Raw genomic sequence first — 57,671 nt, forward strand, 5'->3', positions numbered from 1 at the left:
GGCCGTGTGTCCGGACAACAGGAATTGATCGATTATTGATCAGTCACGGCCGCCAATGAGCGGTAATGGCGGTAACCCGCACAGTCTGCGAGACTTGCTGGGGACCTATGAGAAATCCGGGCTAGAGTTGGCGCGGCGCCTGCGCAATGAGGATAAGCCGGAACAGACGCGAGTCCCCAAAAGCATCTTCAATACCCAGATCTCTCCCCACCGTTCCTATGGTGCTTTCACCTGGCGTATTTCAGAGCTCAAGCGTATGCGTCAATTGTGCCCGGGCAGTACCTTGAATGATGTGGTGATCGCGATTATTGGTGGGGGTATGCGCCGCTACCTGAACCACCACAACGCGTTGCCTGAAACGGGTTCCCTGGTCTCCATGTGTCCGGTGTCGGTGCGGCCAAGTGAGGCCAGTGCTGATTGCGGCAATCTTATCTCGGCCATGTATATCGGTATTGGTACCGACATAGCCAACGCCGCCGATCGCCTGCACGCAGTGCAACGCAGGACGGCCAAAGGTGTGCCTCTCGCCAAGGAAGTGCTCTGTGATCTGAGCAATGCCTTTGGCGACATGATTCCTCCCTATATGCGCGCTTTCAGCGCATGGACGCAAAATCGGTTGCGCTCGGCCAGTCGTTTTACCCTCGTCAATACCGTTATTACTAACGTGCCTGGTATCCCCGGTTTGCAGCCGCGCTACTTTGCTGGTGCCAAGATCGTCAACGTATTCCCGTTGGTGCCGGTGTGTGACGGCATGGGGATCAGTCACGGTATGACGGGTATTTACGACGAGCTTAACCTGGGCGTAGTGGCAGATCGAAAAATTGTCGGTGACATGGATACCTATATCGCCTGCATGGAGGCCTCCACCCAAGAGTATCAGGCGCTGTTGCAACAGCTGGAGGCGCAGGGGGCAGACTCAGGCAAGCTGGCGTCGATAGCCCAGGAGCCGGCGCAGAAAGCGGATGAGGAAAACGCCAACTTGAAGGCCGATGCGGCTGCGTCTGAGAGCAAAACGGCCTCTACTGCGCGCAAGCGTAAAGGCGAAAAAATGGCGGCGGCACAGGCTAAGACAGAGCATTCCGACGTGGAGCCGGCACGCTCGGCGACGCATTCACGCTAAGTTTTCGATACAGGCAACCGGCGCCGCGGTGGCGCCAGAGGTACGGATATGGGCTTGAAATTGTTTCAGCGCGCGCGCAGTAAATCCTTGCTTGAAGCCATGGAGAAGGCTGAGACCTATGAACAATGGGCCGAACTGGCGGGTGAGTATGACCATGAGCACGGTCTGGATGAATGGAAGCAGGACGATGCCTGTGAAAGTTACGACTATCGCTCGCTACGCCAGCGCCTTGATGTGCTCAGGGATCTGCGCTTTCGCGGCGACTTTCCGCAATTATTGTTTGCCTTGAATGAAGGTGTGCATGGCAATCTGGGCGGCATGGGGAAGCCGTCGCTGTATAACAAGGCGCGCTTGGGTACCAAGACCCTGATTACACGCTATATCGATGAGTTGTGCGGTGCGCTGAATGACCTCAATGAAGTCTCTGATGAGGTTATTCCACTGCAGGACAAGCAGGACTTCTTCTTGCGCGCGAGTCACTGCAACGGTCGTTCTGCCTTGATGTTGAGCGGTGGCGCGGTACTCGGTTTTTTTCATACAGGGGTGCTCAAAGCGTTGTTTGAGCAAGGGCTGCTACCGGAGATTATATCGGGCTCCAGTGCGGGTTCCATTCTCGCTGCGACCGCCTGCACGCACCACGATGACGAGCTGCGTGAGCGCTTGAGTACAGATAACCTGCACCACGACGTGGAAGAAACAACAGCCATTCGCCCAACGCTGTCATTGTTGGGTAACCGGCGTCCGGCGATGGATGCCGACAATTTGCGCGACTACCTGGCCAAGATTCTGCCGGATCTGACTTTTCAGGAAGCCTTTGAGCTCACCGGGCGCAAACTCAATATTACGGTAACCGGGCTCTCGACCCAGCAGGCTCCGCGCCTGCTGAATGCGATTACCTCGCCTAACGTATTGATTCGCTCTGCGGTGAAGGCGTCTTGCGCTATTTACGGCATTTATCCGCCGGTTACTCTGATGTGTCGCAATGCGGCGGGGGAAGCGGTGCCTTACCTGCCGGGTATGAAATGGATCGATGGTTCATTCGCCGATGATTTACCCGCCAAGCGCTTGGCGCGCCTGTACGGAGTGAATCACTTTATTTCCAGTATGACCAACCCCGCTGCGCTGGCGATCACGCCCGATCCGGATGTGCCTCGTACGCGGTTGCGCTCTTTGGTGAACTTCCAGGCCAACTTCATCAAAATGGGGGCGGCCGAAGCCATGCGTTTCAGTCGCGACAATATTCGCATCAAGTCACCGGTAATCAGTTTGATGCAGCACTTGACCTATGGTGTGCTGGCGCAGGATTACACCGCCGACATCAATATCTTCTTGCGTAACCGCTGGGACCATCCGCTGAGATTGTTGGCCCCGCCCACCCGTGAGGCCATGCACCGTTTGATTCACGAGGGCGAGCGCTCTACCTGGGAAAAGGTCGAGATGGTGCGCAACTGTACGGCGGTTAGTCGTACCCTCGACAACATTCTGCATAGTCGCGGCTGGGAAAAGTAACGCGTTGCAGCTGACGGGGCTTTCCAAGTGCCGGGCAGCTGCGCACAATGGCTGATTCGTTTTGACCGAGACAGGCATTAGCCATGAGTACAGAAGACTTACCCTTGCGCGGCCGGCGCATCGCCTTGCCAGAAAGCCGGGAGCTGGATCTGTTTGCCGATATGCTGACCAAGCGCGGCTCTGATGTCCTGCGCTGCCCGCTGGTTTCTATCCATGATGCACCGAACTCCGCTCCCGTGCTGGCCTGGATGCAGGAGCTGATAGCGCAGCCCTTTGATCAACTGATTTTCCTCACCGGTGAGGGCTTGCGGCGTATGGTTGCGCTGGCTGAGCGCCAAGGCGGCAGCCTACGCGATGACTTTGTTACGGCGCTGGCGCCGATACCGAAACTGACCCGCGGTCCCAAGCCCGGCGCAGCCTTGCGCAATATCGGCTTGAAGGCTGACCGCGTGGCCGTCTCGCCGACCACCGAGGGCGTGATTGAGACGCTAAAGGCAGAAAACCTGGCAGGTCAGCGCATTGGTGTGCAGCTTTACGGCACCGACCCAAACCTGAAGCTCGTTGCGTTCTTGCAGCAGGCGGGTGCGCTGGTCAGCACGGTATCGCCTTACATTTATGCAGATGATGTGGAAGACGCCCGGGTTGATCAGCTAATTGATGCACTGCTTGCCGCTGAGGTGGATGCGGTCGCCTTCACCAGTGCTACCCAGGTAAGACGCTTGTTTCAGATTGCCCGCCGCCGCGAGCAGGGCGATGCCCAACTATTGGCGGCACTGCGCAGGTTGAAGGTGGCAGCTGTTGGCCCAGTGGTACGCGATGAGCTGTTGGCGTATGGCGTGCAGGTCGATCTGATGCCGGAAAGCAGCTTCTTCATGAAGCCGCTGGTTCGCGAGCTGGTCAAAGTATTGAGTTAACGGGCCGCGGCTAAGCAGCCCGTTGTTGCACGCCAAATAGCGGCTGGGTTATTGCGCCAATGCCATGGCGGGCCAGCGGTCTTTCCACGGCTGCGCCTGCTCAATCTGGCTTGCCAGTTGCAGCAATAGGCCCTCGCCACCATGCGCAGCACAGAACTGCACTCCCAGCGGCAGGCCGTCATTTGTCCAGTGCAGTGGCACACTCATTGCCGGTGTGCCGGTCAGATTCGATAACTGAGTAAAGGGGAAGTAACTCAGGTTTTTGCTTGCCATGTCGTCAACCATGTTGTCGAGCACGCCCCAGCGGGCCAGCAGTGGCAGTAACCCCGTGTTAAGTAAAAAGCTCAACGCCTTGGCTTGACCGGCTGGTAGCTCGGCCTGTTCGTGACGGATGGGGGGGTGAGCAATGGTTGGCGTTAAAAATAGATCATAGCGTTGGTGAAAGTCGCCCAGGGCCTGACCAAAGCGGTTCCAGTCACGATGGCGGCTGACATACTCGGCGCTGTTCTGCGCGCGGCCTAGCGCCGCCAGAGTGCGTGTCAGCAGCTCGAAGTCATGATCGCTCGCGCCCAGCTCCCGGGCCTGGTTCAACGTCGCGGCTACCTGGCCGAAGTACATGCTCAGATAGCTGCGGGCTAGGGACTGGCCGTCGTAATCAGGTGCCGCCTCTTCTACCTCATGTCCAAGTGATTGCAGCAGATTGACGGCATTCTGTACCGCCATCACGGCCTCCGGGTGTACCGGCGTATCGACCGGTGAGCGGGTGCTGAAGCCAATGCGCAGTTTGCCCGGCTGGCGTGCGCTCAGCTCGCGGAAAGACTGCGTCGGGGGCGCGACCGCAAAGGGATCGCCGGGATTGGCGCCGGCCATCACATCCAGCGATAGCGCGGCGTCGCGCACTGTACGGCACAACACCAGATCGCTGGACGCGCCTTCCCATACCTCTGCCACAGCAGGACCGGGCGATACACGACCACGGCCGGGTCGCAGGCCAAACAGCCCACAACAGGCGGCGGGAATACGGATGGACCCGCCACCATCATTGGCGCCTGCCAGTGGCACCATACCGGCAGCAACCGCGGCCGCCGAGCCACCGCTGGACCCGCCCGGTGTGTGCGCCAGGTTCCAGGGGTTGCGCGTAATACCGAAAGCTTCGGGGTCGGTTACCCCCTTGAGCGCCAGCTCCGGGGTATTGGTTTTGCCCATGATGACGGCGCCAGCGTCCAGCAGGCGGCGTACCAGATGCGCATGCTGAGTTGTCGGCACGCGGTTAAATACCTTGCTACCGCTGCTGGTCGGCAGGCCAGCGTAGTCTTGTACGGCATCCTTGATCAGGATCGGGACGCCAGCTAGCGGTCCCGCCAGGGGCTGGGTAACACGTTGGCGTGCAATCTCGAACATCGGCTGACAGACTGCATTGAGCTGAGGGTTAAGATGATGGTAGCGATCTATGGCTTGATCGAGCAGCTCGCTAGCAGAGGCTTCCCCCCGTTGCACTATCAGGGCCAGCTCGGTAGCGTCGCTATCAAGGTATTGCTGTAGGCTGAGCGTCATGCAGAACGTCCTGTTTTTGTTGTTTGAGTAAATACTCTATTTAAGCCCTGCGAGCAGGCCCTGCGTCAAGTCGCTCGCGCTGCTACTTGTCACCGCTGGCTGGCAGGGCAACAATGCCGTATTGCTCTTTCTATAGTCCCCCTGTTTGCCAAGGATGCTGGATGACCACTGATTCTTCTGAGCTGCAACAGACATTGCGCCTGAAACCCGAACAACTCACTGTGCCCATTGATCTTGCCAATATGGGATTCACCACGACGGATGATCTTGAGCCGTTTCGCGGCATTCTTGGTCAGGAGCGTGCGGTGGAGGCCCTGCAGTTTGGGGTTGCCATGCATCGCCCCGGGTATAACGTCTTTGTCATGGGCGAGCCGGGTACCGGTCGGTTCTCCTACGTACAGCGCTATCTGCGTGCCGAAGCCAAACGCCAAATCACGCCGCAGGACTGTGTTTACGTCAACAACTTCGACGAACCGCGTGAGCCTTGGGTGATCAGTCTGGCCCCGGGCTCGGCTGGTGAGCTGATCGCAACGATCGAGCAGCTTATTGATAACCTGTTGGCAACCTTTCCGGCGGTATTCGAACACCCGGCTTATCAGCAGAAAAAAAGTGCTATCGATCGCGCCTTCAATCAACGCTACGACCGCGCCATTGATTCGGTAGAGCGGCGCGCGCTGGAAAAGAGTATCGCTATTTACCGCGACGCGCAGAATATTGCCTTCACCCCGATGAAAGAGGGCAAGGCACTGGACGAGGCTGACTTCTCGCAGCTACCGGAGGCCGAGCGCGATCGTTTTCATGCTGATATCTCGGCCTTGGAAGAGGTGCTCAATGAGGAGCTATCCAGCCTGCCGCAATGGAAGCGTGAGTCGAGCAATCAGCTGCGCGAACTCAACGATCAGACTATTACCGATGCGCTGCATCCTCTGCTTGAGCCGCTACTGGAGACCTACTGTGGTAACCAGGCGGTCTGTGAGTATTTGCAGGCGCTGCGTCAGAACCTGTTGAAAACCGTCATCGACCAACTCGTAGAGGAGCGGGTGCTTGAGGCCAAGCCGGATGCTTACAAAAAGCAGATGCTGACCGAACAGTATTGCCCCAGCCTCATTGTTGGGCATGACGGCAGCGGTGGTGCACCGGTTGTGCATGAACCTCACCCATCCTATGACAACTTGTTTGGGCGAGTTGAGTACAGCCCGGAACAAGGTGGCCTGGTAACCAGTTACCGGCATATTCGCTCGGGAGCACTGCATCGGGCCAATGGCGGTTATCTGGTGCTGGAAGCAGAAAAGCTGTTGAGTGAGCCCTTTGTCTGGGATGCCTTGAAGCGTGCTCTGCATTCGCGCGTGCTGAAAATGGAGTCGCCCTGGGCTGATATGGGCAGACTGGCCACGGTAACGCTGACACCTCAAGTGATCCCCCTGAACTTGAAGGTCCTGATCATTGGCTCGCGGCAGATTTATTACGCATTGCAGGATATGGATCCGGACTTTCAGGAGATGTTTCGGGTACTGGTCGACTTTGACGAAGATCTGCCGCGTACCACAGACAGCATCGAGGGCATGGCACAGCTACTCAAGACCCGCACCTCTGAGGAAGGAATGGCGCCCCTCACTGCCGCTGCGGTGGCGCGGGTGCTGACTTACAGCGCACGCCTGGCCGAGCACCAGACTCGCCTGTCGGCACGCATCAGCGATATCTTTCAACTGGTTGCCGAAGCCGATTTTTTGCGCCAGCTGGCGGGTGATCCACTGAGTGATACAGCGCATATCGAGCGTGCGCTGCATGCCAAGGAGACCCGCACCGGTCGTGTCAGCGCGCGTATTCGTGAAGATATGGTCTCAGGTGTGATTCTGATTGATACCCAAGGCGCGGCGGTGGGCAAATGCAACGGACTTACTGTGCTTGAAGTGGGGGATTCAGTGTTTGGCGTGCCAGCGCGTATCAGCGCCACGGTTTATCCCGGCGGCAGCGGCATTGTCGACATTGAGCGTGAGGTCAATCTCGGGCAGCCCATTCACTCCAAGGGTGTGATGATTTTAACCGGTTATCTTGGCAGCCGTTACGCGCAGAATCATCCGCTGGAAATTTCAGCGAGTATTGCGCTGGAGCAGTCCTACGGTTATGTGGATGGTGACAGCGCCTCTTTGGGTGAGGTCTGTACGCTGATCTCTGCCATGTCGCGTACGCCTTTACAGCAGTGCTACGCCATTACCGGTTCGATTAACCAGTTTGGTGAAGTACAGGCGGTAGGTGGCGTAAACGAAAAGATTGAGGGCTTCTTCCGCTTGTGCGAAGCGCGTGGCCTGACCGGTAAGCAGGGCGCGATTATCCCGCGTTCGAACGTACCTAACCTGATGCTGGATGAGGCCGTGCTGGAAGCAGTGCGCTCTGGTCAGTTTGCCATTTACGCCGTCGCCCATGTGGATGAGGCGCTTTCTCTGCTGGCGGGTGAGCCTGCTGGTGAAATGAATGCGGATGGCTGCTTTGCGGAAGGGAGCATTAACGCGCGGGTCGTTGCTCGTTTGGCCGAGATCGCCGAGCGCGATCGAGAGGAAGAGGTTGAAGAGGAAGAGGCGCCCGTCGCTACTAAGGGCTGACCCCTTATGTAGCGGCGTTTAAGCCGTTCTTTGCATAGCTTGCCCACAGAGTTATCCACAGAGCTTTGATGTGCATTGTTCGACATTGTCGAGTCACATATAAAAAATGGGGCTTGACCTTGTTCTGCAAGTATGAATTCTGCCCGCTGGTCAGCTTTCTACAAGCTCCGTGGCACTAGGTCTCTAGCGATGCATTGGTTGTCGCGAGTGCGGTTCTGCAATTGGGTGTTTTTTGAGCGGCTTGGTCCAGCGCTCGTGTTTGCAGGGCAGGACAGAGTTATCTGTCTTTTGCACACAGAGTTATCCACAGATACTGTGCACAACTGCGTTGCGCCACTACAGGTTCGGCGTTCGCGCACCGAATGGTTAGCGGAAAATACGCGTTGCTGTGCGGATTGCGAGGAAATGAACACAGATCCTAGTATCATGGCGCCCTTTATTAGGTCCTTTCTGATTCGAGGTGATAGCAGTGATGGAGCGTTTACTGGAAAACACGATGTATTCAGCGCGCTGGATTCTGGCTCCGATCTACTTTGGTCTGTCCTTTGCGCTGCTGGCGCTGGCGGTAAAGTTTTTCCAGGAGCTGCTGCATCTAGCGCCGCACCTGCTGGAGATCGCCGAGGCTGATCTGATTCTGGTGGTGTTATCGCTGGTTGATATGGCTTTGGTTGGCGGGCTGTTGGTTATGGTGATGATTTCCGGCTATGAGAATTTTGTCTCTCAATTGGATATTGAAGAGGGACGGGAAAAGCTCAACTGGTTGGGCAAGATGGATTCCGGGTCGCTGAAGATGAAAGTGGCTGCGTCCATTGTCGCCATTTCCTCTATTCATCTGCTCAAAGTGTTCATGAACGCGCAGAATATCCCCAACGACAAACTCATGTGGTACGTGATTATCCACATGACCTTTGTCGTGTCGGCCTTTGCTATGGGGATTTTGGATAAGCTGGCAAAAACCGGCAAAGGCGAAGCCGCCCTGCCGGACTGATCAGTTGGCCAGTAGCACCACGAACTTGTCAGACGCCGCCAGCTGAGTCACCTGGCTGAAATACTGCTTCAGTTTGACGTGATATCCCAGGTGGCGATTGCCCACCACCAACAATCGGCCGCCAGGCTTCAACGCGCTGCGGCTTTGCTGGAACAGTCTGAGGGCAATATCATCGCCAATAACCTGTTGCTGATGAAAGGGCGGGTTGCATAGCACAACGTCCAGAGAGTCGGGCGTTATCCCGATTAGTCCGTCATTGACCCTGAACTCTGCTGTTCGGCCGGGGAGCGCATTGGTGAAGTTCTGCTTGGCGCTGGCAACGGCCGCGTAGGATTCGTCACAGAACAGCAGCTGTGCCTGCGCGTTGTGCAGCGCTGCCATTATCCCAAGCGCACCATTACCGCAGCCCAGATCCGCGATGTTAGTAGCGGTAGCCGTCTGCTCGGCAATGAGCGGCAGCATAACGCGGGTGCCTATATCCAGTCGCTCACGCGAGAAGACGCCCGGCAGATTGCACAGGCTGATGTCGGTGCCATCGAGAGCGTAGTGGCTGACCAGCGGCTGAGTTGGTGGTATCAGCTGTGGATCGAAACTGGCGCTCAGCAAGCGGGCCTTCTTCCAGCCCAATGAGGCCTGGTAGGGCCCGATATATCTGGCCAGCAGATCGCCGGCCCGCGGCGGTAGATGCTTGATCATGGCGCCGGCAATCACCACCGCGCCGGGCAATAAACGAGGGCGCAAGCGGCGCAATTGGTCTTCCAGCAGGGTAAGGCTTTTGGGTACGCGCAAGAGTACCTGCTGATATTGCCCCGGCGGAGATTGGTCGCCGGGTACCATTTCAATCTGCCCGCTAGCTAACTGGTTTATGCGCAGGTTCTCGGCCAGCGCTAGCTCGCTCAGGTGGGAGTCTCCCCAACTGCAGGGCTGTTGAGCTGCCAAAGCGCAGGCCAGGGCGCCAAACTGATCGTTGATGATCAGCAGGGGGCCGGGTTCCGGCTGTGCCTGTAATTGGCTCAGCAAGTAGTGATCGGCTGCGTCAAACGCCTGCAGCGTGGGGTTCTGCGTCGGTGGATAACGCGTTAGCGACAAAGCGCCGTAGGGGGAGTCGAAAGCGTGCATGCGCGGCCCGGTTATGATCTGGATGGGCAGTATAGCGCAGCTGCATCGGGGGCGGTGCGAGCGCCCCCGCAGCGGTCAGGTGTTTTGCTGTTTAAGCAGGTCGCGTATTTCGCCAAGCAGGATTTCTTCTCTGGACTGCGCTTGAGGTGCGGGGGGCGTAGTTTCCTCCTTGCGCTTGAGACTATTCATTACCCGCACTGCGACGAAGATAGCTGCGGCAATGATCAGAAAATCAACGACGCTCTGAATGAACAATCCGTAGCCTAAAGTGACCGCTGGTAATTCGCCCTGGGCTTCTTTCAGAATAATTGCCAGGTCGGCGAAGTCGACGCCGCCAATCATCAGCCCCAGCGGCGGCATGACCACATTGGTTACGAATGAGGAGACTACTTTGCCAAACGCGGCGCCAATGATGATGCCAACTGCCATATCAACTACGTTGCCGCGCAGGGCGAAGGTCTTGAATTCTTTCAACATGCTCATAGGCACATCCTCGCGAGCGCCGGATTGGCGCGTGAGCCTTGATAATGCGTAGGCTTCAGGATTATTTCAATCGTTTTTGCAGCGTATCGCAAACGATGCGCAGTGCCTGAATACGGGCATAGCGTTTATCGGTTGAGGGTATTACATGCCAGGGCGCCTGCGGCGTAGCGGTGTTCTCCACCATATCGTTCATGGCGTTGACGTAGTCAGACCACTTGTCGCGGTTGCGCCAGTCTTCGTCGGTCAGCTTGTACCTTTTGGTTGGTGATTTCTCACGGTCCTCGAAGCGCGACAATTGCTCTTCTGGCGTGATAGCCAGCCAGAACTTGATTATCAAGGTCCCTGCTTTATGCAGCTGCGCCTCAAAATCGTTGATTTCCCCATAGGCTTGTTGCCAGCGAAGGTCAGAGCAGAATCCTTCGATACGCTCGACCAGCACACGTCCATAGTAACTACGGTCAAGGACGACGACTTTGCCGGGTGCCGGAATACGTCGCCAAAAGCGTAGCAAATAGGGCTGGCTGCGCTCTTCTTCTGTGGGCGCTCGCGTGCCATGAACCCGAAGCATGCGCGGATCGAGGCAATGGGTGATGCGCCTGATGGTGCCGCCCTTGCCCGCGGCATCGGCGCCCTCGAATACCAGCAGCAGGCTGCTTTTTTGGAAAGCTGGATGACGTGCAAGGTCACGCAGGCGATGCTGATAGTGCTCAAGCTCGCGTTTGTAGACATCTTTTTTCAGCTCGTGGTCGTAGTCGAGCTGTTCTAGCCGGTCGCTCTTGCTGGGTTGCCAGTCATGCTCCTCCGGCACCGCGTCCTTGCCCTGCAGTTTCTGTTTTATTGCCTTGAGCAATAGCTTGCCGACATACAAGTCACGTGCTTCTGCATCGCTGCTGGCGACCTGAATCCAAGGTGCAATAGGCGTTGAGGTTAACTCACTCATGCGCTTGGCCGCTTCACGCACCTTGGTGTACTCCGTGGTGCTGAATTCGCCCCATTCGCGCATCGCCAGGCTGTCGTACTGTTTTTGCTGCTCCCTGGGTGGGTAATGCTGTGCATGATCGTCATCCAGGTGCAGCCATAGCTTGAGTAGGGTGACGCCTTCAGCCGCCAACTGATTCTCGAAGCGCGTTACCTGTTCCATTTCACTCTTGAATCGAGTGTCTGACATGCGCCCTCGGCTCAGTTGAATCAGCGGCTGGTGATACCAGGAGCCAAGATAAAAGCCCAGGGTTCCTGCCGGAGGGAGGCTGCGCCAATAGCGCCAGAGTCGCGGCATCTTGCGCTCAATACCCTGCGGTAGAGTGAAGGCTCGGGTGTTCAGATAACGGTTATCCAGCCATTCGTAAAAGGTATAAATCAGCTCTGCCTTGCCCGCCAGGTCATTGCCACTGACCAACAGTAGTACCGGCCCAAGGTTGGCTTTCTGCAGTTCAAATTGCGCTTCAAGCAAATCTTCGCAGAGCGCCTCACGCTGTTTTTTCAGACTTTTGTGCTTACTCATATACAGGCCTTTGTAGATGCCGTGCGCAGATTTGGCTAAGGCGCTCAAGGCAAGGGTTGTGTGTTGGTTGCCAGCGCGTCAACAATAGCGGCTTTGTGTTCAGGCTGGTTGCAGTATAGGCCGACACTAACGCATTTCTTGCGGAGGATGCATGGCTAAAGCCAAACGCATATACGGTTGTACCGAATGTGGTGCGACTTTTTCCAAGTGGGCTGGACAGTGTCCGGAGTGTCAGGCTTGGAATACGCTGGTAGAAACCGTGGTAGATACCACGCCAACCGGCGGCACCCCAGCGCGCAGCAGTAACTGGACGGGCCAGGAGGCGCAGGTCAAAACCCTTGCCGACGTCAGCACCGAAGAGGTGCCACGTCAGTTGAGCGGTTCCTCAGAGCTGGATCGGGTGCTGGGTGGCGGGCTGGTTAGCGGTTCGGTAGTGCTGATGGGCGGTGATCCTGGTATTGGTAAGTCGACCATTCTGCTGCAAACGCTCTGTCGGCTCGCGCAGTCTGTGCCGGCGCTTTACGTAACCGGCGAGGAATCTCAGCAGCAGGTCGCGATGCGAGCACGGCGTCTGGGCTTGCCCGAAGACAAGCTCAAGGTGATGACTGAAACCTGTATCGAAAGCATTATTGCGACTGCCCGCAAAGAGCAGCCGAGGGTGATGGTGGTAGATTCGATTCAGACCATTTTTACCGAGCAGCTGCAGTCTGCGCCTGGCGGCGTGGCTCAGGTGCGTGAGAGTGCTGCGCTCTTGGTTCGTTATGCCAAGCAGAGTGGTACCGCGATCTTTCTGGTAGGCCACGTGACCAAAGAAGGCTCGCTAGCCGGTCCGCGAGTGCTGGAGCACATGGTGGATACCGTGCTGTATTTTGAAGGTGAGTCGGACGGGCGTTATCGCATGCTGAGGGCGGTGAAGAACCGCTTTGGCGCGGTAAATGAGTTGGGTGTTTTTGCCATGACCGACAAAGGGTTAAAAGAAGTAGCGAACCCCTCGGCGATTTTCCTCTCGCGTTACGACGCGCCCATTCCCGGTAGTGTCGTCATGGCTACCTGGGAAGGCTCCAGACCTATGCTGGTGGAAGTTCAGGCGTTGGTTGATACCAGTCATCTGGGGAATCCTCGGCGGGTCACCCTGGGGTTGGACCAGAACCGTTTGGCCATGTTGTTGGCCGTGCTGCATCGCCACGGCGGGGTGGCTACCTACGATCAGGATGTGTTTGTCAACGTGGTGGGGGGCGTCAAGGTGTTGGAGACCGCATCGGATCTAGCGCTGCTGGCAGCGGTGATGTCCAGCTTGCGCAATCGACCTTTGCCGATGGATTTGATGGTCTTTGGTGAGCTGGGGTTATCTGGCGAGATACGCCCGGTGCCCAGTGGTCAGGAGCGCTTGAAGGAAGCGGCCAAGCATGGCTTCACCCGTGCCATTGTGCCCAAGGCTAACGCGCCCAAGGAATCGCCCAAAGGCATGGAGGTTATCGCGGTAACGCGCCTTGATCAGGCTTTGTCAGCGATTTTCGACTAAACGCCGCTCTGGCGGCGTTAGCTTCAAGCCGCAAGCCGCAAGCCGCAGGAGCGCAGAGGCAGTAACTTAGTTCATCACCTCTGTTGTGCACTGCCAGCTTGAGGCTTGTCGCTTGAAGCTGCTGTAAAGCGCAGGGTCAGATCAGCGCTTTCAGCTCACGTTCCAGTAGCTGTTCATCCCCTGTGTTCAACGCAATCAAGCGACGCAGGTGGCTAATTGAGTCCAGATCAATGTGCGTGCAGGTAAATCCCAGCATGCCTTCTTCGGCGTGTGCCAGGGCAGCCTCCATGCGTATCTGGCTGCCGTCATTGAGCTCAATTACACTGATGTAGGGCGCATCCTGTATAGAAGCAGACCAGTCATCAGGGGCCATCACCAGCAGACCATGCAGCGAAATGTCTATCAACTGAACCTGACTTTGCCAGTCATCCTGTTGCAGTAGTGTCTGCGCATCAAAGGGGATACGCGTAAAACGACGTCGTTCGTCACTCATGGAGAGCCTCTCCGGGCGATGCATTGATACAGTTACTATAGTCGCTTTTGCACGACTCAGACGATGCCCTGTGCAAGCATGGCATCCGCCACCTTGACGAAGCCGGCAATATTGGCGCCTTTGACGTAATTGATGAAGCCTTCCTCATCCTTTCCGTAGTGACTGCAGGCACTATGGATGGACTCCATGATCTCGTGAAGCTTCTGGTCAACTTCCTCTTCGGTCCACGACAGGCGCATGGCATTTTGACTCATCTCCAGCCCGCTTACGGCAACACCGCCAGCGTTGGCCGCTTTGCCTGGCGCATAGAGGGTTTTGTGTTCGAGAAATAGGTCAGCGGCAGTCAGAGTGCAGGGCATGTTAGCTCCCTCGGCGACGGCTATGCAGCCATTGTCGATCAGCTTGCGCGCATCGTTTTCGTCCAGTTCATTCTGCGTTGCGCAGGGTAAAGCAAGGTCACAGGACAGGTGCCATGGTGTGCTGTTGGCAATGAACTGCACGCCGGGCTGACCATCAAGCGCTTCCAGTCGGCCGCGCTCCTGGTTCTTGAGCTTCACGACCTTTTTCCACGTCGCTTCGTTAAGACCATCGGCGAAGTGTAAGGTGCCGCCTGAGTCGGACAAGGAGAGGACCAAACCGCCAAGCTGAATAACCTTGAGTGCCGCGTACTGAGCGACATTGCCGGCACCTGAGATGACGACGCGCAGCCCATCAAGGCTTTTATCGCGGGATTTAAGCATCTGTTCGGCAAAGTAAACACAGCCAAAACCGGTGGCTTCGGGGCGCATTAGGCTACCGCCATAGGTTTGGCCTTTGCCGGTGAGCACCGAGGTGAATTCATTACGCATACGCTTGTATTGGCCGTACATATAGCCGACTTCCCGCGCGCCAACACCGATATCGCCTGCTGGTATATCCAGATTAGCTCCGATGTGGCGTGATAGTTCCGTCATGAATGACTGACAAAAGCGCATGACCTCGCTATCGCTTTTACCTTTTGGGTCGAAATCGGAGCCGCCCTTACCACCGCCCATGGGTAAGGTAGTCAGGGCATTTTTGAATACCTGCTCGAAGGCCAGAAACTTGAGTACACCCAGGTTTACTGAAGGGTGAAAGCGCAAGCCGCCCTTGTAGGGGCCGATGGCGCTATTCATCTGTACTCGATAGCCACGATTGACATGCACCTTGCCCTGATCATCGGTCCAGGGTACACGAAAGGTAATGGAGCGTTCCGGTTCGAGCAGGCGTTCCAGAATGCCCTGACTGAGGTACGCTGGATTGTCTTGCAGAAACGGCCAAAGACTGGTCAGAACTTCTTCCGCTGCCTGTTGGAACTCAGGTTGATCCGGATCTTTTTTTCGAATGCTGGCAAGGTAGGAAGAGAGCGTGTCGGTCATGGTCGGGGTCACTTATCTGTAAGAGTTTGACGAAACCGTGACACTTTATCAGGATGATCTGCGCTCTAAAATAGTGCATTTCATCATCGGGGTAATGTTTTGGCAGGATAGTGCTGTTTTGCTGATTTTATTATTTTTTTGTTTCTATTTGTGTTTTTTTAACGCAATGACGCACCTTATCGGTGCGTCATCTGTGCTGCGCTAGTAGCCGGCATAAACCGGGAGTCGGCTCAGGCCAGCTTCTTGTAACGGACTCGGTGTGGTTGCGAGGCCGCATCGCCCAGGCGCTTTTTGCGATCGGCTTCATACTCGGTGTAGTTACCGTCGAAGAAGACGACCTGCGAATCATCTTCATAGGCGAGGATGTGGGTCGCGATACGGTCAAGGAACCAGCGATCGTGCGAAATCACAATGGCTGAGCCAGGGAAGTCGAGCAGCGCTTCTTCCAACGCACGCAGGGTTTCCACGTCCAGATCGTTTGAAGGTTCGTCGAGCAGCAGTACGTTGGCACCGCGCTTGAGCGTCAGCGCCAGATGCAGACGGCCACGCTCACCACCGGAAAGGTCCTTGACGAACTTTTGCTGATCAGATCCCTTGAAGTTGAAGCGCCCCACGTACCCGCGTGAGGGAACTTCGTAGTTGCCTACCTTGATCATGTCGAAACCGTCTGAAACCTGCTCCCATACGGTTTTGTTGCCGTCGAGGTCATCGCGACTCTGATCGACGCTGGCGATCTCTACTGTTTCGCCGATATCAATGCTGCCTCCGTCCGGCTGCTCTTTACCGGTAATCATCCGAAACAGGGTTGATTTGCCCGCGCCGTTACCACCGATAACACCCACGATAGCGCCTTTGGGTACGCTGAACGACAGGTTATCGATCAGTACGCGTTCGCCATAGCCCTTGTTGACGCCATTGAAGTCAATAACCTTGTCACCCAAACGCGGGCCAGCCGGGATATAGATTTCGTTGGTTTCGCTGCGTTTCTGGAATTCTTGCGACTGCAGTTCTTCAAAGCGCTGCAAGCGTGCCTTGGATTTGGACTGGCGGCCTTTGGCGCCCTGGCGTACCCATTCCAGCTCGGCTTTCATCGCCTTGGCGTGCGAGGCTTCCTGCTTGGCTTCAGTATTCAGACGCGCAGCCTTGGATTCCAGCCACTGTGAGTAGTTGCCTTCAAAGGGAATGCCTTGGCCACGGTCAAGTTCGAGAATCCAGCCAGCCACGTTATCCAGGAAGTAGCGGTCGTGCGTAATAGCGACCACAGTGCCCGGGAAGTTGTGCAGGAATTGCTCCAGCCACGCAACTGAATCGGCGTCCAGGTGGTTGGTTGGTTCGTCGAGGAGCAGCATGTCAGGCGCTGACAGCAGCAGACGGCAGAGCGCAACGCGGCGTTTCTCACCGCCGGACAGATGGCCGATGGTGGCATCCCACGGTGGCAGGCGCAGGGCGTCGGCAGCGACTTCCAGCTGGCGCTCGAGGTTGTGACCGTCGGCGGCCTGCAGGATCGCTTCCAGTTTGCCTTGTTCAGCCGCCAGCGCATCGAAATCGGCATCGGGTTCGGCATAGGCGGCATAGACTTCATCCAGACGCGCCTGCGCTGCCTTGACCTCGCCTACGGCCTCTTCAACGATGTCACGTACGGTCTTATCAGCATCAAGTTGTGGTTCCTGTGGCAGATAACCTACCTTGATACCCGGCATTGGGCGGGCTTCGCCTTCGATCTCGGTGTCCACGCCTGCCATGATGCGCAGCAGGGTGGATTTACCTGCACCGTTGAGGCCCAATACGCCGATTTTGGCGCCGGGGAAGAAGGACAAGGAAATATCTTTCAGAATCTGACGCTTCGGGGGGACGACTTTGCCAACCCGATGCATGCTATAAACATATTGAGCCATGGGGGTAGAACCTGTTGAATGGGGGGTGTTGATAGATTCATCATGCAGCTGCTTGGCTGTCATGTCGAAATTGCAGGCAAGGCTAGCCCAACTGGCCTTTAAGGGCAAACGTCTGCAGCTTATGCCTTGCGCTCGCGATGATATTGAACATTACTGTTTGGGTCTGGTTGTAGCAATAAAGGGTGGTGAGTCTTGTTTGTACGGCTATTTGATAAGTGAGCACATTGAATAACAATAATAGTGAAACGCAATGGCCTGTCGAAGATAACGGCTTTGACGCCATACAAACTCATTCCATGCGAGTTGGCTATTTTATAGTGGCCGTTGCCTGTGTGCTGGTTCTGGTACTCCTGGCCTGGCAGTCCTGGTTTGACTACGTTGCTATCAAGCGCCAACACCAGATACAGGTAGAAGAAAGTGTCTGGCTTACCGCTGACCAGATGGCGCTTAATATTGGGGTTACCTCCATTGCGCTTGCTCGCGTGCTGGATTTTCAGGCGCCGGAGCAAAACGCCGGCTCTCGCCTGCTGGTGCAAGACCTGCTGCCGGGGATTGTCAGTGTACGCCAGGTGGATTTGAATCGAGTTTTGCCCCATGAATCGGCGCCATGGCGGCAAACGGCACATCGGCTCGAATTAAGCGGTGAGCGTTTTGGTCTGGACTCGGATCCAGTACGCAACGAGCTTTTCTGGACGCTGGCCAGCGCGCAGCCAGATCGTTACTGGGTATTGACCCTTGATGGGCGCGCGTTGGCCTCGCTGGTGTCGGCGCGAGCGGCGCAAGGTTATGTTTGGCTGCTTGAAGATGTCGGTCGCAGTCGGGTGCTGGCCCGGCAGATGGATGACCTTTTGGTTTATTCAGGCAATGCGCCGATGTCAGCGCAAGAGCGCGATCGGGTCGTGGTTAGTGCGCCGGTAGAAGGTACGCTTTGGCAAGTTCGTGGTCTGGTGGACGCGGATTACTACCATCGCCAGTTAGGGCCATTATTGCTGCAACGCATCTTGTTGCTATTCGGATCACTGCTGGTTTTGATGGCGGTACTTTGGCTATTGATGCGACAGGCTCGCGCTAATCGACGGTTACGGGTCAGTCGGGCGGAATCCTTTCGGCATATGCAAGACAGTGAGCGCCGCTATCTGGACGTATTCCAAGGCGCCGATATGGCGCTTTGTCTGATAGATCTTTCCGAACTCAAGTCATTCATTATGCGCCACGGCCTGCATGATCAGACGGCTCTTGATCGTTGGCTGTTAGAGCACCCTCAGCAGCACTCCGAGCTGCTGGCCAGCATGCACCTGCTGGAAGCCAACCCGGTTGCGCTGAATTTGTTGCAAGTTAGCTCGGTGGACAAACTTGTGGGTATTCTGCGCGGGGAGCAGCACTTGCGTATGGGCGGCGCGCGCTACCGTCTGGTATTGGCGTTGGTCAACGGCGATGCGCGCGTGGAGCTGGAAACGCCCATGGTAGGCGCCGACGGCAAGCTGCGCTATTTATGGATGGTGGTGCGTCTGCCGCGAGAGATTGATGAGCTGCACGCGGTGACCTTGAGCTTCACTGATCTGACTGAGCGTCGGCGCATTGAGGTGGCAATGCGCGAGAGAGAGCAGTTTTGGGCTTCCGTTGTGGAGGCTTTGCCTGACCTGGTGTTTATTCGTGATGTACGCAAAATGGGTGCGGATGAATTCTTCTTCAGTAACCGCTCCCTGGCTTCTATCCTCGGTTACAGCGCGGATGAAGAAGTGGCCATGGGTGACAGTTATCGTAATAGTCTGCTGCATCCGGATGACTTGGAATACATGCAGGTCAATCGTCGGCTGCAATTGGTCTTGCCGGACAACCGCGTGCTTGAATGGCGAGTACGTTGGCGGCACAAGGAGACTGGCTGGCGCTGGTTCAGTATTCGCTCCAGGGTCTTCAAACGAGCAAATGATGGCCGAGTAGAGCAGGTTATCGGTTTTGTTCGGGATGCTCATTCGCAGACGTTGGAACGTGAGAAAATCCAGCGTTCCGAGGCGCGCTATCGATTAATGGCGGAAAATGTCAGTGACATCGTCTGGTCCACAGACAGTGAGTTTCAGCCCGATTTTGTCAGCCCTTCTGTAGAGCATGTGCTGGGCTACAGTGCGGAGCATTTGCTGGCCGTGGGCCCGGAAGAAGTAGTGGTAGGTGATCGCTATCTCGACTTTATGCATGAGCTGGTTGATGAAATCAGGCCACAGGTTTACAGCGTAGAGAAAGCTAAAGCTCTGCGCGAACAGGGCTTTAGGCGCCAAATTATAGGCGATGCTATCAAGGCTGATGGGCGCAAGTGTCCGCTGGAAACCCGGGTGTCGTTGATGTGGAATGAGCAGGGCCGCTTCCTTGGTTTGCTCGGCGTGGCACGTGACATTACCGAGCAACGACGCACCGAAAACCGTCTGCGTATGGCCGCTACCGTGTTTGAAAATACCACGGGGGCCGTACTGGTGACGGACCCGGCGGGCTATATTGTGCAGGTCAACGAGAACCTGACACGTATAACCGGGTACAGCGACGACGATATCGTTGACCAGCTACCTGCGGTACTCACCGCGCGCCTCCATGAAAAGCACTTCTATATCAATATCATGTCTTCCTTGCAGGAGGATGGCCGCTGGGAGGGCGAAATCTGGCTGCAGCGTAAAGATGGCGATGCTTTCCTCTGCTGGGCCGGTGTCACGGCAGTGCAGGATAGCGACGGTGACCTGGTCAGCTATGTCTGCTTTTTTGTCGATATAAGCGAGCGTAAAGCATCTGAGGCACGCATTCAGAGTCTCGCCTATTACGATGTGTTAACCGGTCTGCCTAATCGAACGCTATTTCAGGACCGTTTGCAGGCAGCGCTTCCCCTCGCGTTCAGGCGCTCCGAATGGGTTGCGGTTCTATTTCTCGATCTTGACCGGTTCAAACCCATCAATGACAGCTTGGGCCATGCCGCGGGTGATACGGTACTTAAAGAAGTGGCCATGCGTCTGCGCGGCTGTGTACGCGAGAGCGATACGGTTGCGCGCATGGGCGGGGACGAGTTCACCATACTGCTTACAGGTCTGGCTGATCGTGAGGCCGCACTAGCTGCCTGTATGCATGTCGCAGAGAAGGTGCTCCTGGCGCTGGGGCCAGCATTTGTGCTGCAAGAGCGCGATTTCTTCGTTAGCGCCAGTATCGGTATTGCGCTTGCGCCGCAGGATGCCGACGAAGGTAGCGTGTTGTTAAAAAATGCCGACACTGCCATGTACCACGCCAAGGCAATGGGTAAGGACACTTTCCAGTTCTACGAGAGCGAGATGAATGCGCGTGCGCTTGAGCGCCTAGGCTTGGAGAATGATCTACGCCGCGCGATACAGGATCATGCCTTTTATCTGGTGTATCAGCCGCAGTTCAGCTGCAGCGATGGATCGCTCACTGGAGCAGAGGTATTGTTGCGCTGGAATGACCCGGTGCGCGGCCATGTCTCGCCCGCCGAATTTATTCCGGTAGCCGAAGAGCTCGGTTTGATTCGTGTGTTGGGAGAGTGGGTGCTTGATCAAGCCTGCCAGCAGCTGGCAACGTGGCGTGCCAATGGCTTTACCGTGCCTCGGTTAGCGGTGAACTTATCAGCAATGCAATTTGATGATGGGCAGTTGGTGGAGCAGATTTCCGCTATTCTGGAACGCTACGAATTGCCGCCCCAGGTGCTGGAGCTGGAGTTGACCGAGAGTATTCTACTGCGCAACCGTGATCTGACCATGAGCGCGTTGAACCGCCTCAAGGAAAAAGGGGTGCATATTGCTATCGACGACTTTGGGACGGGCTATTCGGCACTTAATTACCTCAAGGATTTTCCGATAGACACGCTTAAAATTGACCGTGGCTTTATTCAGGCAATGCGGCCGCATAGTCGAGATGCTCGCTTGGCCGAGGCCATCGTCGCTTTGGGGCGTAGCTTGCAGCTAAGGGTTATTGCGGAAGGCATTGAGACCGAAGAGCAGTTTAGTCTGGTCCGTAGTTTTGGCTGCGATGAAGTACAGGGGTTTCATATGGGACGCCCGGTTGAGGCGCAGGTATTCGAGAGTCGTTGGTTAATACCTCTTGAATGAGTGCTTTTTGCTTACGCCTGAATGCTTTTCAAGTGCCAGTTGCCTTGGCATGCGTTAAAATGCGCGCCTCTTTTGTTTTTGAACGACCTAGCAGGGGGCCGTTACATGTTCAGCCGTTCTAACGATATAGCCACATACGATGCCGATCTGTGGGCTGCAATGCAGCACGAAGCCGTGCGTCAGGAAGATCACATCGAACTGATTGCCTCGGAAAACTACACCAGTCCGGCAATCATGCAGGCGCAGGGCTCAGTCCTGACCAACAAGTACGCCGAAGGTTATCCGGGTAAGCGCTACTACGGCGGTTGCGAGTATGTCGACGTGGCGGAACAGCTGGCCATTGATCGCGCCAAGGCGCTGTTCGGTGCAGATTACGCCAACGTTCAACCACACGCCGGTTCACAAGCCAACTCGGCCGTATTCCAGGCATTGTTGACGCCGGGTGATACCGTGCTGGGTATGAGTCTGGCGCATGGCGGTCACCTGACCCATGGTGCAACGGTTAACTTTTCCGGCAAGCATTACAATGCAGTGCAGTATGGCATCAATACCGAAACCGGTCTGATTGATTATGACGAGGTTGAGGCGCTGGCGCTTGAGCATAAGCCGAAGATGATCATTGCCGGCTTCTCCGCCTATTCTCAGGTGCTGGATTTTGCCCGTTTCCGTGAGATCGCCGACAAGGTAGGTGCCTACCTCTTCGTCGATATGGCCCACGTTGCAGGTTTGGTCGCAGCGGGTGTTTACCCTAACCCGATACCCTTCGCGGATGTGGTTACTACCACTACGCACAAGACGCTGCGCGGCCCGCGTGGTGGCCTTATTCTGGCTCGCGCCAATGAAGCGCTGGAGAAGAAACTGAACTCCGCAGTCTTCCCCGGCGGTCAGGGTGGTCCATTGATGCATGTAATCGCGGCCAAGGCGATCTGCTTCAAGGAGGCCATGAGCCCCGAGTTCAAGACCTACCAGCAGCAGGTGGTGAAAAACGCCAAGGCAATGGCTGGGGTGTTTGTCGAACGTGGCTATGACGTTGTGTCGGGTGGTACCGAGAACCATTTGTTCCTGCTGTCGTTGATCAAGCAGGACATCACCGGTAAGGACGCCGATGCGGCACTGGGTCGCGCGTTTATTACGGTTAACAAGAATGCCGTACCGAATGACCCGCGCTCGCCATTTGTGACCTCCGGTCTGCGTATCGGTACACCGGCGGTGACTACGCGCGGTTTTGTTGAGGCAGATTGTCAGTCTCTGGCTGGCTGGATCTGCGACATCCTCGACAATATGGGTGATGAGGCAGTAGTAGATCGCGTACGTGATCAGGTGAAGCAAATCTGTGCACGTCTGCCGGTCTACGGTGACTAAGCGTTTAGCGCTGATAAAAGCCCCTCCCGACTTTGGTCGCGGGGGGCTTTTTTGTGGGTAGTCGCCAAGGTTATGGTATCGGTGTAAAATTGACGTTATTTTTATGACGATAATGTTTCTATGTCGGTCAGTTGGCAGCTAAAGAGCTGGCTGGTAGTGCGTTGGCGTCGGTCTGAATGGGGAAGCAATGAGAACGGACTCATGAGGCATCTGGCCTACTTGGTAACTGCCCTGCTAATGCTGTTTGCAGACCTGAGTGCGGCGTTGGCGCAGCAGGAGGTGGAGCCTGTTTCTGTGCAGGCACCGGCGGTGCTGAAAGTAGCGATCATGAATTTCCCCGGTTACTCTGAGGTAGATAGCGAAGGCAATGCGGTTGGTCGTACTGTCACTCTGGTGGATAAACTGCTGCGGCAAGCTGGCTTTGCCTATGAGGTGCGCATTCTTCCGCCTGCACGGATTTGGAGGGGGTTGGAGGATGGCAGCGTGCAGTTATGGCCTGGCATCGTTAACAAACCGGGGCTTGAAGCATCGACCTTGCTTGCTCGCCGCACGTTGGGGGTGGTGGGGATCAACCTCTATTACCCACCCGGCAGCCCGCGGCCGCAATGGCCGGATGATCTTCAGGGTAAACGGGTAATTCTGATAACCAATTACACCTACACTTCGCAGTTGATGCGGGTGCTGGATGACCCTTCGCTGGATATCACCTTTCGCCTGGGTAGCTCGCATTTGGGTGCTGTGCGCATGTTGCTGCGTGGGCGAGGAGATTATTTGCTGGACTATCGCGCGCAGGTAGATTCGGCTGCCGCGACCCTGCATATAGAGCCTTTGCCCCACCTGAAAGTGTCGGAACAGCCGATGCGCTTTGTGGTTTCGAGACGCACGCCGGGAGCCAGTGATGTTGTGCGTGCGCTGGATGCTGCCTATGATCAACTGGAGTCGAAAGGAGTGGAGCTTGATGTAACCCGGCAATAACCTATAGCGCTGATGAATGATGCTTGCGTACCATTATCGTGATGGGTTGAGTAAAGCAGGGTTGGTATATTGGTTGTTGCTGCCGGTCTATTTGGGCGGGATGTATTTTATTAATGGAAGGGATTTCGATGCCGGACAGCTATAAGGTTGTTTTTAGTGGTGCCCGTGTTGCGGGTATAGAAGAGTCAGAACTGCGCGCTGAGCTGCTGCGCCTGGGCTTTGATGAGCGCCAAGTGCAGGCTCTGCTGATGGGGCGCAAGGTCACTATCAAGAGCAATCTGAGTGCGGAGCAAGCCGAGCGTTACTGTCAGCGCTTGCAGTCTGCCGGCTTGATAACCAAGGTGCAGGCGGAGAGTGTCGCGGAACAGTCAGTGATAACTGATGAGCCAGCTTCGCGTCCGGAGCCGGTCATGTCCGCAGATGAGCCGCCCCTACCGCCAGTTGCGTCAGGGCAGGGCGCAGGTGCTTCAGGTCGGCGCAGCGCGAAGATCAGGTTCACCGGTACCGGAGAGGAATACTTCGGTATCTGGATCGTTAATATTCTGCTGCTGGTTGTCACCCTGGGTTTTTACGCGCCCTGGGCCAAGGTGCGCAATATGCAGTACTTCTACGGTCATACTCTGCTAGAGGATACCAGCTTCCAATATCTGGCCGATCCCTGGGTCATCTTTCGTGGTCGTATGGTCGCGTTGGTAGCGGTGATTATCTGGTCTGTTGCCTCGACCTTTTACCCCGTGATCGCGATGGGGTTATTGCTGATTTTTATTCCGCTGATCCCCTGGATTATCGCGCGCTCGCTGAAGTTTCATGCCGTGAACAGCGCCTATCGCAACATCAGGTTCGACTTTGTCGGTAGCTACTGGCAGGCGGCCAAGGTCATTTACCTGTGGCCACTGCTATCGATACTCAGCCTGGGGCTGCTGGTGCCGTTTTCAGCGCAGCGCTGGTATGTCTTCCTGGTGGACAACTTGCGTTATGGTCGTAGTGAGTTTCATCTCAACCTTACTGCAGGCCAGGTCTATATGTTCTTTCTGAAAATGCTGGGCGTCTTGCTGGGCGTTGCCGCGCTCTCGGCGATCGCCCAGTTCGTGCATGGCGCCTTTTCAGTTATTTTCATTGTGCTGGGTTATTTGTTGCTCTTTGGGTACGCAATGGCGGGCGTTACCAATCTGATCATGTCTGCTACCACCTTGGCCGATCATGGTTTTGAGTCTTCTCTGGGCAAGCGCCGTATTGTCTGGATTTTCTTCAGCAATAGCCTGCTGATCATGCTGAGTATGGGTATTTTTACGCCTTGGGCCAAAGTGCGCATGGCGCGCTATCGTGCGAGTTGCACCAAAATGCATATTCAGGGCGATCTTGATGGTTTTGTCGCCGGCGAGGCGCAACGTGCTGGTGCGGTAGGTCTGGAGTTGGGGGACGCCTTCGATGTCGGTATCTCCCTCATCTGAGCAATGGGTTGTCGGCCGCTATTTCGACGGCAACTCAAGCCATAGCAGCGAGGCGCGCGCCAATGTGGTGGGTGGGTGCTTACGCCTGGAGGTGGCGGGTAAAGCTAAGCATTACCCCGCCGATCAAGTGCGTCTTGGCGTTCAGGTTGGTAGCGCCAATAGTTATCTACACCTGAGTGATGGGGGGGTGTTGGAGTCGCTCGATGTAAGCGGCTTACAGCGCCTGGCTCGCGAGCTTAAACGCTCGGGCGATAGTTGGCTGCAGCGTTTTGAGGTAAATACCCGGCTGATTGTTTTTAGCCTGATAGCTGTGCTGGCGTTTTCCGTTATCGGCGTGCTGTATGGCGTGCCCTGGCTATCCGCCCAAATCGCTGATGCCTTGCCGGTTGAGCTTGAGACCCGTATTGGCGAGGAGGCGTTGGCTAATATGGATAAGCTATGGATGGAGCCTAGCCAGATGACCGAGGCTCGCCAGCAGGAGGTGCTGTCTGCCATGGCGCCCTATCTGCGAGTCATGCAGGACGATTATCCTGAGCATAGTCTGCAACTGCATTTTCGTGCCTCAGAGGCGCTGGGTGCCAATGCCTTTGCCTTGCCGGGCGGTAATCTGGTTTTTACCGATGACATGGTGGCGCTGGCAAAAAACGATGAAGAGTTGGCGTCCGTGATGGCGCATGAGGTGGGGCACGTTGTGCACCGTCACAGTATGCGCAACCTGGTACAGGGCTCATTGCTGGTATTTGTCATGGTGTCGCTGACCGGCGATATCTCCGCAGCCTCAGATATGGCAGCAGGTTTGCCGGCGTTATTGGCTAGTTTGAGTTATCAGCGAGGCATGGAAACGGAAGCGGATGACTTTGCACTGGCGTTTTTGCAGCAGCAGGCTATTGCGCCGCAACGTTTTGCCGACATCATGCAGCGTCTGGATCCGGGTTCAGCAAATAGTGACGAGGAGAAGGACGTGGCGAGTGGATTGAGCAGTTTCCTGTCAACCCACCCGCCAACACCCGAGCGCATAGAGCGCTTTCAGACTTTGGACTGACCCAGTCCCAGTGTGCTCAGAGTGCGCTTGCGCACACTCTTGAGCAGCTCGGCGTCGTTAATCAGCGACTGACCGTAAGACGGCACCAGTGTTTTCATGCGTGCCTGCCACTCTGGGCTGGCAATACGATCTTTGAAGCAGCGCTCTAATACATCAATCATCGCTTGCACTGCAGTTGATGCGCCGGGTGAGGCGCCCAGGAGAGCGGCGAGTGTGCCGTCCTTGGCAGCGACTATTTCTGTACCAAACTCAAGCTTGCCGTGGCCTTTGGCGTCTTTCTTGATGATCTGTACGCGCATGCCAGCATCCTGCAGTGTCCAGTTCTTCTCCTGGGCATCCGGGAAGTAGTTGCGCAGTGACGCGACTCGGTCTTTGTGCGACTGAAAGGACTCGGCAATCAGGTACTTGGTCAGATCCATGTTGTCGCGGCCCACTGCCATCATCGGCGCCACGTTATAGGTTTTGACCGAAGAGAACAGGTCAAACACCGAGCCCTTCTTCAGAAACTTGGTGGTGAACCCGGCAAAGGGGCCAAACAGCAACGCCGGTTTGCCGTTGATGATGCGGGTATCCAGGTGCGGGACCGACATCGGTGGCGCGCCAACGGGTGCTTTGCCATAAACCTTGGAACTGTGGCGCTTGACCACGTCCGGGTCCTTGCATACCAGCCACTGACCGCTGACCGGGAAGCCGCCGTAACCTTGGCTTTCATCGATATGGGACTTCTGCAGCAGCGGCAGGGAGCCACCGCCGGCGCCGAGGAAAACGAACTTGGCGTTGAAGTCTTTTTCTTCGCCGGTATTCTCGTCTTCGATATTGACGCGCCAATGACCTTTCTTGCTCTTGCGCAGACTCTTCACCGAATGCTTCAGGCAAAGCTCAAAGCCTTCCTGTTGTTTCAGGTGATCAATCATTTTGCGCGTCAGTGAACCGAAATCAACATCCGAGCCGTGATCGACACGGGTCGCCGCAACGGGTTGCTTGGCGTCACGGCTGGACATGATCAGTGGCATCCACTCGCGCAGAGTCTCTGGCGTATCGCTGTACTGCATTTCAGCAAAGAGGTGGTGGTTGCTCAGTAGCTCGTGACGTTTGCGTAGAAACTCAACATCTTTCTCGCCCCAGACAAAGCTCTGGTGCGGGGTAGTGTTGATGAAGTCTGATGCCTTGGGCAGGATTCCCTGTTCGACCAGATAGGTCCAGAATTGCAGGGTAACCTCAAAGGATGCGTTGATGGAGAGCGCACGCTCAATAGCAATGTTGCCTGCGTCGTCCTGCGGAGTGTAATTCAACTCGCAGTAACCAGCGTGTCCGGTGCCTGCGTTGTTCCAGCCGTCGGTACTTTCGTGAGCAACGTGGTCCAGACGCTCGACCAGGGTAATGGTCATCGCCGGATCCAGCTGTTTGAGCAACATCCCTAGCGTAGCGCTCATGACACCACCACCGACCAGCAATACATCTACATTTCTTGCTGTCATTAACATGTCGCCTCTTTGGTAAAAATCAAGGAGCCTCTTGAGCTCTCCAGTAATCATACTGGCCAATGTCGGGGCGACTAGCAAACGGGCTTGTTCTCGATCAAGGCTTGTGGCTGCATCGAGAGCACGTCAAGCGTCGTGCTGTGTGCTCCGCAAGCCCCGGTATGCAAGCATCTGTTTAGTCAGTCGAGACAGCGGGCTGGCTAACGGTTTCTGCTTTGTGGAATGAGCTACCAGGGCTTAATGGTCTGACGGTAATCGGCCATTGGAGTAGTTCAGAGAAGTCTTATCATACCGGGTTAATTCATCCGGTAACAGAATGAAAGTGGGGGTAAAGTGACCAAATAAGGTGTCTTGGTCATTTTTTACGTGGTTGTTTGCAGCGCGCAGGGCGAGGGCAGGGCTTATTTATTTATGCGTAGTTGTTTACGCCGGGCGCGACGAGTCAGAATACACGCCTTGCCTTTATTGACGCTGCGCAAGGCCTGGTTGGCGTTTTGGTTGTAGGCTGCGTTTCCTGAGGTTGGGGCTACAGGTGTCCGACTTATTGCTTTAGAACTTTTTGCTAGCGAGGCTTAGATGCAGGAGATTGTGGTGGTAGGGGGCGGTGTGATCGGCTGTTTGAGTGCGCTGAATTTGCTGGAGGCGGGGTGTCGAGTAACGCTGCTGGAACGAGGAGAGTTGGGGAGAGAAGCCTCATGGGCTGGTGGTGGTATCGTCTCGCCCTTGTATCCCTGGCGTTATCAGGCGTCTGTCAGTGCGTTGGCGAATTGGTCACAGGGCTATTATCCAACCTTATCTGCGCAGCTTTTGGCGCAAACCGGAATCGACTCAGAAGTAGAGCCTTGTGGCCTGTTGTGGCTGGATCACGCTGAGCGTGACCAGGCACTTGCCTGGGCGCAGCAGCGGCAGCAGCCTCTGGCTGAGGTTGCGAGCGACTTTGTCTATGAGCGAGTGCCACAACTGGCCAGCGGTTATCAAAGTGCGCTGTGGCAGGCTGACCTGGCCAATGTGCGCAATCCCAGGCTGTTGCAGGCGCTGCGAGCCAGATTGCTGCAGTTTGCTGAGTTTAATCTGCAGGAACATAGTCCGGCGACCGGGTTGTTGCGTGACGGAGATCGGGTTGTTGGCGTTACCACTCAAGCCGCTGAATATCGCGCTGATGCTGTGGTGGTGGCAGCGGGTGCCTGGTCTGGCGACTGGCTGGCGGAGGCGGGCCTCAGTCTCCCGGTCGTTCCGGTCAAAGGTCAGATGCTGTTATATAAGCGTGAGCCTGGTTGGCTGAAGTCAGTGGTGTTGTATGAAGGGCGTTATGCGATTCCGCGTCGCGATGGGCATATTCTGATCGGTAGCACGCTGGAGCATGCCGGTTACGATAAAAGAACCAGCACGCAAGCGCTTGAATCACTGCGGCAATCGGCAGAGGGATTGTTGCCGGAATTGCGGGAGCTGTCCCCGGTTGCCCAATGGGCTGGCTTGCGTCCGGGCTCTCCCGAAGGTGTGCCCTACATTGGTCCGGTATCTGAGCTGCCGGGTTTGTGGCTGAATGCAGGCCATTATCGTAATGGACTGGTGCTGGCGCCAGCCTCCTGCCGGCTGCTCGCCGATCTGCTGTTGCAGCGTCAGCCGGAACTTGATCCTGCGCCCTATCTGCCAGCCGGCCGCGTGTGCCAGCCGCTTTAGCGGGACAGAAAATCAATGGACAAATAAGCGGGATCCGCGTTGATTCAAAAAAGCGCTGTGGTCCACGCTTTTCCAGCTTCCAGCTTCCAGCTATCAGTCGTCCAGCCCCAGTTTTTTCAGGCGATAGCGCAGGGAGCGGAAGGTGAGCCCCAATCTTTTGGCCGCGGCGGTTTTATTCCAGCGTGTTTCTTCCAGCGCCTGAGTAATGGCCTGACGCTCTATGTTATCGAGAAAGTCTTCCAGATGGTCGATCTGGCTTAGATCCTGGCTGTCGTCACCGCCGGGTGAAGGGCAGCCAGATAATTGTAAATCCGAGGTTTCAATGCGCTGGTTCTCGCACAGCGTAAAGGCGCGCTCCAGTGTGTTCTCAAGCTCTCGCACATTACCGGGAAAACGGTAATTACACAGCATCTCCATACAGCTGTCGGTGATCTGTGGCGTCGGTAGTCCATTGCGCTGCGCCAGCTTGCCGAGGATATGGCGAGTGAGTAGGGGTAAATCTTCACGTCGCTCGCGTAGCGGTGGCACCTTTAATTCAATAACGTTGATGCGGTAGAACAGATCCTGTCGAAAACGACCTTCCGCTACCTCAATGGCCAGATCCTTGTGCGTTGCACAGAGTAGGCGTACATCGACTGCTTCTTCCTGTTGCGTACCCAGGGGTCTAACGGCCTTTTCCTGAATCGCGCGCAGCAATTTGACCTGCATCGCCATGGGGAGGTCGGCGACTTCGTCGAGGAACAGAGTGCCGCGGTTTGCCGCCTGAAACAGGCCGGGTTTGTCCGCTACAGCGCCGGTGAAGCTGCCCTTACGATGGCCGAAAAACTCGCTTTCCATCAGCTCTGAGGGTATCGCGCCGCAGTTCACCGGAACAAAGGGCTGCTCAGTGCGAGGGCCGAGCGCATGTATCCGGCGCGCGACTAACTCTTTGCCGCTGCCGGACTCGCCACTGATATACAGCGGAGCCTGACTGCGCGCGAGTTTGCCGATCTGTTTGCGCAGGCGCTCCATGGGCGGTGATACCCCAAGCAAGGGGTCCTGCTCCTGCCGCTCAGGTTCGCTAGCGGACTGAGTTAATTTTAAGGCCGTGCTGACGAGTTCGCGCAGGCGGTTTAGATCAACCGGTTTGGTCAGGAAGTCGAAGGCGCCGGCCTTTAAAGCATTGATGGCGGTGTCCAGGCTGCCGTAAGCCGTAATCATGGCAACCGGTGTACAAGGGCTGTGTTGCTGGATATGCCGTACGACGCTCATGCCGTCTCCATCAGGCAGACGCATGTCGGTCAGGCAGAGTGCATAGTGATTTTTGCGCAGCAGAGAAAGAGCCTGGTTCAGGGTGCTGGCGCTTTCAGTACAGACGTTCATGCGTCCAAGCGTCAGATCCAGTAATTCAAGGATGTCGGGCTCGTCGTCAATGATCAGGACAGTGGGTTTACTCATGTCAGCCTTGGGTGCTCCTTGCCTTTAAACGTGTTACCTGGTCAATCATACCAGTCGTTTGGGGTGGGCGAAGGTAATACGCATGCAGCTGCCGGTAGGGGTGACTGTCTGATATTCCAGGCGAGCCTGATTGCTTTCGCACAGTTCACGTGAAATATAAAGACCAAGACCGGTGCCGCTGGCTTCAGTAGTGTAGAAGGGCTCAAAGATATGTCCAACGTGCTCTGCTGCTACGCCAGGGCCGTGGTCGATGACTTCTATCGTTGGTAACTGACTGCTGCTGTCTTCATACAGCTTCAGATAAATCGTCCTGTGGCTGCCGGCCGCGCCGCTATACCGAAAGGCGTTTTGGCACAGGTTATCGAGCACCTGGGTTATCTGATTCGGGTCCACTCGCGTCAGTATGCCTTCTTTCTCGATTTCGCATTCTATGGTGTCCGTGGCCGGGTTGGCGGCACGAAAGTCGTTGAGGAAGTTGGAGGTCCACAACGCCAAGTCAATTAGCTGTGGCTCGCTGGGGCGACGACGGGAGAGCTCCAGCACGGTCTCTATGACGCGATTCATGCGCTTTGAATGCTGCTGGATGATCTCGGTCAGGCGCAGATCTTGTTTGTCCATTTGATCTGATTCATTGAGTAGCTGCGCCGCATGGCTAATGGCACCCAAGGGATTGCGTATCTCGTGCGCAATGCTGGCCGTCAGTCTGCCCAGTGAGGCCAGTTTGAGCTGCTGCGCCTGTTGTGCAATCTGAGTGCTATCGTCCAAAAAAATCAGAATGGTATTGTCGCCGCTATCACCCAACGGTTTAAAGTTGGCCAGCACCTCGGTACTGCCACTGTGGCTCTGGAAGGAGGTCGAGCGCGTTGACGGGTTACGTCGCCATTGCTGCAGTCGCTTGTCCAGCTCTGGCACCAGCTTGTTGAGCGCTGCGCCAGTGAGAATAGGCCGTGCCAGCATTTGTGCACTGGCTTCATTACCCGCGACGATGCGGTTGTCGGAGCCGACCACGACGATGCCAGTACGCATGCGTTGAATAATCAGCTCGTTCAGCTCCTCCATGCTGGCCAGGGTCGCCGCCTGTTGCTGTGCCAGAGTTTCCGACAGATACAGTCGTCGGCTAAAGCGTTGTACAAAAAGCGCCACGGCGAAATAGATACAACCCAATACGCCGACCTGCAGATAACTCTGGCCGATGTAGGGGTGTGTCAGGCTAAGGAAGAAGGTCAGATAGATCAGACCGATGCTGGCCAGGGCGGGCAGTAACAGGCCGATACGGCCATGCAGCAGGATATTGCCAATCGCGACAGGGATGATCAACAGGTTGCCAAAACCGCTACCGACACCACCTGCGGCGAAAAATACCACGCCAAGCAAGCCGATATCGGCCAGTGTCAGGATGAAGACATGCAGGTCGCGTCGACCGCGATGCAGTAGCAGTGCTACCAGAACATTGATGAACAGGTAGACCCAGCTGGTCTTCGCGTAGAGCGGTGGATCGCTCAGATCGAGCAGGCCGTCACGTAAGACCGAACTGGTGAGGAGCGTCAGGCCGAAACCCAGAATCACCCGATAGAGATTATAAATGCGGAGCAGGCGAGGCCGTTGCGAGTCTATCTGCTCACTCTGGCTGGGCATCACGATGCTCCGCACAGCAGTACCAGTTATCGTTGGCACGCAAGGCGCGATCGCGCGGCAGATGTACCTGGCAGTGCGCGCATCGCACCATTACCGGTGCCTGGTCACGCGGCGAGGGTGATCCCTTGGCCCGGTTCTTTACAATCTGAGTGCGTCGCCACAGGTTGAGAGCCAACCAGATAAGCGCGCCGAGAATTATCAGTTTTATCAAGCCCATGACCACTGCTATACAAAGTGAAGGTGGATTAGTGTAGCCCATTGGCCGCAGCAGCCAAAGCGGCGGAGCCTGGCCTTTGGCAGACTCAGAGCACGCGACGATTGCGAGGCTGCGGTGCATGCCGGACAATAGGTGCCATTCTGATTCAGGAGAGTGAACATGGCAGCGACCTTGCGCCTCGTGATGGCCCAGCTGAATATGCGGGTCGGCGATATCCCCGGTAACCTTGATCGCATCATTAGTGCGTCTGTACATGCACGTGATGAACTGGGGGCACGGGTCATTTTGTTTCCCGAGCTGTCTTTGTGCGGTTATCCGCCTGAGGACTTGTTACTGCGCTCGAACATGCAGGCGCGTATTGAGAGTGCGTTGCAGCGATTGTGTGATGAAGTGCAGGGCATTCATGTCGTAGTGGGCTATCCCTGGCAGAGCGAAGGGCAGTGTTTCAACATGGCTGCCGTCATCGCCGATGGGAAAATAGTCGCTTCCTATGCCAAGCAGCAGTTGCCCAATTACCGCGTATTTGATGAAAAGCGCTACTTCACCGAGGGCGATGGCGCCTGTGTAGTGGACATAGAGGGTCTGCCGGTTGCGCTGAGTATTTGTGAGGATATTTGGCATCCGCAACCGATGGCGCTCGCGGCCCAGGCCGGTGGACGCCTGATGCTCAATCTGAATGCCTCGCCATTTCATATGGATAAGCAGCAGGAGCGTGAAGCCATGTTGGCTGAGCGTGCGCAGCAAGGCGGCATGCCGATCATTTACGTCAATCAGGTGGGTGGGCAGGATGAACTGGTGTTTGATGGCGGCTCGGTCGCCATTGGCAGCAGTGGGCATGTTGCCTGTCGGGTCGGGGCCTTTGATGAAGGCTTGTATCCGGTGGACGTGCTGTTTGACGATGAGTCGGTCAAGTTGCATCAGGGGGCGCTGGCCGCTATGCCGGAGCTCGAGGCAAGCGTTTATCAGGCGCTGGTCACCGGGGTGCGCGATTACGTCAATAAGAACGGCTTCAAGGGAGTGGTGCTTGGGCTATCGGGTGGTATCGATTCTGCGCTGACGTTGGCAGTGGCAGTCGATGCGCTGGGCGCTGAAAGGGTTGAGGCGGTGATGATGCCCTACCACTACACCTCCGGCATGAGCCTCGAAGACGCCGAGGCGCAGGCTAATACCCAGCGGGTTACCTACCGTGTGCTGCCCATCGCGCCTATGGTTGAGGCGTTTATGACTACGCTGGAGCCTGTTTTCGCCGGTCTGCCGCGCGACACTACGGAAGAAAACCTGCAGGCGCGCTGCCGTGGCACGTTATTGATGGCGCTATCGAACAAGACTGGCTCGCTGGTACTGACCACAGGTAACAAGAGTGAGATGGCCGTGGGTTATGCGACCTTGTATGGCGATATGGCCGGCGGCTTTGATGTGCTGAAGGATGTGCCCAAGACGCTGGTGTTCCGGCTGGCTGAGTATCGCAACAGCATCGACCCGGTTATCCCGCAGCGCGTGATTGATCGACCGCCATCTGCCGAATTGGCACCGGACCAGAAAGATGAGGATTCGTTGCCGGCTTACCCGGAGCTGGATGAGATATTGCGTCTGTACATCGAGCATGATCAGTCAGCGAGTGCGATTATCGCCGCTGGCTTTGCCGAGGATGTGGTCAAGCGTGTGCTCAGGCTGGTTGATCTCAATGAGTACAAGCGCCGCCAGGCTGCGGTGGGTGCACGGGTTACCCAGCGCGGCTTTGGGCGTGACCGTCGCTATCCTATTACCTCTGGTTGGGCACTGGATGATTGAGCAGCCACAAGCCATAAGCCATAAGCCATAAGCCATAAGCTTCAAGCTTCAAGCTTCAAGTAAGAGCAAGAGCAAGAGCAAAAGCAAAAGCAAAAGAAAAAGAAAAAGCAAAAGCAAAAGCGGCTTGACGGTGGTGATAGTGAGTTTACGCTTTTGTAGCTTGTAGCTTGTAGCTTGTAGCTTGTAGCTTGTAGCTTGCAGCAACAAAAAAGCCCGCGCTGATGCAAATCAGCGCGGGCTTTTTTACAGGGTCAGATTTTAGTCAATCAGACCGAAGGTGATGCGGTTCCAGAATGAACGGCGGCCTTCTTCGTCATGCACTCGAACCTCACGGGGCAGAGCTGCCACAGCGTCTTGGTACTCGCGATCCATCTGGCGTTGCATCTGCGTTTTCGCGGTGCGTGGCGGTGGTGCAGTCAACACATCCATGGCGCTGACGGACATGGATTCCATCCAGTTCATCTCAGGCTGGCTGGGCTCGACGTGATGCTTGAACTTGCCTTTAACCAGTGCTGGATGCTCGGGGTAATTCAGTTTCAGGGTCTCCAGCGCGCTGTCAGCCAGATCGTGCATCGCCAGGCGGTCATAACCGGCAACCATGAGCGCCAGGCCGTTGCCTACCGCTGGGGTCTGCTGGTAGTTCTCCACAATGTAGCGGCCGCGGTTGGCAGCAGCCAGGTAAGCGCCGCGCTTGAGGTAGTAGTGACCCACGTGGGCGTCGTAGTCGGCCAGCAGGTTGCGCAGGTATACCATGCGCAGACGAGCGTCAGGGGCGTATTGGCTATTAGGGTAACGGTTGATCAACTGCGCGAAGTCGTTGAACGAGTCACGGGCTGCACCCGGATCACGGCGGGTCATGTCCAGCGGCAAAAAGCGCTCGAAGATGCCCCGGTCGCGGGTAAAGGAGGCCAGGCCGCGAATGTAGTAGGCGTAGTCGACATTGGGATGCTGCGGGTGCAGGCGAATAAAGCGATCTGCGGACGCTGTGGCTGCCTCCGGCTCCATATTTTCGTAGTAGGCGTAGATCAGCTCAAGTTGCGCTTGATCGGCATAGCGGCCGAACGGGTAACGCGATTCCAGCGCCCGCAGGGTCTCAATCGCAGGGCCAAAATTTTCTGCGTCCAGATCGGTTTGCGCTTTGCGGTAAAGCTCTGATTCGCTGAGCGACTCGTCGATTACGGTCTTATTGGTAGAACAGGCGGCAACAAAAGCGAGCAGGCCGACCAGCAGGAGATGTTTCAGCGACATATCATGACATCCGAATGGACGGCGCCACGCTGTTTCGACAGCAGCCGTCCTGTTATAGTTAAGGCTTGTGCAGCAGTCCCGGCAAACCGGGAAAAGCCGTATTTAACCACAGCGCAGAGACGAAACCAAAAGGGATTGCATCTGCCGCTTCATAGTCCGCTTTATCCAACGAGTCCTGTATGACCGATCGTATTCTTTTGTCTGCACAAGTTAGTCACGAGTCAGGTAGTCAACGCCTTGACCAAGCGGCGGCCCAATTGTTTCCTGAACACTCGCGGTCGCGCCTGCAGGCTTGGATAAAAGATGGCAGTCTGCTGGTTGATGGCGAGCAAAAACGAACGCGCGATATGGTTTACGGCGGTGAGCAGCTGACGCTCAATGCTGAGCGTGAAGTGCAGGGAGACTGGCAGCCTGAAGCAATTGCTCTGGACATTATCTATGAAGACGATGCTCTGCTGGTAATCAACAAACCAGCCGGTCTGGTGGTGCATCCGGCCGCCGGGCACCGCGATGGCACGCTGTTGAATGCGCTCCTGCATCACTCGCCTGAGCTGGCAAAGGTGCCGCGCGCAGGTATTGTGCATCGCCTGGATAAAGACACCACAGGCCTGATGGTGGTCGCCAAGACAATTGAAGCGCAAACCGATCTGGTGGCGCAGCTGCAGGCGCGGACCGTAAGCCGTGAGTACGAATGTGTGGTGGTCGGCGTTATGACCGCGGGCGGCAAGGTTGACCAACCTATTGCGCGGCACGGTACGCAGCGGCAGAAAATGGCAGTAGTTGCTGGCGGCAAGCAGGCGATCAGCCATTATCGCGTGATCAATCGCTTTCGCGCGCACACTCATGTGAAGGTCAAGCTGGAAACCGGCCGCACTCACCAGATTCGCGTCCACATGAGTCATATTTACTTTCCGCTGGTAGGCGACACCACCTACGGTGGCCGGTTGCGTATTCCGCCAGGCGCCAGTCCTGAGTTGATCAGCGAGTTGCGCGAGTTCCCTCGTCAGGCACTGCACGCACGCCGGCTTGAGCTGGAGCACCCGCTGGATGGTCGTCTGATGCAGTGGCAAGTCCCTATACCTGCTGATATGCAGCATCTGCTGGCGCTGCTTAAAGAGGACGGTGAGATAGCCGAATGAGTCCGTTGTGGATCAGCGCCGAATGGCCAGCGCCTGCGAATGTACGAACCTGCATCACTACGCGCCGTGGTGGTTGCAGCCAGGGACCCTGGAAGGGCTTTAATCTGGGTAGCCATGTGGGTGACGAAGTCAGCCACGTGGCGGCCAATCGTGCCGAACTGCAGCGCGTACTGGGCTGTGCTCCCGCCTGGTTGAACCAGACCCACAGTACGCATTTGGTTAAGGCGGACGCCACTCAGGTTCTCGACGCCGACGCCAGCTGGACCAATGAGCGTAACATCGCCTGTACGGTGATGACGGCAGACTGTTTGCCGGTGCTTTTCTGCAATAAGGATGGCACTCGTGTTGCTGCCGCTCACGCGGGCTGGAGAGGTTTGCTCGATGGCATATTGGAGCAGACGATAAAAGGTATGGGTAGCCCCGGTTACTCGCTAATGGCATGGCTGGGGCCGGCTATTGGTTCGCAAGAGTTTGAAGTCGGACCTGAGGTGCGCGCGGCGTTTATTTCCGCAGATGCGCAATCCGCTGCTGCTTTTCTGCCCTCCGCGCGTGCGGGGCATTATCTCGCCGATATCTATTTACTTGCACGTCAGCGTCTTGCCAATGCCGGGGTCACTGCAGTCTATGGCGGGGATTTATGCACTGTCAGCGAGCCTGCGCGCTATTTTTCCTATCGTCGTGATGGGCAAACCGGACGCTTCGCCTCCTTGATCTGGTTACGCGACTGATCATTTTCTACTGTCCAATCAATTGGCAGCTCATTAGCGCAGACCGGGCGTTGATCGGCTAGGCTTGGGCGGTGGCGATATTTTTTGCTGAAGCGTCAATGAAAAAGGCTAAGTGACAAAAAATTGACCCTTATCAGCTTCCTTGGCCTTGAAAGCGCCATAATAGTCCTCATTAAATAGTCATGAATATCGACTCTGCCTACCGCCACCCTTGGCGGTTCAGGCCACTTAACACAGGACGAATACCATGCGTATTGACCGTATGACCAGTAAATTACAGGTCGCTTTGTCCGACGCGCAATCGCTTGCGGTTGGGCGCGACCACACTCAGATCGACACTCTCCACCTGTTGGTAGCGCTGCTGGAGCAGCAGCAGGGCTCAATCAAGCCGCTGTTGATGCAGGTGGGCTTTGACATCAATGCGCTGCGTAGTGAATTGGGCGGTGCGCTCGATAAGCTGGCGACCGTGAGTAACCCTACGGGTGATGTCAGTATGTCTACGGATCTGGCCCGGTTGCTAAACCAGGCCGACCGTCTGGCGCAGCAGCGTGGCGATCAATTTATTTCCAGCGAGCTGGTGTTGCTTGCCGCGATGGATGAAAACACCACCGTTGGCAAGATACTGCTTGGCCAGGGCGTGTCCAAAAAAGCGCTGGAGAACGCTATCAGCAACCTGCGTGGTGGCGAAGCAGTGAACGATCCCAACGCCGAGGAATCGCGCCAGGCACTCGACAAGTACACCGTTGACCTGACCAAAAAAGCGGAAGACGGCAAGCTGGATCCGGTGATTGGTCGTGACGATGAAATCCGTCGCACCATTCAGGTGTTGCAGCGTCGGACCAAGAACAACCCGGTATTGATCGGTGAGCCAGGCGTGGGTAAAACCGCCATTGTTGAGGGTTTGGCCCAGCGCATTATTAATGGCGAGGTGCCCGATGGCCTGAAAGACAAGCGCTTGTTGTCGCTGGATATGGGCTCACTCATAGCGGGTGCCAAGTTCCGTGGCGAATTTGAGGAGCGTTTGAAAGCGGTACTCAATGAGCTATCGAAACATGAAGGTCGCGTCATTCTGTTTATTGACGAGCTGCATACCATGGTCGGCGCCGGTAAGGCTGAAGGCTCGATGGACGCCGGTAACATGCTGAAACCAGCACTGGCACGTGGCGAGCTGCATTGCGTGGGCGCTACCACGCTGGATGAGTATCGTCAGTATATCGAGAAGGACGCCGCGCTCGAGCGTCGGTTCCAGAAGGTGTTGGTGGACGAGCCTTCCGAGGAAGATACCATCGCAATTTTGCGGGGTCTGAAGGAGCGCTATGAAGTGCACCACAAGATCACCATTACTGACGGTGCGATCATCGCTGCGGCCAAGCTGTCGCATCGTTATATCACCGATCGCCAGCTGCCGGATAAGGCCATCGACCTGATTGATGAGGCCGCCAGTCGTATCCGCATGGAAATTGATTCCAAGCCGGAGGCGCTGGATCGTCTTGAGCGGCGTTTGATTCAGCTCAAGGTGGAACGCGAAGCCTTGAAGAAAGAGGATGACGATGCCGCGCTCAAACGGCTGGAAAAGTTGAAGGAAGAAATAGCCAAGCTGGAGCTTGAATACGCTGATCTGGAGGAGATCTGGAAGTCAGAGAAAGCCGAAGTGCAAGGCTCTGCACAGATTCAGGAGCGTATTGAGCAGGCCAAGGCCGAGCTGGAACAGGCGCGCCGCAAGGGCGATCTGAACCGGATGGCTGAGCTGCAGTACGGTGTGATTCCGGATCTGGAGCGCAGCCAGCAGATGGCTGAGCAGCATACTAAACCGGCTAACCAGTTGCTGCGCAACAAGGTTACCGATGAAGAGATCGCTGAAGTGGTCTCCAAGTGGACCGGCATTCCGGTGTCCAAGATGCTGGAAGGTGAGCGCGATAAATTGCTGCGCATGGAAGACGCTCTGCATAAGCGCGTCATCGGACAAAACGAGGCCGTGGTTGCCGTATCGAACGCGGTACGTCGCTCGCGTGCGGGGCTGTCTGACCCGAACCGCCCCAGCGGTTCCTTTATGTTCCTTGGGCCAACCGGGGTGGGTAAAACAGAGTTGTGCAAGGCGTTAGCCGAGTTCCTCTTTGATACCGAAGAGGCCATGGTGCGGATCGATATGTCCGAGTTCATGGAGAAGCACTCGGTTGCCCGGTTGATCGGTGCGCCCCCGGGCTATGTGGGTTACGAGGAGGGTGGCTATTTGACCGAGGCGGTGCGCCGCAAGCCCTATTCGGTGATCCTGCTGGATGAGGTCGAGAAGGCGCATCCGGACGTGTTCAACGTGCTGCTGCAGGTGCTGGAAGATGGCCGCCTCACCGATAGTCAGGGCCGTACGGTTGACTTCCGCAACACCGTGATCGTGATGACCTCCAACCTGGGTTCAACCCAGATCCAGGAGCTGGTGGGTGATCCTGAGGCACAGCACGCGGCGGTTATGGATGCGCTGGGCCAGCACTTCCGGCCGGAGTTCATCAACCGCGTCGACGAAGTGGTGGTATTTGAGCCGCTGGGTCGCGAACAGATCGCCGGGATTGCGGAAATTCAGATGGGTCGCTTGCGCGAGCGTCTGGCTGAACGCGAACTTGATCTGCAGCTGAGCGCTGAGGCACTGGAGAAACTGGTAGCAGTGGGTTACGACCCGGTTTACGGGGCGCGGCCACTCAAGCGGGCTATCCAGCGCTGGATCGAGAACCCCTTGGCGCAGCGGATTCTGGCTGGGGACTTTGTCTCGGGTGCGACTATCCAGGCCAAGGTCGAAGGCGATGAGTTTGTGTTTACTGTCTGATTGATGGTGTAGCGTTAAGAAGCCCCGCACGGGAAACCGTGCGGGGTTTTTTGTTTGTGTGGTCTTACTCAAGCCTGCTTTTCGCCCTAGGCCATCCCGGCCACGCGGCCCCTCGGGTTCGCTGCGTTGCTCGGCCTGGCGGGGACCGGGGCCGTACCGAGCTCGCCGTCTGGTGGCAGAATCAGCGACTTCTGAAATAGTGAAAAAAAAGCCCCGGGAAATCCCGAGGCTTTTTTACAGTGCTATCGAACGCTTACAGCAACATGGAGCGGATATCGCCGAGCAGTTCACCGAGCCGCTTGGTGAATTGCGCCGCCGCTGCGCCGTTAATCGCACGGTGGTCGTAGGACAGTGATAGCGGCAGCATCAACTGCGGCTGGAACACTTTACCATCCCATACCGGCTGCATGGTTGCCTTGGAAACCCCCAGAATTGCAACTTCAGGGCTATTCACAATAGGTGTGAAGTAAGTGCCGCCGATGTGTCCCAAACTGGAAATGGTAAAGCAGGCACCCTGCATGGCGTCGGCACCAAGTTTCTTGTTGCGCGCCTTCTCTGCCAGCTCAGCCGCTTCGCCTGCCAGTTGCAGCAGACTCTTCTTGTCGACATCGCGAATGACTGGAACCAACAAGCCGTCCGGCGTATCAACGGCAAAGCCGATATGCACGTACTTCTTCTGGATCAACTGCTTGCCATTGGGCGCCAGCGCCACGTTGAAGCCCGGTTGTTCGTTCAGAACATGTGCGCAGGCCTTGAGCAGGAAGGGCAGGATGGTCAGCTTGACGCCAGCCTTTTCTGCCACGGCTTTCTGGTCTTTGCGGAAGACTTCCAGCGCGCTGATGTCTGCCAGGTCAAATTGGGTGACATGCGGTACGTTTAGCCAGCTGCGATGAATGTTGGTCGCACCAGCCTGCTGCAGGCGAGTCATGTCCTTGGTTTCAATCTCGCCAAAGCGCGAGAAATCGACTTCAGGCACGGCCGGAATACCCGAGCCACCAGCAGCCGTGGGCGCGCCTTTCTGCTGTTTCATTACCGCTTTTACGTGCTGCTGCACATCTTCTTTGAGGATGCGATCACGCGGGCCTGACGGTTTGACGTCGGCCAGCTCGATACCGAACTCGCGGGCCAGTAGTCGCACTGCAGGGCCGGCATGGACCTTGGCGCCTTCGCGGCTAGGGCCACCGACCGGAGGCGGTGTATCGGCGTCCTGCGTCTTGCTCTGCGCTGGCTTGGGTTTATCTTCGCTAGTCGGCTCGGGGCTGCTGCTGGCTGCTTCTGCAGCGGCTTCCGGTTCTGCGTCGTCTGCGTCGTCTGCTTCGCCCTGAACCTGCATATGCATGATCAGATCGCCGGTTTTGACGTCCTGCTCCAGCTTCACCTCGATGGACTCGATCACCCCGGCGAAGGGCGCTGGCAGTTCCATGCTGGCCTTGTCTGACTCCAGCACCAGCAGCGATTGGTCGGCTTCGACCTTGTCGCCCTTGCTGACCAGAATCTCGATAACCTTGGCACCTGCGTCTGAGCCCAGGTCCGGTACCTTGACCGGCTCGCTCTTGCTGGCGGCCTGCTTCTGCTCGCCTTTGGGCTTCGCCGGTTTTTTCTCTTCCTGTTTGGGCTCCGACTCTTTCGCCGGTTCCTTGGCTGCGGATTTTTCCGGCTCGGCTTTGCTGTCGTCGCTGGCTACGTCCAGCTCGATCAGTGAGTCACCTTCTTTCAGGTTGTCGCCCAGTTTGGTTTTGATGGATTTCACCACGCCGCCTTTGGGGCAGGGTACTTCCATGCTGGCCTTGTCGGACTCCAGTACAACCAGGGACTGCTCCGCCTCGACGGTATCGCCTTCCTTGACCAGAATCTCGATGACTTCACCCTCACCGCCGCCGATGTCGGGTACTTTAATAACTTCACTCATACCGTCGCTCCTCAGCAGTCCAGTGGGTTGATCTTGTCAGGGTCGATACCGAAGGTCTTGAGTGCATCAGTCAGCACCTTGGGCTTCAGTTTGCCTTCTTCCACCAGCGCGCTAAGCGCGGTGTAGGCAACCCAGTGACGATCTACCTCGAAGAACTGGCGCAGTTTGCGGCGGCTATCGCTGCGACCGAAACCGTCAGTGCCCAGCACCTTGTAGGTGCCTGGAACCCATTCGCGAATCTGATCAGCGAACAGCTTCATGTAGTCGGTTGAGGCGATGACCGGACCGCTGCGCTTCTCAAGACACTGCTCAACAAAGGTGAGCTGCTTCTTGCGCGTGGGGTGCAGGCGGTTTTGACGCTCAGTCGCGAGACCGTCGCGGCGCAGTTCGTTAAAGCTGGTAACGCTCCAGATGTCGGCGGTAACGCCAAAGTCATCCTTGAGGATCGCTGCTGCCTCACGCACTTCGCGCAGAATGGTGCCGCTGCCCATCAACTGCACATGCAGGTCGCCCGGCTTGCCGGTCGAATCGAGCAGATACATGCCGCGCATGATGCCGTCCTGCACGTCCTTGCCCTTGGGCATGGCCGGCTGTTCGTAGGCTTCATTCATCACGGTCAGGTAGTAGTAGACGTTCTCCTGCTCTTCCATCATGCGGCGAGCGCCCTCGCGGATGATGACTGCCAGCTCGTAGCCATAGGTTGGGTCGTAGCTGCGGCAGTTGGGAATGGTGCTGGCCAGAATATGGCTGTGGCCATCCTCGTGCTGCAGACCTTCTCCGTTCAGCGTGGTGCGCCCAGCGGTACCGCCGATCAGGAAGCCCTTGGCGCGGCTGTCGCCAGCGGCCCAGGCCAGATCGCCAATGCGCTGGAAGCCAAACATCGAGTAGAAGATGTAGAAGGGCAGCATGGGCTGGTTGTGCGTGCTGTAGGCAGTGCCCGCGGCAATCCAGCTGGACATCGCGCCTGCTTCGTTGATGCCTTCTTCCAGAATCTGGCCCTTCTTGTCCTCGCGGTAGAACATCACCTGATTCTTGTCGACTGGCTCGTACAGTTGGCCAACCGAGGAGTAAATACCGAGCTGGCGGAACATGCCTTCCATACCAAAAGTACGGGCTTCGTCCGGCACAATGGGGACAATGCGCGGGCCGAGTTCCTTGTCCTTGACCAGCTGAGAAATAATGCGCACAAAGGCCATGGTGGTGGAAATCTCGCGATCTCCACTGCCGTCCAGAATGGCTTTGAGCGTATCCAGCGGCGGTACCGGTACCTTGTTGCTCTCGGTGCGGCGTTGGGGCATGTAGCCGCCCAAGGCTTCGCGGCGTGAGTGCAGGTATTTGTACTCGGCGCTGCCTTCTTCGGGTTTGTAGAAGGGCAGTTTTTCCAGTTCGTCGTCATTAACCGGAATATCGAAGCGGTCGCGGAATTTCTTCAGGCTGTCGATATCGACTTTCTTGGTGTTGTGCGCGGTGTTCTGACCTTGGCCAGCACCGGTGCCGTAACCCTTGATGGTCTTGGCCAGGATGACGCTGGGCTGACCTTCGTGGTTGACCGCATTGTGATAAGCCGCGTACACCTTGTAGGGGTCGTGGCCGCCCCGGTTGAGCTTCCAGATTTCTTCGTCGGACAGATCCTTGACCATGTCCTGCAGCTCGGGACGGGTGCCAAAGAAGTGCTCACGCACATAAGCGCCATCGTTGGCCTTGTAGTTCTGGTAGTCGCCGTCTACGGCGTCTTCCATGCGTTGTTGCAGCAGGCCGTTGTCGTCCTTGGCAAACAGGGGATCCCACATGCGGCCCCAGATGACCTTGATCACGTTCCAGTCGGCGCCACGGAAGCTGCCTTCCAGTTCCTGGATGATCTTGCCGTTACCGCGCACCGGGCCGTCGAGGCGCTGCAGGTTGCAGTTGATAACGAAGATCAGGTTGTCGAGCTTCTCGCGGCCGGCCAGAGCGATAGCGCCGAGCGATTCAGGCTCGTCGGTTTCGCCGTCGCCAACGAAGCACCAGACTTTCTGCTTGCCGGGCTCAATAAAGCCGCGGTGCTCCAGATACTTCATGAAGCGCGCCTGGTAGATCGCCTGGATCGGGCCAAGACCCATGGATACGGTCGGGAATTGCCAGAAATCGGGCATCAGCCAGGGGTGTGGGTATGACGAGAGTCCCTCACCATCGACTTCCTGGCGGAAGTTGTTCATCTGCTCTTCGCTGATACGACCTTCCATGAAGGCGCGTGCGTAGATACCGGGGGAAGCGTGCCCCTGGAAGAACACCAAGTCGCCACCGTGTTCTTCAGTCGGCGCCTTGAAAAAATAGTTGAAACCAATGTCATACAGGGTAGCGCTGGAAGCGAAGGTGGAAATGTGACCACCCAGGTCCGGGTCCTGTTGATTAGTACGCATAACCATTGCCAGGGCATTCCAGCGAACCATTGAGCGAATTCGACGCTCCATAAACAGATCGCCGGGCATACGGGTTTCGTGGGTAACCGGAATGGTGTTGCGATAGGGCGTGGTAATTGCGTAGGGCAGTGGGGTGCCGGTACGGCTAGCCAACTCGCCAAGGCGCGTCATCAGATAGTGAGCGCGATCTTCACCTTCATTGTCGAGTACGGATTCCAGGGCATCGAGCCATTCCTGGGTTTCGAGCGGATCGATATCGTCTTGCTTCATTATTGGTCTCCAGACCTTGTGGGCCTTGCAAGTGCCGGAATGCGCCATGCTGCTGTGAACGGATTAGTTCGCAGTCATGCCGTGCGCGGGTTTCCAAAACACCTGTGGGTGTTGTGACACGGGTTGACGGAATTTGTTCTTGTAGTTTTACTACAAAAAGACTGCTTATTCCAGCACGAATTAGCCTTTCATGTAGCTTTGCTACATTGTGACTCTCCGGTCGGCTTTGCCTGTGCTTTCCTGCCGACCGCCATCATGGCAAGCTGCCGTTTCGGTTTTTGTACAGGATAGACCATGGCCCATTCTCTGCCGCTTCTACCGGACGTATTGCGTCCCACTCTTGATCATCATTTGGCGCAATGGCGTGCCGCGGCAGATGCCGCTGGCTTGGCGTCGGAGCTGCCGTCACTCAGTGACGAGTTTCAACAGCAGTTACCCCAGGTATTGGCGGGCAGTGATTATGTCGCTGAGCAGTTACGACGTGATCCGGCGTTGGCATGGCGTTTACTCGAAGATGGTCTTTTATTGAGGTCACTGCATGGCGGTGAGATGCGCTCGATGCTCCAGCACGAGTTGCAGGATGTGGCCGATGAAGATGTGCTCGCGCAGCGTCTGCGCCGCTTTCGCCAGCTGCATCAGGTGCGCATCATCTGGCGTGATCTGACGCGTGTGGCGGTGCTGGCCGAGACCACTCGAGACCTGTCTGATATGGCGGACGTCTGTATCGACGAAGCCTATCGCTGGCTTTATGCGCAGACCTGCGTTGCGCTCGGTGAGCCGTGTAGTTCAAACGGGGAGCCACAGCACATGGTGGTATTGGGGATGGGCAAATTGGGTGCGTTTGAGCTCAACCTGTCCTCCGATATCGATTTGATTTTTGCTTACCCGGAACCCGGCGAGACGCAGGGCGGGCGGCGCAGCCTATCCAATCAAGAGTTTTTTATCCGGCTCGGTCAGAAGTTGATCAAGGCACTGGACGCGCCCACTGTCGATGGCTTTGTGTTTCGGGTCGATATGCGGCTGCGCCCCTATGGTGACAGCGGCGCGCTGGTATTCAGTTTTGATGCCCTGGAGCAGTACTATCAGAGTCAGGGGCGAGACTGGGAGCGCTACGCCATGATCAAGGCGCGTGTGGTCGCAGGTGATCAGGCTGCCGGCGCTGACCTGTTGGCGATGCTCAAGCCCTTCGTTTATCGCCGCTATCTGGATTTTGCCGCCATCGACGCGCTGCGCAGTCTTAAGCAGATGATTCAGCGTGAGGTGCAGCGCAAAGGCCTGCAGGATAACGTCAAACTGGGCTCTGGCGGTATTCGCGAGGTTGAGTTTATTGGCCAGGCGTTTCAGTTGATCCACGGCGGACGAGATCGTGCATTGCAACAGCGCCCGATTTTGGCCGTACTGCAAACCTTGGCAGCGAATAATTACCTGCCCGCCAGCGCGGTAGAGGAGTTGAGTGCGGCCTATTGCTTCCTGCGCGACACCGAGCACGCGTTGCAGGCCGTAGATGATCGTCAGACGCAGATGTTGCCAACTGATGCGCTGGGGCAGGCGCGGATCGCCTTCATGCTTGGCTTTGCTGATTGGGCGTCATTTCGTGAGCGGCTGGACCAGGAGCGCAATACGGTCGCTCGGCATTTTGCGGGGGTGATTGCCGATCCTGATGAGGATGAGGCTGAACCGCTTGCCCCCCACGCAGACTGGCTGCCACTCTGGGAGGGTACGCTGGATGAAGAGCAGGCTCTGGAGCAGTTAACTGAAGCAGGTTTTGATGATGCGGTTGCAGCGTTGCGCAAGCTGAACTCACTGTTGGCGTCCGGTCGCGTCAAGTCCATGCAGCGTCTTGGTCGTGAGCGCCTTGATGTGTTTATGCCGCGCTTGTTGGGCATGGCGGCAGAGCAGGAGAATCCAGACTTGGCGCTGGAGCGCGTGTTACCACTGATTGAGGCCGTGGCGCGGCGCTCGGCGTACCTGGTGTTGCTGACCGAGAATCCGAGTGCACTGCGTGAGCTACTGGTGCTGTGCTCAGCCAGCCCATGGATTGCCGAACAGATCACGCGCTATCCCGTGGTGTTGGATGAGCTGCTCAATGCCGGACGGCTCTATCGGCCGCCGGAACCGGATGAGCTGGCCGACGAGTTGCGTCAACAGCTGCTGCGTATTCCCGAAGATGATCTTGAGCAGCAAATGGAGACCCTGCGTTACTTCAAGCGTGCGCATATTTTGCGTGTAGCTGCCTCTGAGATCGCCGGCACATTACCCTTGATGAAAGTCAGCGATTACCTGACCTGGATTGCCGAGGCCATTCTGCAGCAAGTGCTTAAGCTGGCCTGGCGCGAAATGGTCTCTCGGCATGGTCAGCCTGCTCGCGCAGACGGGTCGCGCTGCGATATGGACTTTATCGTGGTCGGCTACGGCAAGGTGGGAGGCATAGAGCTGGGCCATGGTTCTGACCTTGACCTGGTGTTTGTCCACGATGGTGATCCACAATCGGAGACCGATGGCGCCAAGCCTATTGAAGGTAGCAAGTTCTTTACTCGCCTTGGCCAGCGCATTATCCACATGCTCAACACGCAGACGGTGTCGGGAGCGCTGTACGAAGTGGATATGCGTCTGCGGCCGTCAGGCGATTCTGGGCTGTTGGTGAGTTCGCTGACGTCCTTTGCCCGTTATCAGCGTGAAGAAGCCTGGACTTGGGAGCATCAGGCGCTGGTGCGCGCGCGCCCTCTGGTTGGCTGTCCTCGCCTTAGTGAGCGCTTTGCAGCTTTGCGCGCCGAGGTGCTAGGTCGCACGCGCGACGAATTGTCGCTTGCCCGTGGAGTGGCCTCAATGCGGCAAAAAATGCGCGATAACCTGGGTACGTCGGCGACTGCGGCCGGTACAAACGATGATGCTTTTACCGCTGCGCGCCTGTTTGATCTTAAGCAGGATGCTGGTGGTATCGTTGATATCGAATTTATGGTGCAATATGCGGTTCTGGCCTGGTCGTGCCGGTACCCCGAATTACTACGCTATACCGATAACATCAGGATTCTTGATGAGCTGCACAACGCTGGCCTGATCGCTGGCGAAGATGTACATCGTTTGCAGGAGGCTTACAAAGCCTACCGCGCGGCGGCTCATCGCCTGGCTCTGCAAAAGCAGCCGGGCAAAGTAAGCGGCGACCAGTTTCATGATTTCCGTCATGGAGTCATCAAGCTATGGCAGCAAATGCTGCCGCCCCCGGAGCCTGGCCCTTCTGTATGAGGACAGGCCTGCTGGAGCGCGCTCAGGCAGAACCAAGAACGTAAGACTGACAGAATAGAGAATATGGAGCTGGCTGCTATGTCGATGGCCGATCGTGATGGTGTTATCTGGTTTGATGGTGAAATGGTTCCATGGCGCGAGGCTAATGTGCATGTGCTGACGCATTCGCTGCACTACGGCATGGGCGTGTTTGAGGGCGTACGTGCCTACAACACGCCTGACGGTACGGCAATCTTCCGGTTGAACGCGCATACCGATCGCTTGTTTGATTCTGCGCATATCATGGGCATGAAGATTCCCTTTACCAAAGAACAGCTGAACGAAGCGCAACGCGCGGTGGTTCGCGAAAATAATCTGGAAACCGCTTACATCCGCCCGTTGGTGTTCTATGGCTCCGAAGGCATGGGTATTCGCGCTGACAACCTGCGAGTGCATGTGGTTATCGCTGCGTGGCATTGGGGCGCCTATATGGGCGAAGAAGCACTGGAACGCGGGATCAAGATCCGTACCAGTTCCTTTACCCGCCACCACGTCAACATCACCATGACCCGTGCCAAGGCCAGTGGCGCCTACATGAACTCCATGCTGGCGCTGCAGGAAGCGGTTTCTGCCGGTGCTGACGAGGCGCTGTTGCTGGACCCAGAAGGTTATGTGGCTGAGGGCTCGGGCGAGAACGTATTTATCGTCAAAAACGGCACTATTTACACGCCTGAAGTGACTGCCTGCCTTAACGGTATCACCCGTGCGACCGTGCTCGCGCTGGCCTCTCAGTTTGGCATCCCTATTGTTGAAAAACGCATCACCCGCGATGAAGTCTATATCGCCGACGAAGCTTTCTTCACGGGTACTGCTGCTGAAGTCACGCCGATACGCGAGCTGGACAATCGCCAGATTGGCGAAGGTCGTCGCGGTCCAGTGACCGAGAAGCTGCAGAAGGCTTACTTCGATCTGGTAACCGGCCAGACAGCTGAACATGCCGAATGGCGGACTCTGGTCAAATAAGCGGCAAGTGACAAGCTGCAAGCGGCAAGCAGTCAGGAATTGCTTTTCGACTTGCAGCTTGAAGCTTGCGGCTTGAAACTGCCCTTATGAATATTCTGATTGTAGGACCGAGCTGGGTAGGCGACATGGTTATGGCGCAAACCCTGTTCGTCTGCCTTAAGCAAGAGCACGGCGACGATTGCCAGATCGACGTACTGGCGCCGGACTGGAGTCGTCCGATTCTCGAGCGTATGCCCCAGGTGCGCCAGGCGCTCAGCTTTCCGTTGGGTCATGGTGCTCTTGAGCTGGCTACCCGTCGCCGCATTGGCCGCAGGTTGGCGGGACAATACGACCAGGCCATTCTCCTGCCCAATTCGTTAAAGTCAGCATTGGTACCGTTTTTTGCCGGTATACCGGTGCGTACCGGTTGGCGCGGCGAGATGCGCTACGGCTTGCTCAATGATGTGCGGGTGCTCGATAAAGAGCGTTACCCGTTGATGATTGAGCGCTTTATGGCCTTGGCTTACCCGGCGGGTGCCGAGTTGTCGCAACCTTATCCAAAGCCAGACCTGAAGATCGAAGATGACTCGCGCGCGGCGGCCTTGTCTCGGTTCTCACTGGAACAGGATCGGCCGATATTGGCGTTGTGCCCTGGTGCCGAGTTTGGCGAAGCCAAGCGCTGGCCGAGCGAGCACTACGCTAAAGTCGCCGAGCAGAAAATCCGTGAAGGTTGGCAGGTGTGGTTGTTTGGTTCCAAGAATGATCATCCGGTGGGTGAGCAGATCCGCGCGAGATTGATTCCTGGGCTGCGCGAAGAAGCCGTCAATTTGGCCGGTGAGACGAGCTTGGCCGAAGCCATTGACTTGCTGTCCTGCGCCTCTGCGGTCGTTAGTAACGACTCTGGTTTGATGCACGTAGCCGCCGCACTGAATCGTCCGCTGGTTGCCATTTATGGCTCAACATCACCCGGCTTTACGCCACCCTTGGCCGAGCAGGTTGCGACCGTACGCCTGGGATTGGAGTGCAGTCCTTGCTTTGATCGTACCTGCCGCTTTGGTCATTACAATTGTCTGCGCGATCTGCCACCGGCTCAGGTGGTTGATGCGCTGGATAAACTGGTTGGCCATACTCTGTCTGACCCGCAGGACCAATAGCCGATGCGCGTATTGGTGATCAAAACCACGTCACTGGGTGACGTGATTCATACCCTTCCCGCGATTACGGACGCAGCGCGCGCCGTGCCCGGTATCCGTTTTGACTGGGTGGTGGAAGAAGGCTTTGCCGAGATACCCGCTTGGCATCCAGCGGTTGACCGGGTTATTCCGGTTGCTGTCAGACGTTGGCGCAAGAACCTGTGGCAAGCGCTCTCCAGTGGCGAGTGGCGCGATTTCAAGCGAAAAATAAGCGACGTTGAATACGACCTGGTAATAGACGCACAGGGCTTGCTGAAGAGCGCCTTGCTCAGTCGTTATGCGCGCGGCATGGTCGTAGGTCTGGATAAGGAGTCTGCTCGCGAGCCCTTGGCTAGCCGCTTCTATGGGCAGAAAGTTGAGGTGCCATGGGGGCAGCATGCGGTAGAGCGTACCCGCCAGTTATTCGCTCAGGCACTAGGTTATTCGGTCCCTGAGGGACTGGGAGAATATGGCCTCGCACCGCCATCGGCGGCAGAACACGCAACCGATAGCGCGCCCTATGTGGTGTTCCTGCATGGGACCACTTGGGTAACCAAGCATTGGCCGGAGCGTTACTGGCAAGAGTTGGCCCGGCAAGTCACCGATCTTGGGCTACAGGTCAAACTGCCCTGGGGCAGCTTGCCTGAACAAACCCGTGCGCAGCATATTGCTCAGGGGTTGGAGGCGGTGCAGGTATTGCCGCGCCTACCCTTGGCCGGTATAGCCGAGGTGTTGGCTGGTGCCAAGGCCTGCGTTGCTGTTGATACCGGGTTGGGGCATTTGGCAGCAGCGCTTGATGTGCCGACGCTGTCGCTGTTTGGTCCGACCAACCCTGGTTTTACGGGTGCCTATGGTCATGCGCAACAGCATTTGGCCAGCGACTTTGCCTGTGCGCCCTGCCTGCGCAAGACCTGTAACTATCAACCTACACCCATGGATGCGCAGCAGTTCGATCTGGCTAGCGAGCAGCCGCTCTGCTTCACCCGGTTGGCGCCGGATCACGTGCTTGCGCAGTTGGAAATCCTTATGTCTGTAACGAGAGCTGATTGATGCAACTGGCCTTTGTGCTCTACAAGTACTTTCCGTTTGGCGGTTTGCAGCGCGACTTTATGCGTATCGCCCAGGTGTGCCAAGCCAGAGGCCACAGCATTCGCGTCTACACCTTGATCTGGGAAGGTGACGTACCTTCCGGGTTTGAGGTCGTCGTGGCGCCGGTTAAGGCATTCAGTAACCATAGGCGTAATGAGAAGTTTACCGCCTGGATTGAAGCCGATTTGGCCAAGCGGCCGGTAGATCGCGTGGTCGGCTTCAACAAAATGCCGGGGTTGGATGTGTACTACGCGGCTGATCCCTGTTTTGAAGACAAGGCACAGACGCTGCGCAATCCTCTGTATCGCTTTTTTAGCCGTTATCAGCACTTCGCCGCCTACGAGCGTGCGGTTTTCTCGCCCGCGGTTGGTACCGAAATTCTGATGATTTCGGATGTGCAGCTGCCGCTATTTACCAAGCACTACCGCACACCGCTAGAGCGCTTCCATATGCTGCCGCCGGGTATCTCGCCAGATCGCCGTGCACCGCCGAACGCAGCAGAAGTGCGTGCCGAATTTCGGGATGAATTCAAGTTGTCGGACGATGACCTGTTGTTGGTGCAAATTGGCTCAGGCTTTATCACCAAGGGCGTAGACCGTTCAATCAGAGCAGTGGCCGCGTTACCGCCAGCGCTCAAGTCGCGGGCGCGTTTGATGGTGATTGGGCAGGACGATCCGGCCAGCTTCCAGCGCCTGGCGCGCTCGCTAGGGGTTGCCGATCAGGTTGAATTCCTGACGGGGCGCAGTGATGTACCACGTTTTCTACTGGGCGCAGATCTGCTGGTTCATCCAGCCTACAACGAGAACACGGGCACCGTATTGCTGGAAGCATTGGTGGCTGGCCTGCCGGTACTGGTGACGGATGTTTGTGGTTACGCTCACTATATTTCAGAGGCAGACTGCGGTTTGGTCGTGCCTTCACCTTTTGACCAAAAGGTGTTGAACAAAATGCTGGCGGATATGTTGAATAATGTTGAGTTACGTCAAAGCTGGAAACTAAACGCGCTTCGCTTTGCTGATCAGGAAGATCTTTACAGTCTGCCCGAGCGTGCGGCGGACGTGATTTTGGGAGCGCATTTGTGACCTTGGCGCTAAAAGAGCCCTTTGCATCGCTATGGGCTGGGCGAGACCCCTTTGTGGAAGTAGAGAGTCTGGAGGGTGAGGTCTTTCGCGAGCTGGAGGCCAGACGCACGCTGCGTACCGAAGTAGATGGCAAAGGTTATTTTGTCAAAATTCATCGCGGCGTTGGCTGGGGTGAGATCCTCAAGAACTGGACTACCTTTAAGGCTCCCGTGCTCGGTGCCGGGCAGGAGTGGCAGGCTATCGCCGCCTTGCAGCAGGCCGGCGTGCCGACCATGACAGCCGTCGCTTTCGGCGAGCGCGGACGCAATCCCGCCACTCAGCACTCATTCATTATCACGGAAGAGCTGGCGCCGACGATCAGTCTGGAAGACTTCAGCATTGACTGGCTGAGTAACCCGCCACAGCCCCAGATAAAGCGCGCGCTGATCGAGCGGGTAGCGCAGATGACACGGCAGATGCACCGTGCCGGGGTAAATCACCGTGACTGCTATATCTGTCATTTTTTATTGCACACGGATCAAGCGGTGACTGCCGATAATGTGCCGCTTTCGCTGATCGATCTGCATCGCGCGCAGGTACGCAGGAAGGTCCCGCTGCGCTGGCGTAACAAGGACTTGGCTGGTCTCTATTTCTCCGCGCTTAACATTGGCCTTACCCGTGGTGACAAGCTGCGCTTTCTGCGTACTTATTTTGCCATGCCGCTGCCAGAGATTTTCAAGCAGGAGGCAGCGTTGCTGCGTACGCTTGAGCGCAAAGCCGTCAAGCTGCAGGCACGTTTTGAGCGCAAATACGCGCCCGGCGCTGAATCATGAAGCGCTGGACACTTAACCCCGAATACGCGACCGGGGACAGCGGGCGGCTATTTGCCGATATTGACTCGGTATTCAACCTTGAGGGTGAACTTATCACCCGTGACCCGCTTAGCAGCGTACATAAAATATGGGTGGGTGATCGCTACTACTACCTCAAACGCTATACCGGTGCAGGCAAAAACCTGCGTCGCTATATTGGTCGTTCCAGGATTCAGGCCGAGTGGGAAAACCTGCTGACGTTTCAGGCGTGGGGTATCCCATCCGCACCGGTTGTCGCTTTTGGCTCAGAGCGCCAAGGTGGCGCTTTTTTGCGTGGTGCCCTGATTACTGAAGATTTGGCCGGCACCCGTGATTTAGCAGATTTGGCGAAAAACCACGACCCGCGTCTGGATGATCGTGAGTGGGTGCAGCATGTCTTTCGTCAGATAGCTAACGCGACGAGAATGATGCACGATCAACGCTTTACGCATAACGATCTCAAGTGGCGCAACATCCTGGTCGATGAGCGGCATAGAAGTCATGTTTACCTTATTGACTGCCCCGGCGGTTCGTTCTGGTGGGGTCCCATGCTGCAATATCGCATCATCAAAGACCTTGCCTGCCTGGATAAACTGGGCAAACGCTACCTTCGTCGTTCGCAGAGGTTAGCCTTTTTCAAAGCGTATCTCGGCAAGTCTGTACTGGATGATGCCGACAAGAAAAAAGCGCGCGCCATTGCGGCCTTTTTTGAGGGGAGAGAATGAGTCGTTTACCCTTTGTGGCAGTTAATGCCCATGACGTTCTGAGTCGTCATGGGCTTGATAGTTTTGAAGCGCTGTGGACATTGGATCTGGCCGCAGTGGACGCGCCCAATACCGGGCGTGGCGGCTGGAGCAGTGTGCACCGGCTGCAGTTGGAAGACGTCAACGGGGAGCTGCAGAGCTTTTATCTGAAACGCCAGGATAATCACTGCACCAGAACCCTGCATGCCCCCTTGGGCGAGCCTACCTTTGCCCGCGAGTTTCGCGCGGTACAACAATATGCCCAGCTCGGTATTCCCGCGCTCGAGGCGGCCTTTTTTGATCGCCGCGAGAGTCAGGGCCACAAGCAGGCGGTATTGTTGACCCGAGCGCTGGACGAGTATGCGCCGCTGGATGAATGGTTTGATCGCTGGCAGGAACTCAGCGCCTTACAGAAGCGTACCTTGCTGCAAGCGGCGGGCGCGCTGGTGCGTGCGCTGCACAATGCCGGAGTGATACATAATTGCCTGTATCCCAAGCATATTTTCTTGAAGTTGCATGGCGATGGCGCGGGGGCTCGATTGATCGACCTGGAGAAAACCCGTGGTGCCTGGTTTGGCCAGCGTGACTTTGTGCGTGATCTTGAAACCTTGAATCGCCGCAGCACAACGCCCAGTCGAACCCAGCGCATGCGCTTTATGCTCGCTTACTTCGGTTTGCGCCGACTGGACGCTGATAGCAAGGCGCTGGTCCGTCGCTTGTTGGCTAGACAGGCCGGCAAGGTAGCGAAGCGATGACATTGACCGCTGAGTTGCAACAATCCGGGCGTGAGCCAGCACTTCCTCTGCGGCTACCGCTAGGCGAGGGCACAGAGCTCTGTGTTGAACAATGGCTACGGGTATTGCCGGGCAAGCGTTTAGTCGCCCGTGCCCGTCAGGGTGAGCGCACCGTTTTGCTCAAGTTGTTTGTCGCGGCGGGCGCGGCGCGACACAGCCAGCGCGAACTTGCTGGTGTCGAAGTCTTGCGTGAGCAAGGCGTACGAACTCCGGTGTTGTTGGCAGAGGGTGAGATTGAGGGCGGTGGTCGCTATTTGATTAGCGAGTTTTTAGTGGACGCCAACTCATTGCAGCAGCGCTGGGATGCTCTGGCCAGTCGGCAGCCCGGTGACCCGCAAGCTATGGCGCTGCTTGGCCAAGCGCTCGCGTTGATCGGTGATATGCATAGCAAAGGTTTGGTGCAGACGGACCTTCACCTGGGTAATTTTCTGCTCCAGGCTGATCAGTTGTACGTTATTGATGGCGATGCGGTTGAAGCGCAAACCCCGGGTCAGCCGCTAACGGCGGAAGCTGCTCAGCAAAATCTCGCTATTTTCTTTGCGCAGCTGCCAAGCGAGTGGGATGAGCTGACCGAGCTGCTGTTAATCGACTATCTTCAGCACAACCCGATTGCGCTTAACCCCGATACCTTGGCGGCAAGCATTGAAAAAGTGCGCCATAGACGTCAGGAGGACTATCTCGGCAAGAGCCTGCGTGATTGCACGCTGTTCTCGGTCAAGCGCACCTGGTGGCGTTTTGCCGCGTCAGTACGCACCCAAACTCAGCGTCTGAGCGCACTGCTCTCCGATCCCAATCAGTGCTTTATTGGCCAGTCGTTGCTCAAGGACGGTGGGAGCAGCACGGTAGTAAAGGTTGAATCTGAGCAAGGCGATCTCGTCGTCAAACGCTACAATATCAAGAGTCTTGGTCACTGGTTGAGCCGTTTCTGGCGTCCCAGCAGGGCCTGGCATTCCTGGTTGGCTGCCCACCGCTTGCAATTCCTCGGCATCTCCACACCAGCCCCACTGGCTATGATTGAACGCCGTTTTGGCCCTTTGCGTAGGCAGGCCTGGTTGATCACCGAGTTTTGCGCAGGTGAGAACCTGCTTGAGTACTTTGGCGAAGAGGGCGGGCGTGAGCCAAACGAAGAAGAGGCGGCTGCGCTACTTGGCTTATTTGAACGGCTAAGGCGCTCGCGTATCAGTCACGGCGATTGCAAGGCGACCAATCTGTTGTGGCACGCGGGTAATGTGGTGTTGATCGATCTGGATGCCATGCAGCAGCATGATAGCAACGGCTCAACATGGATCAAAGCGTGGGAAACTGACCGGGCTCGCTTTATTCGTAATTGGCCAACAGACAGTCTTTTGGCACAGTGGCTTGAAGATAGATTGCCGGGATCCGCTGTATAGTGACGAGTTACGGTTAAAAATCAGGATGTGAGTCGGAAATGGATTATTCCGCTGTATTTGGAAATCGCGCTACAAGCTATCTTGGCGCCTCCGAGCGTTACCCTGCTATTCGGGAGCAGGAAATCGCGCGTTTTGTTGACCTTCTTTGTCTTAAACCGGGTGAGACATTCCTTGATATTCCTTGTGGGAATGGCCTTGTGTCAGAAAGAATAGCGCCTACAGTGCGCTATCTCGGCCTGGATCCTGCCGCGACTTTTGTAGATCATTGCCGAAACCGCAATAAACCCGTAGTTCAAGCTTCTATGCGGTGTACAGGGCTGCCCTCAGGTAGCGTTGATGTTATTGGCAGCCTCACTGGTATTCACCATGAGGCCGATCGATTAACACTCTATGCCGAGTGGTTTCGTTTGCTTAGACCTGGCGGCCGCCTTGTTATCGCTGATGTTGCATGCGGCGGCGAAGTGGATCGATTTCTTAACGAGTTTGTAAATGAGTGGAACAGTGAAGGTCATGACGGCAACTTTCTCTGCGAGCAAGATGTGCAGCTGGTCAAACAGAGCGGCTTTGCAAACGTACTCTTCAGCCAGCTGAATCATGACTGGCAAGCCCCAACTGAGATTGAGATGTACGATTTCATGCTTGCATTGTTTGGTTTGGACAAACAGCCTTCGCTCGCTGCTACTCAAGAGGCATGGCGACATTTGGGATGGTCGAAGGATCGGGAAGTTTGTCGCCTGCCATGGTCACTGAGCGTTATCAGCGCTCAAAAACCAGAGGTGGCCACGTTTGAATGAGATCGTATTGCGTAAAGTCGGTTGGCAGCCCGCTGGGCAGGACAGTTTTGCCCGAGTTGACTTTGAGATCGACACCCCCTCGCGGCGCTACCATACCTACATAGCGGGTGCAGGTATACAGCAGCAGCCCGGTATTGAGGCCGGCGTGGCGTTGGCAATACTGGCTGCAATGCGCACAGGCAGAGATCTCAGGGTTGAAGGAGCTTTGTCCAATACCTTTTTGCAGGGATTAGGGCTCTATATAGAGCGTTTTGTAAAAAGCTTTCCCGATTTCAAGCCGATCAAGGTTATTCCTGCCAGCGTTTATGATGCGTCCTCACCTGAACTGCCATCCACTCGTTGTGGCAGTTTTTTTTCCGGTGGCGTTGACTCCTTTTTTACGCTGATTAAAGGCGCTGCGGATATAACAGATATTATTTATATCCACGGTTTTGATGTCCGCCTGGATGACTTTTCTCGACGCGAAGCAGTTGACTCGATGGGCGCGGCAGTCGCTGCTGAGTTTGGGGTGAGATATTGCTCAGTAGAGAGCAATATGGGCAAAGTTCTGCAAGCCTTTGGTAGCTGGCCGCAGCACGCCCATGGTTTGGCTATGATTGCGGTTGCTCGTATGTTCGCCGGAGCTATCGCGCAAATTCGCATCCCAGGGACTTTCTCTATCGGTGAGCAAAAGCCGTGGGGATCCTGGTTGTTGACCGACCCTTTGTTTTCCGATGAGCGCTTGCGCATTGTGCATGATGCTTGCGATGCGAGGCGCATGGACAAGATTAGGCGGTTGGCACAG

41 protein-coding genes (1 of these 41 running past the window's edge) are annotated in these 57,671 nt (G+C 56.4%); 27 read left to right on the forward strand and 14 right to left on the reverse strand.

All coding sequences use genetic code 11. The annotated features are described in order from the left end of the window. Positions 1 to 55: 55 nt before the first annotated feature. From H4J77_RS11755 to H4J77_RS11765, 3 genes are all read left to right on the forward strand, one after another. Positions 56 to 1,120, forward strand: coding sequence for a WS/DGAT domain-containing protein (locus H4J77_RS11755; RefSeq protein ID WP_182248511.1), 1,065 nt, complete (start codon positions 56 to 58; stop codon positions 1,118 to 1,120). 54 nt (positions 1,121 to 1,174) lie between these two features. After that, positions 1,175 to 2,629, forward strand: coding sequence for a DUF3336 domain-containing protein (locus tag H4J77_RS11760; RefSeq protein ID WP_182248513.1), 1,455 nt, complete (start codon positions 1,175 to 1,177; stop codon positions 2,627 to 2,629). Between the two features lie 83 nt (positions 2,630 to 2,712). Further along, complete coding sequence (locus H4J77_RS11765; protein WP_182248514.1) at positions 2,713 to 3,543, forward strand: uroporphyrinogen-III synthase; 831 nt, start codon at positions 2,713 to 2,715, stop codon at positions 3,541 to 3,543. Positions 3,544 to 3,591: 48 nt separating this feature from the next. On the opposite strand, the gene H4J77_RS11770 is transcribed toward H4J77_RS11765, so the two are convergent. Next, positions 3,592 to 5,097: an amidase gene (locus tag H4J77_RS11770; RefSeq protein ID WP_182248515.1), complete on the reverse strand. Its 1,506-nt coding sequence runs from the start codon at positions 5,095 to 5,097 to the stop codon at positions 3,592 to 3,594. A 161-nt stretch (positions 5,098 to 5,258) separates the two neighbouring features. Here H4J77_RS11770 and H4J77_RS11775 point away from each other — a divergent pair, with 161 nt between their 5' ends. Together H4J77_RS11775 and H4J77_RS11780 are read left to right on the forward strand one after the other, a co-directional pair. After that, complete coding sequence (locus H4J77_RS11775; RefSeq protein WP_182248516.1) at positions 5,259 to 7,697, forward strand: Lon protease family protein; 2,439 nt, start codon at positions 5,259 to 5,261, stop codon at positions 7,695 to 7,697. A 472-nt stretch (positions 7,698 to 8,169) separates the two neighbouring features. Next, positions 8,170 to 8,685 (forward strand): TIGR00645 family protein, encoded by a 516-nt coding sequence (locus tag H4J77_RS11780; RefSeq protein WP_123887536.1) that lies wholly within the window; start codon positions 8,170 to 8,172, stop codon positions 8,683 to 8,685. Here the strand turns inward: H4J77_RS11780 and H4J77_RS11785 are convergent, their stop codons facing one another. The 3 genes from H4J77_RS11785 to pap form a co-directional block, all read right to left on the reverse strand. Further along, entirely contained in the window at positions 8,686 to 9,804 is a 1,119-nt protein-coding gene (locus tag H4J77_RS11785; protein ID WP_182248517.1) for a methyltransferase, read from the reverse strand. A 75-nt stretch (positions 9,805 to 9,879) separates the two neighbouring features. After that, positions 9,880 to 10,287: a large-conductance mechanosensitive channel protein MscL gene (gene mscL / locus H4J77_RS11790; RefSeq protein WP_310734969.1), complete on the reverse strand. Its 408-nt coding sequence runs from the start codon at positions 10,285 to 10,287 to the stop codon at positions 9,880 to 9,882. Between the two features lie 61 nt (positions 10,288 to 10,348). After that, the gene (gene pap / locus H4J77_RS11795) at positions 10,349 to 11,788 is read right to left on the reverse strand and encodes a polyphosphate:AMP phosphotransferase (RefSeq protein ID WP_182248518.1); all 1,440 of its coding nucleotides are present in this window, start codon (positions 11,786 to 11,788) and stop codon (positions 10,349 to 10,351) included. A 151-nt stretch (positions 11,789 to 11,939) separates the two neighbouring features. On the opposite strand from pap, the gene radA reads away from it, so the two are divergent. Next, positions 11,940 to 13,310 carry a DNA repair protein RadA gene (radA, locus tag H4J77_RS11800; protein WP_123887545.1) on the forward strand — a complete coding sequence of 457 codons (1,371 nt, stop codon included), beginning with the start codon at positions 11,940 to 11,942 and terminating at the stop codon, positions 13,308 to 13,310. Positions 13,311 to 13,446: 136 nt separating this feature from the next. Here radA and H4J77_RS11805 read toward each other — a convergent pair whose 3' ends face one another. The 3 genes from H4J77_RS11805 to ettA form a co-directional block, all read right to left on the reverse strand. Continuing rightward, positions 13,447 to 13,803 (reverse strand): PilZ domain-containing protein, encoded by a 357-nt coding sequence (locus tag H4J77_RS11805; protein WP_123887547.1) that lies wholly within the window; start codon positions 13,801 to 13,803, stop codon positions 13,447 to 13,449. A gap of 56 nt (positions 13,804 to 13,859) precedes the next feature. Then, on the reverse strand, positions 13,860 to 15,200 hold the full coding sequence (gdhA, locus tag H4J77_RS11810; protein ID WP_182248519.1) for an NADP-specific glutamate dehydrogenase: 1,341 nt from the start codon (positions 15,198 to 15,200) through the stop codon (positions 13,860 to 13,862). A gap of 230 nt (positions 15,201 to 15,430) precedes the next feature. Continuing rightward, positions 15,431 to 17,095 carry an energy-dependent translational throttle protein EttA gene (gene ettA, locus H4J77_RS11815; protein ID WP_123887551.1) on the reverse strand — a complete coding sequence of 555 codons (1,665 nt, stop codon included), beginning with the start codon at positions 17,093 to 17,095 and terminating at the stop codon, positions 15,431 to 15,433. A gap of 215 nt (positions 17,096 to 17,310) precedes the next feature. Here ettA and H4J77_RS11820 point away from each other — a divergent pair, with 215 nt between their 5' ends. From H4J77_RS11820 to H4J77_RS11840, 5 genes are all read left to right on the forward strand, one after another. Further along, entirely contained in the window at positions 17,311 to 21,189 is a 3,879-nt protein-coding gene (locus H4J77_RS11820) for an EAL domain-containing protein (RefSeq protein ID WP_182248520.1), read from the forward strand. Between the two features lie 105 nt (positions 21,190 to 21,294). After that, a complete protein-coding gene (gene glyA, locus H4J77_RS11825) occupies positions 21,295 to 22,551 on the forward strand; it encodes a serine hydroxymethyltransferase (RefSeq protein WP_123887555.1) in 1,257 nt (418 codons plus the stop codon). 201 nt (positions 22,552 to 22,752) lie between these two features. Further along, complete coding sequence (locus H4J77_RS11830) at positions 22,753 to 23,526, forward strand: ABC transporter substrate-binding protein (protein ID WP_182248521.1); 774 nt, start codon at positions 22,753 to 22,755, stop codon at positions 23,524 to 23,526. 113 nt (positions 23,527 to 23,639) lie between these two features. Continuing rightward, the gene (locus H4J77_RS11835; RefSeq protein WP_123887559.1) at positions 23,640 to 24,977 is read left to right on the forward strand and encodes a YjgN family protein; all 1,338 of its coding nucleotides are present in this window, start codon (positions 23,640 to 23,642) and stop codon (positions 24,975 to 24,977) included. Continuing rightward, complete coding sequence (locus H4J77_RS11840; protein ID WP_123887560.1) at positions 24,955 to 26,019, forward strand: M48 family metallopeptidase; 1,065 nt, start codon at positions 24,955 to 24,957, stop codon at positions 26,017 to 26,019. The genes H4J77_RS11835 and H4J77_RS11840 overlap by 23 nt, the downstream gene beginning before the upstream one ends. On the opposite strand, the gene mqo is transcribed toward H4J77_RS11840, so the two are convergent. Next, on the reverse strand, positions 26,004 to 27,497 hold the full coding sequence (mqo, locus tag H4J77_RS11845; RefSeq protein ID WP_182248522.1) for a malate dehydrogenase (quinone): 1,494 nt from the start codon (positions 27,495 to 27,497) through the stop codon (positions 26,004 to 26,006). The genes H4J77_RS11840 and mqo overlap by 16 nt on opposite strands. Before the next feature lie 579 nt (positions 27,498 to 28,076). Here mqo and thiO point away from each other — a divergent pair. Further along, positions 28,077 to 29,180 carry a glycine oxidase ThiO gene (gene thiO, locus H4J77_RS11850; protein WP_182248523.1) on the forward strand — a complete coding sequence of 368 codons (1,104 nt, stop codon included), beginning with the start codon at positions 28,077 to 28,079 and terminating at the stop codon, positions 29,178 to 29,180. Positions 29,181 to 29,273: 93 nt separating this feature from the next. Here the strand turns inward: thiO and H4J77_RS11855 are convergent, their stop codons facing one another. From H4J77_RS11855 to H4J77_RS20200, 3 genes are read right to left on the reverse strand one after another with little or no spacing between them, the layout of a single operon-like run. Further along, the gene (locus tag H4J77_RS11855; protein WP_182248524.1) at positions 29,274 to 30,617 is read right to left on the reverse strand and encodes a sigma-54 dependent transcriptional regulator; all 1,344 of its coding nucleotides are present in this window, start codon (positions 30,615 to 30,617) and stop codon (positions 29,274 to 29,276) included. 45 nt (positions 30,618 to 30,662) lie between these two features. Continuing rightward, on the reverse strand, positions 30,663 to 32,252 hold the full coding sequence (locus H4J77_RS11860; RefSeq protein WP_123887568.1) for a nitrogen regulation protein NR(II): 1,590 nt from the start codon (positions 32,250 to 32,252) through the stop codon (positions 30,663 to 30,665). Further along, positions 32,236 to 32,724: a PP0621 family protein gene (locus tag H4J77_RS20200; RefSeq protein WP_310734970.1), complete on the reverse strand. Its 489-nt coding sequence runs from the start codon at positions 32,722 to 32,724 to the stop codon at positions 32,236 to 32,238. Before H4J77_RS20200 ends, H4J77_RS11860 begins: the two co-directional genes overlap by 17 nt. On the opposite strand from H4J77_RS20200, the gene H4J77_RS11870 reads away from it, so the two are divergent. Further along, a complete protein-coding gene (locus tag H4J77_RS11870; RefSeq protein WP_123887572.1) occupies positions 32,629 to 34,260 on the forward strand; it encodes an NAD+ synthase in 1,632 nt (543 codons plus the stop codon). The genes H4J77_RS20200 and H4J77_RS11870 overlap by 96 nt on opposite strands. A 258-nt stretch (positions 34,261 to 34,518) precedes the next feature. On the opposite strand, the gene H4J77_RS11875 is transcribed toward H4J77_RS11870, so the two are convergent. Beyond that, positions 34,519 to 35,508, reverse strand: a complete 990-nt coding sequence (locus H4J77_RS11875; protein WP_123887576.1) for an outer membrane protein assembly factor BamD — start codon at positions 35,506 to 35,508, stop codon at positions 34,519 to 34,521. 179 nt (positions 35,509 to 35,687) lie between these two features. Here H4J77_RS11875 and rluD point away from each other — a divergent pair, with 179 nt between their 5' ends. The 3 genes from rluD (at position 35,688) to clpB (ending at position 40,190) form a co-directional block, all read left to right on the forward strand. Continuing rightward, positions 35,688 to 36,647, forward strand: a complete 960-nt coding sequence (gene rluD, locus H4J77_RS11880) for a 23S rRNA pseudouridine(1911/1915/1917) synthase RluD (protein WP_123887578.1) — start codon at positions 35,688 to 35,690, stop codon at positions 36,645 to 36,647. Next, positions 36,644 to 37,375, forward strand: a complete 732-nt coding sequence (pgeF, locus tag H4J77_RS11885) for a peptidoglycan editing factor PgeF (protein ID WP_123887579.1) — start codon at positions 36,644 to 36,646, stop codon at positions 37,373 to 37,375. Before rluD ends, pgeF begins: the two co-directional genes overlap by 4 nt. 247 nt (positions 37,376 to 37,622) lie before the next feature. After that, positions 37,623 to 40,190 (forward strand): ATP-dependent chaperone ClpB, encoded by a 2,568-nt coding sequence (gene clpB / locus H4J77_RS11890; RefSeq protein WP_123887580.1) that lies wholly within the window; start codon positions 37,623 to 37,625, stop codon positions 40,188 to 40,190. A gap of 253 nt (positions 40,191 to 40,443) precedes the next feature. Here the strand turns inward: clpB and aceF are convergent, their stop codons facing one another. Together aceF and aceE are read right to left on the reverse strand one after the other, a co-directional pair. Continuing rightward, positions 40,444 to 42,099, reverse strand: coding sequence for a dihydrolipoyllysine-residue acetyltransferase (gene aceF / locus H4J77_RS11895; protein WP_123887581.1), 1,656 nt, complete (start codon positions 42,097 to 42,099; stop codon positions 40,444 to 40,446). Positions 42,100 to 42,110: 11 nt separating this feature from the next. Continuing rightward, positions 42,111 to 44,768 carry a pyruvate dehydrogenase (acetyl-transferring), homodimeric type gene (gene aceE, locus H4J77_RS11900; protein ID WP_123887582.1) on the reverse strand — a complete coding sequence of 886 codons (2,658 nt, stop codon included), beginning with the start codon at positions 44,766 to 44,768 and terminating at the stop codon, positions 42,111 to 42,113. A gap of 294 nt (positions 44,769 to 45,062) precedes the next feature. Between aceE and glnE the strand changes: the two genes are divergently transcribed. The 11 genes from glnE to H4J77_RS11955 form a co-directional block, all read left to right on the forward strand. Next, positions 45,063 to 48,011 (forward strand): bifunctional [glutamate--ammonia ligase]-adenylyl-L-tyrosine phosphorylase/[glutamate--ammonia-ligase] adenylyltransferase, encoded by a 2,949-nt coding sequence (glnE, locus tag H4J77_RS11905; RefSeq protein WP_123887583.1) that lies wholly within the window; start codon positions 45,063 to 45,065, stop codon positions 48,009 to 48,011. A 78-nt stretch (positions 48,012 to 48,089) separates the two neighbouring features. After that, on the forward strand, positions 48,090 to 49,013 hold the full coding sequence (locus tag H4J77_RS11910; protein WP_123887584.1) for a branched-chain amino acid transaminase: 924 nt from the start codon (positions 48,090 to 48,092) through the stop codon (positions 49,011 to 49,013). A gap of 86 nt (positions 49,014 to 49,099) precedes the next feature. Next, positions 49,100 to 50,146, forward strand: coding sequence for a lipopolysaccharide heptosyltransferase II (gene waaF / locus H4J77_RS11915; RefSeq protein ID WP_123887585.1), 1,047 nt, complete (start codon positions 49,100 to 49,102; stop codon positions 50,144 to 50,146). 3 nt (positions 50,147 to 50,149) lie between these two features. Further along, entirely contained in the window at positions 50,150 to 51,214 is a 1,065-nt protein-coding gene (waaC, locus tag H4J77_RS11920; RefSeq protein ID WP_123887586.1) for a lipopolysaccharide heptosyltransferase I, read from the forward strand. Continuing rightward, on the forward strand, positions 51,214 to 52,335 hold the full coding sequence (locus H4J77_RS11925) for a glycosyltransferase family 4 protein (RefSeq protein ID WP_123887587.1): 1,122 nt from the start codon (positions 51,214 to 51,216) through the stop codon (positions 52,333 to 52,335). Before waaC ends, H4J77_RS11925 begins: the two co-directional genes overlap by 1 nt. Then, positions 52,332 to 53,147 carry a lipopolysaccharide core heptose(I) kinase RfaP gene (gene rfaP, locus H4J77_RS11930; RefSeq protein ID WP_123887588.1) on the forward strand — a complete coding sequence of 272 codons (816 nt, stop codon included), beginning with the start codon at positions 52,332 to 52,334 and terminating at the stop codon, positions 53,145 to 53,147. Before H4J77_RS11925 ends, rfaP begins: the two co-directional genes overlap by 4 nt. After that, on the forward strand, positions 53,144 to 53,890 hold the full coding sequence (locus H4J77_RS11935; RefSeq protein ID WP_123887589.1) for a lipopolysaccharide kinase InaA family protein: 747 nt from the start codon (positions 53,144 to 53,146) through the stop codon (positions 53,888 to 53,890). Before rfaP ends, H4J77_RS11935 begins: the two co-directional genes overlap by 4 nt. Next, on the forward strand, positions 53,887 to 54,663 hold the full coding sequence (locus tag H4J77_RS11940; RefSeq protein ID WP_123887590.1) for a lipopolysaccharide kinase InaA family protein: 777 nt from the start codon (positions 53,887 to 53,889) through the stop codon (positions 54,661 to 54,663). The genes H4J77_RS11935 and H4J77_RS11940 overlap by 4 nt, the downstream gene beginning before the upstream one ends. Continuing rightward, a complete protein-coding gene (locus H4J77_RS11945) occupies positions 54,660 to 56,093 on the forward strand; it encodes a lipopolysaccharide kinase InaA family protein (RefSeq protein WP_123887591.1) in 1,434 nt (477 codons plus the stop codon). Before H4J77_RS11940 ends, H4J77_RS11945 begins: the two co-directional genes overlap by 4 nt. Before the next feature lie 38 nt (positions 56,094 to 56,131). Beyond that, positions 56,132 to 56,887, forward strand: coding sequence for a class I SAM-dependent methyltransferase (locus tag H4J77_RS11950; RefSeq protein WP_123887592.1), 756 nt, complete (start codon positions 56,132 to 56,134; stop codon positions 56,885 to 56,887). After that, positions 56,880 to 57,671: the 5' portion of a hypothetical protein gene (locus tag H4J77_RS11955; RefSeq protein WP_123887593.1), read on the forward strand. The gene runs 381 nt beyond the window's last position; the window shows 792 of its 1,173 coding nt (coding positions 1-792); it begins with the start codon at positions 56,880 to 56,882; its stop codon lies beyond the right edge, outside the window. Before H4J77_RS11950 ends, H4J77_RS11955 begins: the two co-directional genes overlap by 8 nt.

The organism is Pseudomonas sp. 5Ae-yellow (assembly GCF_014077575.1).
Classification (GTDB): Bacteria; Pseudomonadota; Gammaproteobacteria; order Pseudomonadales; family Pseudomonadaceae; genus Halopseudomonas; species Halopseudomonas neustonica.

Excerpts from the sequence above, each read along its gene's own strand:
- H4J77_RS11860 (WP_123887568.1), bottom strand. The coding sequence starts at position 32,252 with ATGCCCAGCCAGAGTGAGCAGATAGACTCGCAACGGCCTCGCCTGCTC.
- H4J77_RS11775 (WP_182248516.1), top strand. The coding sequence starts at position 5,259 with ATGACCACTGATTCTTCTGAGCTGCAACAGACATTGCGCCTGAAACCC.
- waaC (WP_123887586.1), top strand. The coding sequence starts at position 50,150 with ATGCGCGTATTGGTGATCAAAACCACGTCACTGGGTGACGTGATTCAT.
- glnE (WP_123887583.1), top strand. The coding sequence starts at position 45,063 with ATGGCCCATTCTCTGCCGCTTCTACCGGACGTATTGCGTCCCACTCTT.
- H4J77_RS11935 (WP_123887589.1), top strand. The coding sequence starts at position 53,144 with ATGAAGCGCTGGACACTTAACCCCGAATACGCGACCGGGGACAGCGGG.
- H4J77_RS11805 (WP_123887547.1), bottom strand. The coding sequence starts at position 13,803 with ATGAGTGACGAACGACGTCGTTTTACGCGTATCCCCTTTGATGCGCAG.
- gdhA (WP_182248519.1), bottom strand. The coding sequence starts at position 15,200 with ATGACCGACACGCTCTCTTCCTACCTTGCCAGCATTCGAAAAAAAGAT.
- waaF (WP_123887585.1), top strand. The coding sequence starts at position 49,100 with ATGAATATTCTGATTGTAGGACCGAGCTGGGTAGGCGACATGGTTATG.
- H4J77_RS11785 (WP_182248517.1), bottom strand. The coding sequence starts at position 9,804 with ATGCACGCTTTCGACTCCCCCTACGGCGCTTTGTCGCTAACGCGTTAT.
- pgeF (WP_123887579.1), top strand. The coding sequence starts at position 36,644 with ATGAGTCCGTTGTGGATCAGCGCCGAATGGCCAGCGCCTGCGAATGTA.
- H4J77_RS11875 (WP_123887576.1), bottom strand. The coding sequence starts at position 35,508 with ATGTCGCTGAAACATCTCCTGCTGGTCGGCCTGCTCGCTTTTGTTGCC.
- clpB (WP_123887580.1), top strand. The coding sequence starts at position 37,623 with ATGCGTATTGACCGTATGACCAGTAAATTACAGGTCGCTTTGTCCGAC.
- mscL (WP_310734969.1), bottom strand. The coding sequence starts at position 10,287 with ATGAGCATGTTGAAAGAATTCAAGACCTTCGCCCTGCGCGGCAACGTA.
- pap (WP_182248518.1), bottom strand. The coding sequence starts at position 11,788 with ATGAGTAAGCACAAAAGTCTGAAAAAACAGCGTGAGGCGCTCTGCGAA.
- mqo (WP_182248522.1), bottom strand. The coding sequence starts at position 27,497 with ATGACAGCAAGAAATGTAGATGTATTGCTGGTCGGTGGTGGTGTCATG.
- glyA (WP_123887555.1), top strand. The coding sequence starts at position 21,295 with ATGTTCAGCCGTTCTAACGATATAGCCACATACGATGCCGATCTGTGG.
- ettA (WP_123887551.1), bottom strand. The coding sequence starts at position 17,095 with ATGGCTCAATATGTTTATAGCATGCATCGGGTTGGCAAAGTCGTCCCC.
- H4J77_RS11835 (WP_123887559.1), top strand. The coding sequence starts at position 23,640 with ATGGAAGGGATTTCGATGCCGGACAGCTATAAGGTTGTTTTTAGTGGT.
- aceF (WP_123887581.1), bottom strand. The coding sequence starts at position 42,099 with ATGAGTGAAGTTATTAAAGTACCCGACATCGGCGGCGGTGAGGGTGAA.
- H4J77_RS11925 (WP_123887587.1), top strand. The coding sequence starts at position 51,214 with ATGCAACTGGCCTTTGTGCTCTACAAGTACTTTCCGTTTGGCGGTTTG.
- H4J77_RS11940 (WP_123887590.1), top strand. The coding sequence starts at position 53,887 with ATGAGTCGTTTACCCTTTGTGGCAGTTAATGCCCATGACGTTCTGAGT.
- H4J77_RS11755 (WP_182248511.1), top strand. The coding sequence starts at position 56 with ATGAGCGGTAATGGCGGTAACCCGCACAGTCTGCGAGACTTGCTGGGG.
- H4J77_RS11855 (WP_182248524.1), bottom strand. The coding sequence starts at position 30,617 with ATGAGTAAACCCACTGTCCTGATCATTGACGACGAGCCCGACATCCTT.
- H4J77_RS11910 (WP_123887584.1), top strand. The coding sequence starts at position 48,090 with ATGTCGATGGCCGATCGTGATGGTGTTATCTGGTTTGATGGTGAAATG.
- aceE (WP_123887582.1), bottom strand. The coding sequence starts at position 44,768 with ATGAAGCAAGACGATATCGATCCGCTCGAAACCCAGGAATGGCTCGAT.
- H4J77_RS11945 (WP_123887591.1), top strand. The coding sequence starts at position 54,660 with ATGACATTGACCGCTGAGTTGCAACAATCCGGGCGTGAGCCAGCACTT.
- radA (WP_123887545.1), top strand. The coding sequence starts at position 11,940 with ATGGCTAAAGCCAAACGCATATACGGTTGTACCGAATGTGGTGCGACT.
- H4J77_RS11870 (WP_123887572.1), top strand. The coding sequence starts at position 32,629 with ATGGCAGCGACCTTGCGCCTCGTGATGGCCCAGCTGAATATGCGGGTC.
- thiO (WP_182248523.1), top strand. The coding sequence starts at position 28,077 with ATGCAGGAGATTGTGGTGGTAGGGGGCGGTGTGATCGGCTGTTTGAGT.
- H4J77_RS20200 (WP_310734970.1), bottom strand. The coding sequence starts at position 32,724 with ATGTACAGACGCACTAATGATGCGATCAAGGTTACCGGGGATATCGCC.
- H4J77_RS11830 (WP_182248521.1), top strand. The coding sequence starts at position 22,753 with ATGAGGCATCTGGCCTACTTGGTAACTGCCCTGCTAATGCTGTTTGCA.
- H4J77_RS11765 (WP_182248514.1), top strand. The coding sequence starts at position 2,713 with ATGAGTACAGAAGACTTACCCTTGCGCGGCCGGCGCATCGCCTTGCCA.
- H4J77_RS11770 (WP_182248515.1), bottom strand. The coding sequence starts at position 5,097 with ATGACGCTCAGCCTACAGCAATACCTTGATAGCGACGCTACCGAGCTG.
- H4J77_RS11840 (WP_123887560.1), top strand. The coding sequence starts at position 24,955 with ATGTCGGTATCTCCCTCATCTGAGCAATGGGTTGTCGGCCGCTATTTC.
- H4J77_RS11950 (WP_123887592.1), top strand. The coding sequence starts at position 56,132 with ATGGATTATTCCGCTGTATTTGGAAATCGCGCTACAAGCTATCTTGGC.
- H4J77_RS11780 (WP_123887536.1), top strand. The coding sequence starts at position 8,170 with ATGGAGCGTTTACTGGAAAACACGATGTATTCAGCGCGCTGGATTCTG.
- rluD (WP_123887578.1), top strand. The coding sequence starts at position 35,688 with ATGACCGATCGTATTCTTTTGTCTGCACAAGTTAGTCACGAGTCAGGT.